The 57,671-nt window shown below is 49.6% G+C and carries 49 protein-coding genes and 4 pseudogenes (2 of these 53 running past the window's edge); 19 read left to right on the plus strand and 34 right to left on the minus strand.

Going from position 1 to position 57,671, the window contains the following annotated elements; translation table 11 throughout:
- Window positions 1–95 carry the start of a TIGR02281 family clan AA aspartic protease gene (locus tag ON05_RS20420; protein ID WP_029315197.1) on the minus strand. Its footprint begins 562 nt before the window's first position, so the window shows 95 of its 657 coding nt (coding positions 1–95); it begins with the start codon at window positions 93–95; its stop codon lies off the left edge, out of view.
- A 36-nt stretch (window positions 96–131) separates the two neighbouring features.
- On the opposite strand from ON05_RS20420, the pseudogene ON05_RS20425 reads away from it, so the two are divergent.
- Together ON05_RS20425 and ON05_RS20430 are read left to right on the plus strand one after the other, a co-directional pair.
- Window positions 132–476: pseudogene (locus ON05_RS20425) on the plus strand (aldo/keto reductase); the annotation flags it as partial.
- A 249-nt stretch (window positions 477–725) separates the two neighbouring features.
- Window positions 726–4,349: an NB-ARC domain-containing protein gene (locus ON05_RS20430; protein ID WP_010473451.1), complete on the plus strand. Its 3,624-nt coding sequence runs from the start codon at window positions 726–728 to the stop codon at window positions 4,347–4,349.
- Window positions 4,350–4,374: 25 nt separating this feature from the next.
- Here the strand turns inward: ON05_RS20430 and ON05_RS20435 are convergent, their stop codons facing one another.
- The 3 genes and pseudogenes from ON05_RS20435 to ON05_RS20445 form a co-directional block, all read right to left on the minus strand.
- Window positions 4,375–4,821, minus strand: coding sequence for a DUF4347 domain-containing protein (locus ON05_RS20435; RefSeq protein WP_010473450.1), 447 nt, complete (start codon window positions 4,819–4,821; stop codon window positions 4,375–4,377).
- Between the two features lie 84 nt (window positions 4,822–4,905).
- Window positions 4,906–6,002 (minus strand): annotated as a pseudogene (locus tag ON05_RS20440) (IS630 family transposase).
- 139 nt (window positions 6,003–6,141) lie between these two features.
- Window positions 6,142–7,056 (minus strand): pyridoxamine 5'-phosphate oxidase family protein, encoded by a 915-nt coding sequence (locus tag ON05_RS20445; protein ID WP_010474149.1) that lies wholly within the window; start codon window positions 7,054–7,056, stop codon window positions 6,142–6,144.
- Between the two features lie 547 nt (window positions 7,057–7,603).
- Here ON05_RS20445 and cpdA point away from each other — a divergent pair.
- Window positions 7,604–8,401: a 3',5'-cyclic-AMP phosphodiesterase gene (gene cpdA, locus ON05_RS20450; RefSeq protein WP_010474147.1), complete on the plus strand. Its 798-nt coding sequence runs from the start codon at window positions 7,604–7,606 to the stop codon at window positions 8,399–8,401.
- A gap of 91 nt (window positions 8,402–8,492) precedes the next feature.
- On the plus strand, window positions 8,493–8,846 hold the full coding sequence (locus tag ON05_RS20455; protein ID WP_236618974.1) for a hypothetical protein: 354 nt from the start codon (window positions 8,493–8,495) through the stop codon (window positions 8,844–8,846).
- Here ON05_RS20455 and ON05_RS20460 read toward each other — a convergent pair.
- The 4 genes from ON05_RS20460 to prfB all read right to left on the minus strand — a co-directional run bounded on the left by ON05_RS20460 (window position 8,843) and on the right by prfB (window position 13,503).
- Window positions 8,843–11,167: a tetratricopeptide repeat protein gene (locus ON05_RS20460; protein WP_010474143.1), complete on the minus strand. Its 2,325-nt coding sequence runs from the start codon at window positions 11,165–11,167 to the stop codon at window positions 8,843–8,845. The genes ON05_RS20455 and ON05_RS20460 overlap by 4 nt on opposite strands.
- Window positions 11,168–11,437: 270 nt before the next feature.
- Window positions 11,438–11,605: a hypothetical protein gene (locus ON05_RS20465; protein ID WP_262562080.1), complete on the minus strand. Its 168-nt coding sequence runs from the start codon at window positions 11,603–11,605 to the stop codon at window positions 11,438–11,440.
- Window positions 11,606–11,736: 131 nt separating this feature from the next.
- Window positions 11,737–12,396 (minus strand): Fe2+-dependent dioxygenase, encoded by a 660-nt coding sequence (locus tag ON05_RS20470; RefSeq protein ID WP_010474141.1) that lies wholly within the window; start codon window positions 12,394–12,396, stop codon window positions 11,737–11,739.
- Window positions 12,393–13,503, minus strand: a protein-coding gene (gene prfB / locus ON05_RS20475; RefSeq protein WP_139025801.1) for a peptide chain release factor 2 whose coding sequence is annotated in 2 segments (ribosomal slippage) — window positions 12,393–13,430 and window positions 13,432–13,503 — 1,110 coding nt in all. Because the reading frame shifts where the segments join, the coding sequence is not laid out codon by codon here. The genes ON05_RS20470 and prfB overlap by 4 nt, the downstream gene beginning before the upstream one ends.
- A 250-nt stretch (window positions 13,504–13,753) precedes the next feature.
- Between prfB and ON05_RS20480 the strand changes: the two genes are divergently transcribed.
- Window positions 13,754–14,548, plus strand: a complete 795-nt coding sequence (locus ON05_RS20480) for an E3 ubiquitin ligase family protein (protein ID WP_029315231.1) — start codon at window positions 13,754–13,756, stop codon at window positions 14,546–14,548.
- A 41-nt stretch (window positions 14,549–14,589) separates the two neighbouring features.
- Here the strand turns inward: ON05_RS20480 and ON05_RS20485 are convergent, their stop codons facing one another.
- The 4 genes from ON05_RS20485 to ON05_RS20500 all read right to left on the minus strand — a co-directional run bounded on the left by ON05_RS20485 (window position 14,590) and on the right by ON05_RS20500 (window position 20,254).
- Window positions 14,590–14,985 carry a VOC family protein gene (locus ON05_RS20485; protein WP_010474135.1) on the minus strand — a complete coding sequence of 132 codons (396 nt, stop codon included), beginning with the start codon at window positions 14,983–14,985 and terminating at the stop codon, window positions 14,590–14,592.
- 188 nt (window positions 14,986–15,173) lie between these two features.
- Window positions 15,174–16,367 (minus strand): ISAzo13 family transposase, encoded by a 1,194-nt coding sequence (locus ON05_RS20490; RefSeq protein ID WP_262562083.1) that lies wholly within the window; start codon window positions 16,365–16,367, stop codon window positions 15,174–15,176.
- Between the two features lie 322 nt (window positions 16,368–16,689).
- A complete protein-coding gene (locus ON05_RS20495; protein ID WP_085945132.1) occupies window positions 16,690–19,269 on the minus strand; it encodes an S-layer family protein in 2,580 nt (859 codons plus the stop codon).
- Between the two features lie 313 nt (window positions 19,270–19,582).
- Window positions 19,583–20,254, minus strand: coding sequence for a diguanylate cyclase domain-containing protein (locus tag ON05_RS20500; protein ID WP_010468609.1), 672 nt, complete (start codon window positions 20,252–20,254; stop codon window positions 19,583–19,585).
- Between the two features lie 766 nt (window positions 20,255–21,020).
- Here ON05_RS20500 and ON05_RS20505 point away from each other — a divergent pair.
- Window positions 21,021–21,461: an NADAR family protein gene (locus ON05_RS20505; RefSeq protein ID WP_010468611.1), complete on the plus strand. Its 441-nt coding sequence runs from the start codon at window positions 21,021–21,023 to the stop codon at window positions 21,459–21,461.
- Window positions 21,462–21,481: 20 nt separating this feature from the next.
- On the plus strand, window positions 21,482–22,318 hold the full coding sequence (locus ON05_RS20510) for a GNAT family N-acetyltransferase (protein ID WP_010468613.1): 837 nt from the start codon (window positions 21,482–21,484) through the stop codon (window positions 22,316–22,318).
- A 74-nt stretch (window positions 22,319–22,392) separates the two neighbouring features.
- Here ON05_RS20510 and ON05_RS20515 read toward each other — a convergent pair whose 3' ends face one another.
- The gene (locus ON05_RS20515; RefSeq protein WP_010468615.1) at window positions 22,393–22,818 is read right to left on the minus strand and encodes a Fur family transcriptional regulator; all 426 of its coding nucleotides are present in this window, start codon (window positions 22,816–22,818) and stop codon (window positions 22,393–22,395) included.
- A 395-nt stretch (window positions 22,819–23,213) separates the two neighbouring features.
- Here ON05_RS20515 and katG point away from each other — a divergent pair, with 395 nt between their 5' ends.
- On the plus strand, window positions 23,214–25,412 hold the full coding sequence (gene katG / locus ON05_RS20520; RefSeq protein ID WP_010468617.1) for a catalase/peroxidase HPI: 2,199 nt from the start codon (window positions 23,214–23,216) through the stop codon (window positions 25,410–25,412).
- 125 nt (window positions 25,413–25,537) lie between these two features.
- Here katG and ON05_RS20525 read toward each other — a convergent pair whose 3' ends face one another.
- Window positions 25,538–26,401, minus strand: a complete 864-nt coding sequence (locus ON05_RS20525) for a universal stress protein (RefSeq protein ID WP_010468619.1) — start codon at window positions 26,399–26,401, stop codon at window positions 25,538–25,540.
- A 39-nt stretch (window positions 26,402–26,440) separates the two neighbouring features.
- Window positions 26,441–27,859 (minus strand): SulP family inorganic anion transporter, encoded by a 1,419-nt coding sequence (locus ON05_RS20530; protein WP_039778686.1) that lies wholly within the window; start codon window positions 27,857–27,859, stop codon window positions 26,441–26,443.
- A 527-nt stretch (window positions 27,860–28,386) separates the two neighbouring features.
- Between ON05_RS20530 and ON05_RS20535 the strand changes: the two genes are divergently transcribed.
- The 3 genes from ON05_RS20535 to ON05_RS20545 are packed head-to-tail and all read left to right on the plus strand — an operon-like array spanning window position 28,387 to window position 30,640.
- Window positions 28,387–29,280, plus strand: coding sequence for a putative selenate ABC transporter substrate-binding protein (locus tag ON05_RS20535; protein ID WP_010468623.1), 894 nt, complete (start codon window positions 28,387–28,389; stop codon window positions 29,278–29,280).
- Window positions 29,234–30,022, plus strand: coding sequence for a phosphonate ABC transporter ATP-binding protein (locus ON05_RS20540; RefSeq protein WP_010468625.1), 789 nt, complete (start codon window positions 29,234–29,236; stop codon window positions 30,020–30,022). The genes ON05_RS20535 and ON05_RS20540 overlap by 47 nt, the downstream gene beginning before the upstream one ends.
- Before the next feature lie 39 nt (window positions 30,023–30,061).
- Window positions 30,062–30,640, plus strand: a complete 579-nt coding sequence (locus ON05_RS20545; RefSeq protein WP_010468627.1) for a hypothetical protein — start codon at window positions 30,062–30,064, stop codon at window positions 30,638–30,640.
- A gap of 2 nt (window positions 30,641–30,642) precedes the next feature.
- On the opposite strand, the gene ON05_RS20550 is transcribed toward ON05_RS20545, so the two are convergent.
- Entirely contained in the window at window positions 30,643–31,617 is a 975-nt protein-coding gene (locus ON05_RS20550) for a metallophosphoesterase (protein ID WP_010468629.1), read from the minus strand.
- Window positions 31,618–31,801: 184 nt separating this feature from the next.
- On the opposite strand from ON05_RS20550, the gene ON05_RS20555 reads away from it, so the two are divergent.
- Window positions 31,802–32,563, plus strand: coding sequence for an ATP-binding cassette domain-containing protein (locus ON05_RS20555; RefSeq protein ID WP_010468631.1), 762 nt, complete (start codon window positions 31,802–31,804; stop codon window positions 32,561–32,563).
- A gap of 13 nt (window positions 32,564–32,576) precedes the next feature.
- On the opposite strand, the gene ON05_RS20560 is transcribed toward ON05_RS20555, so the two are convergent.
- The 3 genes from ON05_RS20560 to psaM all read right to left on the minus strand — a co-directional run bounded on the left by ON05_RS20560 (window position 32,577) and on the right by psaM (window position 34,566).
- Window positions 32,577–33,377, minus strand: coding sequence for a response regulator transcription factor (locus tag ON05_RS20560; RefSeq protein WP_010468632.1), 801 nt, complete (start codon window positions 33,375–33,377; stop codon window positions 32,577–32,579).
- A 171-nt stretch (window positions 33,378–33,548) separates the two neighbouring features.
- A complete protein-coding gene (locus ON05_RS20565; protein ID WP_262562092.1) occupies window positions 33,549–33,935 on the minus strand; it encodes a hypothetical protein in 387 nt (128 codons plus the stop codon).
- 535 nt (window positions 33,936–34,470) lie between these two features.
- Complete coding sequence (gene psaM, locus ON05_RS20570; protein ID WP_010468637.1) at window positions 34,471–34,566, minus strand: photosystem I reaction center subunit XII; 96 nt, start codon at window positions 34,564–34,566, stop codon at window positions 34,471–34,473.
- A 311-nt stretch (window positions 34,567–34,877) separates the two neighbouring features.
- Between psaM and ON05_RS20575 the strand changes: the two genes are divergently transcribed.
- Window positions 34,878–35,690: a TerC family protein gene (locus tag ON05_RS20575; RefSeq protein WP_262562099.1), complete on the plus strand. Its 813-nt coding sequence runs from the start codon at window positions 34,878–34,880 to the stop codon at window positions 35,688–35,690.
- Between the two features lie 59 nt (window positions 35,691–35,749).
- Here the strand turns inward: ON05_RS20575 and ON05_RS20580 are convergent, their stop codons facing one another.
- From ON05_RS20580 to ON05_RS20600, 5 genes are all read right to left on the minus strand, one after another.
- Window positions 35,750–36,322 (minus strand): hypothetical protein, encoded by a 573-nt coding sequence (locus tag ON05_RS20580; protein ID WP_262562101.1) that lies wholly within the window; start codon window positions 36,320–36,322, stop codon window positions 35,750–35,752.
- A gap of 74 nt (window positions 36,323–36,396) precedes the next feature.
- Window positions 36,397–37,119 carry a Sir2 family NAD-dependent protein deacetylase gene (locus tag ON05_RS20585; RefSeq protein ID WP_010468642.1) on the minus strand — a complete coding sequence of 241 codons (723 nt, stop codon included), beginning with the start codon at window positions 37,117–37,119 and terminating at the stop codon, window positions 36,397–36,399.
- Between the two features lie 68 nt (window positions 37,120–37,187).
- Window positions 37,188–37,562 (minus strand): VOC family protein, encoded by a 375-nt coding sequence (locus tag ON05_RS20590; RefSeq protein WP_010468645.1) that lies wholly within the window; start codon window positions 37,560–37,562, stop codon window positions 37,188–37,190.
- Between the two features lie 161 nt (window positions 37,563–37,723).
- Window positions 37,724–37,924 (minus strand): type II toxin-antitoxin system HicA family toxin, encoded by a 201-nt coding sequence (locus ON05_RS20595; RefSeq protein WP_010468647.1) that lies wholly within the window; start codon window positions 37,922–37,924, stop codon window positions 37,724–37,726.
- Complete coding sequence (locus ON05_RS20600; protein WP_010468649.1) at window positions 37,921–38,124, minus strand: type II toxin-antitoxin system HicB family antitoxin; 204 nt, start codon at window positions 38,122–38,124, stop codon at window positions 37,921–37,923. Before ON05_RS20600 ends, ON05_RS20595 begins: the two co-directional genes overlap by 4 nt.
- Before the next feature lie 233 nt (window positions 38,125–38,357).
- Between ON05_RS20600 and ON05_RS38645 the strand changes: the two are divergent.
- Window positions 38,358–39,745, plus strand: a pseudogene (locus ON05_RS38645) (ISKra4 family transposase).
- A 181-nt stretch (window positions 39,746–39,926) separates the two neighbouring features.
- Here ON05_RS38645 and ON05_RS20620 read toward each other — a convergent pair.
- The gene (locus tag ON05_RS20620; RefSeq protein WP_010467691.1) at window positions 39,927–40,589 is read right to left on the minus strand and encodes a tetratricopeptide repeat protein; all 663 of its coding nucleotides are present in this window, start codon (window positions 40,587–40,589) and stop codon (window positions 39,927–39,929) included.
- Between the two features lie 383 nt (window positions 40,590–40,972).
- Here ON05_RS20620 and ON05_RS38650 point away from each other — a divergent pair, with 383 nt between their 5' ends.
- Window positions 40,973–41,089, plus strand: coding sequence for a hypothetical protein (locus ON05_RS38650; RefSeq protein ID WP_396149787.1), 117 nt, complete (start codon window positions 40,973–40,975; stop codon window positions 41,087–41,089).
- 148 nt (window positions 41,090–41,237) lie between these two features.
- On the opposite strand, the gene ON05_RS20625 is transcribed toward ON05_RS38650, so the two are convergent.
- The 4 genes from ON05_RS20625 to ON05_RS20640 form a co-directional block, all read right to left on the minus strand.
- Window positions 41,238–41,891, minus strand: coding sequence for a DUF6348 family protein (locus ON05_RS20625; RefSeq protein ID WP_010467690.1), 654 nt, complete (start codon window positions 41,889–41,891; stop codon window positions 41,238–41,240).
- A gap of 69 nt (window positions 41,892–41,960) precedes the next feature.
- Entirely contained in the window at window positions 41,961–42,410 is a 450-nt protein-coding gene (ndk, locus tag ON05_RS20630) for a nucleoside-diphosphate kinase (protein ID WP_010467689.1), read from the minus strand.
- A 115-nt stretch (window positions 42,411–42,525) separates the two neighbouring features.
- Entirely contained in the window at window positions 42,526–43,197 is a 672-nt protein-coding gene (locus tag ON05_RS20635) for a phosphatase PAP2 family protein (protein WP_010467688.1), read from the minus strand.
- Window positions 43,198–43,302: 105 nt separating this feature from the next.
- Window positions 43,303–43,695, minus strand: a complete 393-nt coding sequence (locus tag ON05_RS20640; protein WP_010467687.1) for a DUF2237 family protein — start codon at window positions 43,693–43,695, stop codon at window positions 43,303–43,305.
- 552 nt (window positions 43,696–44,247) lie between these two features.
- On the opposite strand from ON05_RS20640, the gene ON05_RS20645 reads away from it, so the two are divergent.
- Window positions 44,248–45,855: an SUMF1/EgtB/PvdO family nonheme iron enzyme gene (locus ON05_RS20645; RefSeq protein ID WP_010467686.1), complete on the plus strand. Its 1,608-nt coding sequence runs from the start codon at window positions 44,248–44,250 to the stop codon at window positions 45,853–45,855.
- A 119-nt stretch (window positions 45,856–45,974) separates the two neighbouring features.
- Entirely contained in the window at window positions 45,975–47,594 is a 1,620-nt protein-coding gene (locus ON05_RS20650; protein ID WP_010467685.1) for an SUMF1/EgtB/PvdO family nonheme iron enzyme, read from the plus strand.
- Between the two features lie 22 nt (window positions 47,595–47,616).
- On the opposite strand, the gene ON05_RS20655 is transcribed toward ON05_RS20650, so the two are convergent.
- From ON05_RS20655 to ON05_RS20675, 5 genes are all read right to left on the minus strand, one after another.
- A complete protein-coding gene (locus ON05_RS20655) occupies window positions 47,617–51,030 on the minus strand; it encodes a hybrid sensor histidine kinase/response regulator (protein WP_010467684.1) in 3,414 nt (1,137 codons plus the stop codon).
- A 46-nt stretch (window positions 51,031–51,076) separates the two neighbouring features.
- Window positions 51,077–53,485, minus strand: a complete 2,409-nt coding sequence (locus tag ON05_RS20660) for a methyl-accepting chemotaxis protein (RefSeq protein WP_010467683.1) — start codon at window positions 53,483–53,485, stop codon at window positions 51,077–51,079.
- A 72-nt stretch (window positions 53,486–53,557) separates the two neighbouring features.
- Complete coding sequence (locus ON05_RS20665) at window positions 53,558–54,121, minus strand: chemotaxis protein CheW (RefSeq protein WP_010467682.1); 564 nt, start codon at window positions 54,119–54,121, stop codon at window positions 53,558–53,560.
- The gene (locus ON05_RS20670; protein WP_010467681.1) at window positions 54,122–54,487 is read right to left on the minus strand and encodes a response regulator transcription factor; all 366 of its coding nucleotides are present in this window, start codon (window positions 54,485–54,487) and stop codon (window positions 54,122–54,124) included.
- 116 nt (window positions 54,488–54,603) lie between these two features.
- The gene (locus tag ON05_RS20675) at window positions 54,604–55,830 is read right to left on the minus strand and encodes a response regulator (protein ID WP_010467680.1); all 1,227 of its coding nucleotides are present in this window, start codon (window positions 55,828–55,830) and stop codon (window positions 54,604–54,606) included.
- A 335-nt stretch (window positions 55,831–56,165) separates the two neighbouring features.
- Between ON05_RS20675 and ON05_RS20680 the strand changes: the two genes are divergently transcribed.
- Window positions 56,166–57,236, plus strand: coding sequence for a DUF2817 domain-containing protein (locus ON05_RS20680; protein ID WP_010467679.1), 1,071 nt, complete (start codon window positions 56,166–56,168; stop codon window positions 57,234–57,236).
- A 279-nt stretch (window positions 57,237–57,515) separates the two neighbouring features.
- Window positions 57,516–57,671 (plus strand): annotated as a pseudogene (locus ON05_RS20685) (IS5 family transposase); it runs 1,373 nt beyond the window's last position.

Here is a 57,671-nt window from a genome sequence, read left to right on the forward strand (position 1 = left end):
TGATTTAGACCCGCCACGCTAGATTGAGCTTTGGCGGAAAATGGCGTTAGGGTCAGAAGCAGGCTGAAACAAAAAACGGGGATAGAAACCTTCATAGATGGGGAGAGGCAGCGAGAAGTGAGAGGGCAGCAATGGAGACTCGATGCTTGGGAAGCACTACTATTCAGGTTACCCCAATCATTATGGGGACCTGGCAAGCTGGCAAACGAGGGTGGGTAGACATTGACGATGCTGAAACTATTCCCACGATTCAAGCTGTGGTGGAGGCTGGTATGACCACCATCGATACGGCAGAAGTTTACGGGGATGGGCATTCGGAGCAAATGATTGCCAAGGCGGTCTCGGATCAGCGATCGCAACGGGTCTACGCGTCTAAAGCCTTTGCTAATCACCTCAAGTATGAGCAAGTGATCGAGGCGTGCGATCGCAGTCTGCACAACCTGCAAACGGACTACATGGACCTCTATCAAATTCACTGACCGGTGATCAGACGTTATCTGCCGCAGATTTGGCAGCCATCGATCAGATGGGCCGGATCGTGACGGACATTGGGATCCTGACCCAATGATGTGGATGGGGTAGCCCTGACATCTAAAGACTTATGAGGAAGAGGAGCAAAGACTTCCAGCTTTCGGTTTAGCATATCCATGTTGCAGGTGAGATGAGGGTCGTTTCATGGGACTTCAAGGTAATGGTAGGCAAGGGTCTAACCTGGGAGGCTAAGGATGGCCGATTCCCTGAAAGCCTCTGATTGGGGACTAACGCTCATTGATCGGGCCCGACGGATTAAACGATGGAATAAAACCTCATCGGCCTGGTGCCGTGCTTCCTATACGTCCCGATCCACCCTCAATCGTTTTTGGTCTGGGGCTGCGATCCGCAGCGAAGCTTTTGTTGCCATTTGCGAAGCGGTTGGAGTCCCTTGGCAAGATGTGGTTGAGCTGGACCCTAACCTCGCTGATGAAGAGGTATCCGTTGCCACCTTGACCTCGACCAAATCCAATTTGCCCAGCCTGACCCGGCAAGATTGGGGAGATGCACCCGCCATCAACGACTTTTATGGTCGTTTGCCTGAGCTGGAATTGATGAGTGACTGGATGCTTCAGGCTCACTGTCGCTTGATTATGGTGCTAGGCATGGGGGGCATGGGTAAAACGGCTCTCGCTGCCAACCTGGCCTATAGCTTGACCCAAGAGTTTGAATGGGTGATCTGGCGTAGTCTTCGGAATGCCCCACCCTTGGACCAGCTCCTGACTGAACTGATTCAGTTTTTGAGTTGTCAGCAAGAAACGGTTCAATTTCCAGACAATGAGCAGCGTTTGCGGCACTTGATGACCTATATGCGCAATGCCCGCTGCTTGATTGTTCTCGATAATGCTGAATCTATTTTGCAGGAGGAGGATTACCAGGGCCGATATTTGGCAGGGTATGAAGGCTATGGAGAATTCTTCCGGTGGATGAGCGAAACAGCCCATCAAAGCTGCTTGTTGTTAACTTCCCGAGAGCAACCTCAGGGACTGATTGCCCAGGAAGGTGTCAATCTTCCGGTTAAGTGTCTGCGATTAGAGGGATTACCCCTAGGGGAAGGCCGAGAGCTGTTTCAGACCAAAGGCCAATATGTGGCCCAGGAACAGGAGTGGCAGGCTGTGATTCAGCGCTATGCGGGGAACCCCTTGGCCATTAAAATCGTTGCTTCAGCCATCCGCGACTATTTTGACAGCGATATTGGCCAATTTTTAGCCTTTGTCCAGCAAGGTCCATTTATCTTTGACGATATCCGCGATTTACTGGCCCGCCAGTTTCAACGTTTGACTGCCTGTGAGCAAGAGGTGATGTATTGGCTTGCCATTAATCGCGAACCCCTCTCCTTTACCGATCTCAAAGCAGATTTGGTCAAGAATGTTGCCTTTAATGATTTGATGCCGGTCTTGGTTTCCTTGCAACGCCGCTCCCTGATCGAAAAAATCAGAACTGGATTTACCCAACAGCCAGTTGTGATGGAATTTGTGACCCGAGAGCTGATTGAAGCCGCCACCCAAGAGATTGTCGATGGGACCCCTCATTTACTCAGGACCCATGCCTGGGTCAAAGCCCAAGCTCAAGACTATATTCGCAAAACCCAGGAGTCCCTGATTCTGAAGCCCATTACCGATAAACTGCTAGATTTACTGGGCACAAAAACCACCATTGAAGCCCGCTGTCAGCAAATTTTAGCTCCCTTACATGGACAACCCTACCAAGACACGGCCTATATTGCTGGCAACGTCTTGCACTTGCTTCAGCGCCTAGAGATGGATTTAAGTGGCTATGATTTGTCAGCTCTAACGGTGTGGCAAGCCAATTTGCAAGGGGAAAACTTAGCCCAGGTCAATTTTGCCAACACAGATTTGAGCCGAACGGTTTTTACGGAAATTCTCGGCAATATCCTGGCGGCGACCTTTAGCCCTGATGGTGAGCTGTTAGCCACCTGCGACAATCATTACAATATTCGGCTATGGCAGATTAAAACGGGCCAACAAGTCACCCTTTGCCAAGGCCATCAAAACTGGATTCGAGCTATTTCCTTTTCACCCCAACCCTCAGAGATTCAGGGAGAAGGATATTTATTAGCCAGTGCTTGCGCCGATCACACCGTCAAGCTGTGGCAAGTATCCACGGGCAGATGCTTACGGACGTTGATAGGCCATACCCATGAGGTCTTCTCTGTAGCCTTTAATCATGATGGCACTCTGCTTGCGAGTGGGAGTGGGGATGGCACTGCCAAACTTTGGCAAACCCACTCCGGTCAATGTCTCCAGACCTGTGAAGGCCATCAAGGCTGGATTCGATCGGTGGCCATGCCGCCCCAGTCTGCATCGGCACACCCCCCGCCTGTGGTAATGGTGACGGGCAGCGAAGATCAGACGCTTAAGATTTGGGATCTGACGACTGGGGAATGCTTACAAACCGGGAAAGGCCATCATGGACGGGTTCGTTCGGTTGCCTTTAGCCATGACGGGGACTATCTGGCCAGTGGCAGTGATGATGGCACGGTGAAACTGTGGGACTTCCAAACAGCCCTCTGCTTGCAAACCTATGAAGGACATCGGAGTGGGGTCTATTCCGTGGCGTTCAGTCCGACGGCTCCTATTCTGGCCAGTGGCAGTGCCGATCAAACTGTGAAGCTATGGGATTGCCAAGCGGATCAGTGTCTGCGCACCTTGCAGGGCCATACCAACCAGATTTTTTCCTTGGCCTTCCATCCCGATGGACAAACCTTAGCCTGTGTCACCCTCGACCAAACCGTACGGCTGTGGAACTGGCAAACGACCCAGTGCCTCAGAACTTGGCAAGGCCATACCGATTGGGCCTTACCCGTTGTCTTTCACCCCCAGGGACAGCTGATTGCCAGTGGTAGCGGTGATTCGGTGATTAATCTTTGGGACTGGCAACAGCAAACCGCAATATTAAAGCTGCGTGATCATCGATCAGTGGTCCGGTCCCTGGCCTTTAGTGATGATGGTCGTTACCTGATTAGTGGCGGCACGGATCAGACGGTGCGCATCTGGAACTGCCAAACGGGACGATGTGAAAAAACCTTTTATGATCATCCCGATTGGGTATTTGCCGTGGCGTTGGCTTCTGTATCGGGTCAGGAGGGGTGGTTTGCTAGTGGTGGGGGTGACCCAGATGTGCGGCTTTGGTCTGTGGAAACGGGTCAATGTCAGCATGTGCTAAAAGGACATAGCGATCAGGTTTGGTCGGTGGCTTTTAGCCCGGATCGTCAATCCTTAGCCAGCGGCAGTACGGATCAAACGGTGCGGCTGTGGGATGTGCAAACGGGAGAGTGTCTCCAGGTATTGCGGGGGCATTGCGATCGCATCTACTCCATCGCCTATCATCCTGACGGTCAAATCCTAGCTAGTGGCTCCCAGGACCATACGGTCAAATTGTGGCACGTCGATACGGGTGAATGCCTACAGACCTTGACAGACCATCAGAGTTGGATTTTTGCGGTGGCCTTTAGTCCGAGCAACGCTAGTCAACCCTCTATTTTGGCCTCTGGCTCCCATGATCACACCATTAAGCTTTGGGATGTACAAACGGGGAAATGCCTAAAAACCTTATGTGGACATACTCAGTTGGTCTGCTCAGTAGCCTTTAGCCCTGATCGTCAATATCTTGTCAGCGGTTCGCAGGATCAGTCCGTGCGAGTATGGGATCTCCAGACGGGAGATTGTTTGACGGTGTTGACGGCTCGGCTCTATGAAGGAATGGATATTACCGGTGCCAAAGGGTTAACCACTGCCCAGCGGATTACGTTGCAAACCTTGGGCGCGATTGATCGTCAGCTCCTATCATCTGGGTGATCGCGAGGACGGGTGCCCTTTGCTGTTAAGACAGGGCTGTGACCTTGGCCCCGGTTAGTAAACCCAGCCATGAAACTAAGGCTAACCCTGCCCGGCTGGTAGTTAATTCGCTACTGTAAATGATCATTTCGGTTGTCTGGGTTAAATAGGAGCGCCATTGCCGAAATTGATCGGCATAGGCCCAAAGGTTATCCTCACTCAAGCAGGTGCTGCCCACCTTTAATCGTCCTGGAGCGCTATGGCAGATCAAATGTAGGTTCGTCCAACCTTGAGATTGGCTGAGCAGGGATTTCATTTGAGCAATGCCATCGGTTTGAGCATTCAACACGCAAACTTCCATTCCGAGCAGTGGACTGGCGAGTAAATATGGATAGTTCTGAACTGCCGCATCAACCATCACTAGGGTTGAGGTGGTCAAGGGACGATCGCCTGTGGGAGGAAAATTCTGGGGCAGGGATTGAGCGCTAAGCATAATGGAGTCTCGATTAATGAAGAAAATGCTAGTGCTGAGAGAGAGCAGAATCAAAAGTAGATATCACACTTTTTAGGATATACTCTAGACGGCTAAGATATTAACTTTCTTAAAGGACTGAAACTTGAGTGATAGCAGGCTTGTGAGTTTCGCCTTATGCTCACCATTGCACTGGTCGAGGCACTGTTGAATGGCTCCCTTAAAGGCGGGGAAATCAGCATAATACTTTGAGTAGAGACATTCTTTGCGCACAAAGCGCCAGAGCCGCTCAATTAAATTCAAATGGGGTGAATAGGAGGGCAAATAGACTAACTCAATATCGACGATCTCAGCAAAGTCAGTCACCAGCTGGCATTTTTGATATCGGGCATTGTCTAAAATGACGCTGATGGGTATGACTGGGTCGAGTAGTGCGAGCTTGGCTAGCAACAGACACATGCTATGAGAGTTGATGTAGGTGTGGTTGGTGATACTGATGACGTCTTTGGTGACAGCGTTGAGTGCACCGAGAACATTGAATCGTTGACGGCCAGAAGGAGAAGGGATGAAGATCCGACGAAGGCACCAGAGAAACCCCAGATAAGCCCGGTGAACAAAATGAGCAGCATCCACAAAAAGACAAGACGCTCTTGGCGTTGAGCTTCCTCTAATAAGGGTTCAAGGCGAGTTTGTCGAAACTGCTCTTGTTCCTCAATTTTCTCGGGCAGACTCGACTTTCCCGGCACATACCCCACTTTTCGATAGCGACAACCGATGCGCTTGAGGAAGGCTTTGATCTGGGTTGGAGAACGCTTAATACCTGTCAATTGTTCAATGACTGCTTGGGCTTCTGCACTGGTGCGGGGCGGGTGTTGCTCAAAATAGGCTCTCACACTATCGCTATGAGCGTTGAGTGAACTGGGTTGACCTTTATATTCCAGGGTCTTCAGTCCTTCAATTCCTCCTTGTTGATACAAACGAAGGGTTTTGGCTAAGGTCGGACGGCTAATCTGACAAAGCTGGCAGATCTGGGCATGGGCAAGACCTTGACTCTTTAAGTAGAGGACTTCCATCCGTCGCTGTACCCGTGGGTGAGGGTGATGATAGCGTTCGTAATTGAGGTGTTGGATTTCCTCTGCGGTGAAATCAATTTTAATCATGCAAATAGGGGAGTCGGTTGAGGGATACTCCCAGTCTGCCAAATCTCTCCACTACAATGTTAAGCCGCAAGTCGTCCGCAGTATACCGATGTTGATCAGGAAATTTGCCTCACTTTTATCTCAGTTTTTCCCAGTTTTGCCTAATACCTCAAAATGTTTATGAGACCGTGCTTTCAGGGATTTAAGGGGTAGAAAGTTGCGGAGGTATAACGGGGGAAAATTCTCCAAACTGCCATCGCAGTGGACAAGCATGACGAATCTCCCTCACCTGTTCAATCGTTACCCTTACAAGGCGCTGGGCCCCATTGAACTGTTGCTGGCGAGGGTCATCCCACAATAGCTCTGCCTTGCCAGTCAATTGCAGCGTATGACCGTGGTCAAAATCTATGATGAGTAGTCCCACCTGAGGGTTGACAGCAATATTTCCAAAAGACTGGAACATATTATTGCCTTTGTAATCCGGGAACAGGAGTTGATGCGGATTCACCACCTGTAACACCCCTGGAAAGCCTCCTCGGTGGGAAATATCCGCTCCCTTCTTTGGATGGGCCGTAGCGATAAAAAACGTATCTGCATGGGCAATCCAATCTTGCTGGGCGGACGATAGGTGTGATGCTGATTCTGCAGGGGTAGGGGTGGTCCTGGCATGGTCGCTAGATATCAAATAGCGGGTTTGAAGGTATTTCGGACAGTTGAAAAAGACCTGCTGGACCTGAAGTTGCATGCCTTGTTCGGTCACGTTTTCAGCATAGCCATTAACCCGTAAGCGACGGCGAGCTGATAAATCTAGGGTGAGAAGTCCTATGGCGGAGTTGGTATGAAGATTCTGGAGTAGTTGTGAGTCGATGGTGGAGATGGGATTCACGTTTAGCGTTTGGGGGCCGGTCACGGTTAGGAAGCCGGGTGGACCGGTGATCAGAGAGGCCCATAGGCGACCGCTGGGGGCGATGGAACTTGCGATCGCAAAAGGTCTGGACCGTAAAAATTCAGTCGCTGCTGGCTCAAACCCGTGCTTAAGGGCACCGGATACTCGTTGGGCCGCAGCTTCCACCCCTGCTTGCTGTTGAACGGCCAGTTCTCCCTCATGAAAAGGCATGATTAGCTCCTAAATGAGATATATGAATAGACCCTGGTATTCTCACCTATAGAGATAAAATAGCTGATTTAATCCCTATAGTTAGATAAAATCATCAACAGGGCCTATCAGCTCTTTTTATGCAGAAATATCACGAAATATTGGCTATTCTAATGCTAGTCCAGACGGTTCTCTTGAATAACCGAAATTAGAGCAGTGCCCTTGTTCATATCATTTTGAAACAGCATCAAAATGAGACGTAAATAAACTCTAGTGGAAGTAAAGGAAAGATGAGGATACAAGCTTGTGCTGGCCCGCTTTAGAGAGCTGTGATTTATATCACGCCAATCACTGGCTGAGAACATTACGATCAGGCTTGTGCCTAGATAGGCTAGAGAACATAACCTGAGAGATATCCTATCAAGATTGGGCATGCTCATGAGTAAGAGAAAGCAAAAATCATGAGGACAGGATTTTTTCCGTCTAGCTGATTTGTCACTATCCAATCAGGTATCCTTTAGGTATAGCTATCAAGGATATTTTTTGGCTTCTAACTACTAGTAACGGGATGAAAAAAAGCTCACCTCTATTGATTGCTCAATTGTCGGACTTGCATTTATTTGCAAACCCTGACCGTGATCTCTTAGGGCTGAATACTTTTTCTTCTCTAGAAGCAGTCGTACAGAAATTAAAACAGCTTCCTGTCCTTCCTGATCAGCTATTACTGACGGGAGATTTAGCACAGGATGAAACTCCTCTTGCTTACCAACTGATCCAATCCTTAATTGCCCCCCTGCAAATCCCCACCTACTGGCTACCAGGGAATCACGACCATCTACCCACCATGCAGGCCACCTTTACAGCGCCTAGCTTTCAGGCTCAAAAGTCTTATCAGATGGGAGATTGGCACTTTTTACTTTTAGACTCTAGCGTGACTGGGAAAGTCTATGGCGGCTTGTCACCGGAGAGTTTAGATTGGCTCAATCAAGAACTAGAGCAGTGCGATCCCCAGCCCACACTGATTGCGCTTCACCATCCTCCGTTTGCGATTAAATCGGATTGGCTGGATCAAATTGGCCTCCAAAACTCGGACGATTTATTTGCCATTCTCGATAGACATCCCCACGTTAAACTGGTGGTCTTTGGTCATATCCATCAGCAGTTTGAACATCAGCGTCGGAGTATCCATTATCTCAGTACGCCATCGACCTGCATTCAGTTTGCTCCTCACAGTAAAACCTTTGCCCTAGATCATGCACAGCCAGGATTTAGGCTCTTTCAGCTCTATGATGATGGCTCTTTTGAGACTGACATTCATCGCGTCATGTTTGAGAAAACCTTAGATTTTTCTGCCAAGGGATATTAAGGTTTTGTTGTTAATTTCATTTCGACGCTCGTCCTTCAGTATGCTGCTTATTAGAAGGATACTGAGTCTATAACCGCTCAAATAAATTTATATGCTAGCGCTATACATGCTTGGAGCGGGTCTGATTTTATCTGGCTTGTTTATGGGGTTGACATGGTTCGGTGGGCGGGTGGTTCGCCAACAAGGACCTAGGTTGGGATTTGTGGGGGCTGCCTTGATGATGGTGCTAGCCCTGCTGCCCTTTGGCTATCTGACGACTTATGTTTGGCGAGCATTTCAAGCCAATGGATGGGCAGAACGGGCCTATCAACTCTGTTTTACCGCTGCAGTGGCCGTGCCGATGTTTACGGGCGTATGCTGTGCGCTCTTGTTACTGTGGGCCTCCTTAGTTGCCCAGCGGCGTCAACGTCGGCGGCGCCAGCGGCGGGTGCGTCCGCGGAGTTAAGGGGTAGTGGTACAGGCCAACACCCGCTGAACCTGACAGGGCGCATCCATGGCTGTGAAGAGTTGGGTCGCTTGGTGGAAGGCTTGGTTGCGATCACAGATCTGATGCATGGCCTGATAGGTCAGCCCCCACTGAAAATACGCTTCTGCCAAGTCACAGGTAGCATTGAGGGGTTTGAGCAGGGCAATTGCCTGATCATGATCGACCACTGCGAGGTTAAATTTGCCTTGCAGTCGGTGAATGACGGCACGTCCCGTTAGGGTTCGGGCCTGGATATGGGGATAGTGGCTGGCTTCTGCCACGGTTAGGGCCTGTTCAAATAGAGCATGGGCTGAGAACAGGTCTCCAAGAGCGGTGTAGGTTTGGCCCAGGAGCTGCATAAAGAAAGCCAGGCGGGCGGCTTGTTCCGTCTTGGGCAGGCGCTCTCCCCAGGCTTGGGTGGCGAGCTGTTGTGCCTGCTCAGTCTTGCCGAGGTGAGTCAACACCAGGGCTAAGCAAATGGAAGCTTTTGGCACCCAACGGTCCTGGTCGGTTTGAGTGGCAATTTTGATTACCTGCTGGAAGCAATGGGCAGAATGTTCTAATTCCCATAAATCTATGTAGTACAACCCTAAACTGAGGTGGGAATCGAGGACTTGAATTTGAAAATGCCGGTGGTGGCGAGGGTCTAAGTTGGGTGATGCTAGGGCTTGAGTGGATAGGCTGAGGGAGTCTTTTTGTAGCGCAATCCCTTGGCGAATCTGCCCCGTGCTCCAGTAGTAGTCCGCCAGAATATTTTGGAGTTCGCAATAGCTGCGATCGCAGGGCAGATGCGTCATCAATGACGGTAACTCCCCCACTAGGGACTGGTGCAACCCCATCCGATAAAGGCTGCTGCCCAAGGATAAGTATTGCTGCCACTGGTTTTGGCGCACCTGGAGCAGTACGGCTGCCGCATGAGGATAGTCTTGAATGGCCTTGTAGTGATAAAAGGCTTCTAGGGCCTGCAAGGCATCTTCAGTGGTCGTCAGAGTCTGGACGCTATCGGACCAATATTGGGCGGCATAGCGGTGGGCCTGTTGCCAGTCAGGACTGGGCTGCAGACGGGTAATAGCGGCAGCACGGGTGACGGGATGTAGCCAATATCGACCTTGGCGGCACTCCACCAAAGATCGGTTTTGCAGAGACATCAGACTGGCCCGTTGTTTCGCTTCTGGTACTTCCCAGAGCAAGGCTAAAACGCCTGCTTTTGAGAGGGTGGCTAGGGTCTGATACCGATAACACCCCAACCGACAAAATAGCTGATAGGCTTGGGGGTCCAGGTTTTGGAGACGGTCAATTTGATTATTAATCAGATGGGCGAGATCCGCCGCAACCAGTAAGTCCTGCTGTTGATCTTGCCAAAAAGCGGCTGCATCGCCACCAAAGTCGGACCGGATCGACCCGCAGAGCAGGGTCATAGCCTTGGCATTGCCCCCATAGGCTCGATGTATTTGCGCTAGTAGCGTTGGGTCAATGGTCAGCTCCTGCAACTGAAAGTACTGCTGCCAAGCCTCTACATCTAAACCTGAAAGCCGGTAATGGTGTAGGTTGAGGCTGGCTTCACAAATGCGATCGCGACTCGTCACCAGGGTTAATCCCAAATTGCGAGGATCTGTCAGGACTCGAAATAGCTCCACATACTGGCGATGCTCTCCAATCAAGAGCCCTTGCTGATCTAGTGCAGGTTCCAGATTATCCACTAGGACTCCAATGGGGCGTTGGTGGAGATGGCGTTTTAAGCGATCTAGACTAATGCCAAATTCTAGTCCTGGCTCTTCATGTAAATCCCGTGTTAACCATTCCTCCACCACCCGCTGGACCGAGGTGATATTGTCGGGCTCTTTGGCCATCAGTAGTTCTAAGACGATTGCAAAGTTTTGGCTCTGCAAATATTGCTGGGCCAATGTCGTTTTACCCAGCCCCCCTTCTCCTTGGATGGCAATGGCCGTTGCCCCTTGCTGGTTGAGGTGGTTGAGGTGGTGGATGGCTTGATGTCGCCCAACGAAGTCGAGCCGATAGGCCTGTTTAGATGGGACTGATCCATGCCTATGGACTGTCAGAACCTGGCGGAGGTTCTTTTTGGTGATTTTCTCGCCCAATATCTGGGATAAGAGCTTCCATAAATCTGACCCTACATCTTTGGCATGGCCTTCAGTACAGCCATAGGCATCGGCAATGTCAAAGTATTTGTATCCCAGCCAAACCTGCCTCAGAATCGTTTGCTGTAATTCGCTGAGACGCTCACCCGTTTGAGCAATCACAAGCTGTTCCACTTGTCTCAGGGCCTGATCTGCATCCATGGTTGAGGGAACGATCTTTCCGTAATCTCCAGTCTAGCCCAGCCCTAACCAGGGATAGATAGGAAAAACCCCACCGGTACTATGGCTAAAAACCGGTGGGGAAATGAGATCTGCTGTGAAAAATTGGTTAGAGGCTCTAAAACCTGTTAGGTATGGACATCTTGACTCAACACCCACGGTCCCACTTGCGGGAAACATGTCAGTAGACTGGTTTTGTCTGTCATTTGTTTCACAAGTCGGTTCTGAATAGAACCCCGACCTATGAGACCGTTACCAGTACTGCTCAAGGATCCAGCTTGGGGCAGATAATTGGTCAAGTCCTCCGTATAGGCGGTTGGCACAGACGGAGGTGAGGACGACAAACTCACATGGGAGTGACAGGAATGGCAGCTCGCTCAAGCTCGCGGGGTAAACCGGAAGAGTTGTGGCGGCTGACATCGCCTTACTTATTAGTATTCCAGCCTCAGGTCTGAGAACGTGATGGCGCTCATGTGTACCTTGTATAAGCTGGGGTATAAGTTTTCTGGTGTGTGCAAAAAAAGACAGATTACCGCCAAACCCTGTGCATTTTACTCTGCCCACTGACGCAACAGATTGGCATGGCTTTTAGAAATGAGGTCAAATTCTGGGGTTTTTCCGTGGGTGGCAAACAGAGATCGCCGAGCTGTATCCAAATCAAATAACAGCTCGCGTTGTTGGACATCCCGCACGAGACTCTGCACCCAGCCCACGGCCACCAAGCGGGTCCCTGAGGTGACCGTCTCGACCCGGTGAATGGTGGACGACGGATATGCGATCGCAGATCCTGCTGCCAATTTATAGGTGTGAACCCCATCGGCTAGCTCCACACAGAGTTCTCCCCCTGTATAGTCCTCGGGCGCATTGAGAAATAGGGTAAAGGACACATCCGAGCGCGCTCCCCCCATAAAGGCGTTATCCACATGGTCTCCATAGGACATACCTTCCTGATAGCGACTAAATAGCAGTGTATGAATGGAACGGGGTTGAATCGCGACCTTAAACAAAGGATGACGCAGGAGAGCGGCCTTGACCCGCTCTTTCAGATCTATACTACAAGTCGCTTGGCCCGCAAGTTGGGTATTGTTTTTGACCAATTTGGCGTGCCAACCTGCCGTGGTTTTGCCATCGACAAAGTCTGCTGTTGCCAGCAAATCCTTTATCTCGGCGAGTTCTTCGGCGGTCAGCACTTCGTCAATCGTTAAGATCATGAAGCGATTTGATTCTCCTGACGCAAGTACGCCTCAATAAAGTTATCTAGGGCGCCATCCATCACACTCTCAATCGCGGTGGTTTCTTGGTTGGTCCTTAAGTCCTTCACCATTTGGTAGGGATGAAACACATAGTTGCGAATTTGGTTGCCCCAGGCTGCTTCCACGGCATCACCGCGAATATCAGCAATCTCTTTGGCCTTCTGTTCTTGAGCAATTACTAACAGTTTGGCTTTTAGCAATGCCATGGCTTTTTCTTTGTTTTGCAGTTGCGATCGCTCCTGGGTACAGCGCACTGCTAATCCCGTCGGCACATGGACAATACGCACCGCCGTTTCCACTTTATTAACGTTCTGGCCTCCCTTACCTCCGGATCGAGAGGTGGTAATTTCCAAATCCGTATCGGGAATATCAAGCTCCACCTCGTGATCGAGTTGGGGCATGACTTCTATCCCAGCAAAACTGGTTTGCCGTTTGCCATTGGCGTTAAACGGGGAAATACGCACCAAACGATGCGTCCCCTTTTCCGCTTTCAGATAGCCATAGGCATAGCGTCCTTCCACTTCCAAGGTTGCTGATTTAATACCAGCCTCGTCCCCTTCCGAGAGTTCTGCCAGATGCACCTTATACCCCTGGCGTTCTGACCAGCGAGTATACATGCGCAGCAGCATTTCCGCCCAATCTTGGGCATCCGTCCCACCGGCTCCCGTATTGATGGTCAGTACAGCTCCCACCTTGTCATAGGGGCCTGACAAGAGCTGCTGTAATTCCCATTGATCGAGCTGCTGATTGAGCTGTTCTAGGTTCCCTGCCGCTTCTTGTAAGAGGCCTGCATCTTCTTCGAGCTGCAGCAATTCGACTAAGGCTTCGGCATCGTCTAGGGTGCCTTGCCAGTCCTGCAGTTGGGTCAAATGGGCTTTAAGGTCGTTGAGATCTTGTAAAACCTTTTGAGCTTTTTCCTGCTCATCCCAGAACTCTGGCTGGGCTGCGAGTTGTTCCAGATCGTTGATTTGAGCGTTGAGGGCAGGCAGGTCAAAGATACTCCTGAGTTTTACCCAGGCGCTCAGATAACTGTTCGACTTCTCGCTTTAGCTCTAACACTTCCATAGCCAAGTTGTACTCAAAACACATTCCTGATTGTAGTGGATTCATCCCGAAGTTAACCGAACCCTCGACATTGCTTGGACCCCGCTTCTCTAGGATGAGTGATGTACCCCTCGGCACCTTGGCAGCAACCCATGTTTAAGACATGATGAGGATTAAAGCTTCGGTAACTTTGCAGGAGCCCCAGTCCTCTATCTCAAGCGATGTTGGTCAGAACCAAAGCATTCTCGGGCCAACAGGAGTGCAAGCTTCCATGAAAATCATTGGCATCATTCTGATTGTTATCGGTATTATTCTGTTTTTTGTTTACTCCAATCTCAAACGGAAACTGGCGAGTTTGCGCCAGGCCCGGCCTGCTAGCATTGCGGAGCTAAACCATCTGGCCAGTGAGATTGCTCTAGAGATGGGCTCGGGGAGCTGGCGCGATTACGTCAAACTGAGGGGCACGATCCAATGTGATCAACCCTTAATATCCGAACTCAAGCAAATGCCTTGTGTGCATTACAACATGACGGTTGTTCGGGAGTATGAAGAACAGGTAACGGAACGAGACAGTGATGACAAGGTGGTCACCAAGACCCAACGTGGCTCGGAAACCCTCTCGCAAAATCGTGAGTCTGTGCCTTTCTTTTTGCAAGATGATACGGGTGAAATTTGGGTAGAGCCTGAGGGGGCTCAAATTGAAACGGTGCGGGTGTTGGATGAATTTAGTCCAGAACAGCCTTCGGGAGGACAACTCTCTTTTGGTGGTTTTTCCTTATCCCTCAGCAGTGCCGAAACGGGGCGGCAGACGATTGGCTACCGCTATCAGGAGTCCGTATTACCGGTTCAGCGGCAAGTCTTTGTGGTGGCTCAGGTCAGCGATTTCAACCAAAGCCTCATTCTGGAAAATCCAACGACGAAAGGCCAGCGATTTGTGATTTCCCTGAAGTCAGAGGAAGCCTTAGCCCAAACCACACAAACATCAGTTACTTATGCTTTCTATGGCATGATTTCGACCTTAGTGGTTGGAGGACTGCTCGTGATCTTTGGGTTGCTCTCTGCTTAGAAAGGTATATGGTTTGGCTAGCAATCCCTCCAGTACTGGAGTTAAGAGGGTTTAGGGAAATAGCTAATAATCGATAACATCGCGCCTTGTGGATCTTGAATAATGGCAAAGCGGCCCACATTGGGAATGTCAGTTGGAAGTCTCATCACTGTTCCCCCAAGTTCTGTTGTGGTCTTGGCCGTTGCATCTACATCATCGACGGTGACATAAATGCCCCAGGTGGGTGGACAGCCGGCCGCCTCGTCCGGTATGGGCATCAATCCTCCCCCCACTTCTTTCCCGTTAGACTGCAGTACCGTATACATCATGCCGGGCATGGGTTGATCCTGCATTTCCCAACCAAAGAGCTGAGCATAAAAGGTCTGAGCTGCATCTGTATCTGTTGTCATCAGTTCGCACCAACTAAAAGTACCATGCTGTTCCCAAGGGTTAGCCATTATGTAATGCTCCTACAGACGTTGAAATACACTTTAGTAGTTTATATGTACTATTGTTGAAAACAAGTTAAGTTTTATCTAGCGTTCGAGAAGTGTGGATAAGCTTGAATTTTCTTATATGTTGTCGCGAGATGTAACCCACTCAACTTCAAGGGTGGTAAGGGATCTACAAATAAATAAGGTACCCATCAATTGGGCACAATCTTGATATCCCATTTGGGTAACGCTTCAGAACATAGCCATTGTTGTTTGTAGGCTTCTAGCTCATCTGAGGGCACAGTAATGTTCTTTTCATAGGTGCCCTCAATCAAATGAACCAAAGGCTTCAATCCATTCCAGGTCATATTCGATGCCCACTGGACAGCCGTATCAATGGAGTTGAGGATAGTGCCATTCCAATATTGTTCCAAGGCTGCCCAACATCGCTCAATCGGATTGTATTTGCTGTGATAGGGCGGATAGTAAATCAGATGAACCGATAATCGTGTCATTTGGACAAACTCAACCATACGCTTGATAAATTGTGTGCGGTTACTGCGCACTGCAGAGCCGCCATCAAGGTTAATTTCTAATCCCTCTATCTGAGGATAGTTATCGTGATGTTCGCGCCACCAAGCCTCTAAACAATCAACAATAAAATCAGTAGTTTCAGCAGACTGACCAAAGTAAATTGACAGTTGCCCTGCGAGCACATCGAGAATCCCGAAGGGTACCAAAATAGCGTCCCAATGGTCATCATGGTCATTGGCTTTTGTCGCGTCTAGGGTACGAGCTTTGCCGCCACGAGAGAGGTTGCCAATTTTAACTTTGGCTTTGCTATCAATCGAGATGCGCAATAGGTTGGGGGCCGCATCGGCAGCATAATTGGCTTGAGCGACATTTGCGAAAATCGCATCGGTTTGCGGCAGTTTTTTCAGGGGTTTAACTTTTTGGGTTTTTAAGCGATAACCCATTCGATTCAATAGATTGCCGATGGTTTGACGGGTTGGTAATGCCTCATCGCTGTAGCCTTTCTCCTCAATCAATGCCTCACGCACGGCCCTGGCACTGATACGGGTGTAGTACAACGTTGATTTGAACTTCGGATCAGCTTGGGCTTCACCATCAACTAAATCCCGAATGTCAGTTGCTAAATGGGGTAGTTTCGTTTCGCTAAGCTGACGACCTCGGGCTTGATAGTTGTCAACGCATCTAATGCCAGTCCGTCGTTCATCAAGGCCCAGTTGAACACTGGTACGTCTCCAACCTAAATGACGCTCAGCTTTGCGGGCAGAGCCGTCCAGGTAGTCTTCAGCCACTTTTGCCATGAATGCTCGCTTGTGTGGGCCTGTCAGTTTCTTGGCGGCATCTCGAAACGTCTCTTTTATAGGGGCATCTAGCATCAGATATCCTCAAAACAATCGGTCAATCATGTATTGACTTGTTTCTTAGATTCGCAGGTACTTTATTTCTTGGCAAGTCCCTAAATGGTCTAAGACTTCACTCTTTGCGAGGTAAGGCAACTGATAACGCATAAGATAAACGTCTGGCGGTTGTGTTTCATCCATATGTTCTAATCAGTCAAATGGCTTATGCGACGTGACCTCTTTGGTACTAGCTATCTAGTTACGCGGTCCTGCAACTTCGGTTGAATGTAGTAATATCATGTTCAACGAGATTAGAAGCCATCAATCGCTCTGTTTTTTGTCGCCAGACCAGTTGTCGTTAGCAGTGAGAAATAGGGTGACTGGAATGCAGTGGTATCAGTTGCGTCGTTCCAGCCGTTAATACAATACGTCCTTGTTCATCACGAGCCCAGCTTTGGGCCTCAACTATGTTGGCTTGAGTCTTTGTAGCAGGTGGCTGTCTGGAGGGTTGTATCGGAGTGAGCTTAAATTTGCTCACATTTTTAGACGTAAAAGATTTGGAGTTTAATGATGGAGAGTTGCGCAAGTCGTGCCATATAGCAGGTGCTGTTTGCAGTTGACTGGGACTTAATGGGACTCCTCCATGCCCAACGTCCACGAACGTGCTATTCCCTAATGCCTGACCAGGACGGCATCCCCGTTCGATGGTTTGAGAAGCTTCGACTGTCTCGGGCAGATCCGTCAAACTGTCACTAGGATCAATTTCAGGATTGTTCACTTCAACGATGCCGTTGAGAGTTGGGTCATTTTGGGAAATGGCAGTGATGTCGCTGAATACAGTTGGCTGATTGTTAACCTCTAATCCAAACAAGCCTTGAGTGGTAATTGAGATTTTGCCACCTCGCCCAGACGTTGCATTTGCCAAAATATCGCTATTTTCAGTCGGTAAAGCCACAATCAAAGCAGCATCAATATTAATATTGCCGCCATCACCAGGGCCATTGGCTGTGGCAGAAATCAAGCTATTATTCCGCATCACCAAAGCATTACTGATATGTAAATCGATATCACCACCATTCCCAGAGATTGTGGATGCCGTGATGCCTCCTTGGTTGGCTAGGAAGATGCGATCAGCAACTATTTGCAAAGTTCCAGCATTCCCTGGTCCATCATTTCTGACACTGACAGAAGCGCCATTCGTAATCCGTAGATCTGGGGTATTAATCTTGAGGTTCCCAGATCTTCCTGTTGGAATAGGGGGTAGTCCAAAAGCAGCGCGTAACTCAGGACTAACAAGACTCCCAGAAGCAACAATTAGGCTACCTCCACGACCTGATGGCGCTCGGCCATTAACCTCAATAGATTCTGTGGCATTGATCGTTACGCTTCCTGCCGTACCATTTGCAAACGTTGAAGAATCTACTCTGGCACCATCTTTGATGACCAACCGTTTTGTATGAATGGTTAAGTCACCTGCAGTACCACTTGCCAGACTAGGAGCTGTTACAGCACTGACTGAAAACAATTTAGGATCTATGCCAACAATCTCAATTAGTTCCGAGACAGACAGCGTTAGATTTCCTCCGTTGCCACTACTTAAGGTTGCGGATGTTACTAAGCCACCTGCACTTACCCTAAGGTTTGGAGTCGAAATAAATGCATTTCCAGCGTTCCCCGATCCAGAAGTGTTGGTACTTAGCAGGCTAATCAAACTTGGATTTAAGGGTGAAGAGCCAAGGACGGCTATGGAATCAGTGGCATTAATGTTTAAAGTCCCCCCTGTGCCAGAGCCAATAGTACTGACAGAAATGAGTCCCCCTTCTTTAAGAACCAGTTTGGGAGTGGATAATGCAATGTCGCTACCACGACCAGTCGTCAAAGTGGTGGCCGTAAGGCCGCTGCGGATATTAGTTTTGGGATTAGCACCAGTCAGATCAATCGCATCAGAGGCGTTAATAACCAAACTCCGTCCAGCCTGATTCCCCCGATTTTGAATCCGAAGAAGTGAACCATCCGTTAAAGACACACGATTGCCTTGTACATGAATGGAGCCTGTAGGACTACCGTTGAAACCGCTACCATCGACTAAGGTTTGTTGAGAAAGTTGGATATCACCAAATCTTTGAACATTTTGGTAACTAAAACTCCACCCGAACGAAGAAAGTTGTATAGGGACAAAACCGGTCTGTACCCCTCCAAGGTGAATACTTCCCCCTGGTGCCGTGAGTACTTTACCGTTCAGATGCAGAGTATTACCAAGAAGTGCCAAAGTTTTGGTTGGTTTGACGGTTAAATCAAATTGACGACTTCCAGTCCGTTGCGAGAGAGGAAACAGTGGGTTTGTTGATATCAGCTGATGTCCTGAACCTTGAGCAATGATTTTTGCAGATTGATCATTGAACTGTAAGCCTAACGGCACCCTAATCGATAGTGGGGGAGGAGCTTTAGGATTGGCTGCACTATACTCAGCGTTGTGCTCAAAAATGAGGTTAGTTGCAGTGGTGGCAATAAAAGAGCCATTGAGATCCAAGGAGGCATGTGGTCCAAAATAGATACCTGATGGATTCATCAAGAAGAGGTCTGCATTACCTACAACGCCTAAGGTGCCATTGATTGTTGTGAACCTTCCACCAGTGATACGGGTTAGAATCATGTCAATTGCTGTTGGGGGGGTGAAGTAGGCTGATTGCCCTGGTGAAATATTTAAGTTCTGAAGACTATGGAATAAGAGTTTCCCTCTAGAAGCGCCACCTTTAATGATGAAACGATTATTCTGTGGTTCAACGATAGAGTGTTCGTTAACTAAAGATTGGTCTGGCGTTATTTGAGCATTACTAGGTAAAAGAAATAGGCTCCAAATTGCTACAGCCTTGATCCATGGAACTAACGTCTTTATCCTTACCCACTTTAATGCGGGTAGATATCTAAGCTGCAGCATCTATGCGTTTCGGAGAAACTACCTACAGGAGATATCGGTTAATGCTGAGGCACTTACTTAGTGATTAACGAAAATTTATGATGGAAAAGCTGAGTCTTCAGATTCGTGAACTTTAACCTTTAGTCACATTGCACAATTAACCCGTGATTCTCTTTGCTTAGCATCATGTATATAGATGCAACAAACCGACTCCCGCTTGCCGAAATGGTGCTTGTCCCGGCATCCTGCCGTCAGTCCTCACATGGATCAGATCGGTTGATTATTTAGTGGTGGGAGTTGCTTTGAGATAGCAGTACAGAAATAGAAGCTAGACTTATCGGCCCCCTTCTTGAAGAATGACGCGGTTGCCGCCAGCTCTTTGGGCTTGGCGGAGAGATTGTTCGGCGGCAGCGATGAAATTAACTGGAGATAACTTTGGGGTTGGCACAATCGTCGCAATCCCCAAACTTAAGGTAATGGCTTGGTCTGGTAAAGGAGAAGTCGGACTGTCCTTTAGCGCTTTGACCCGGAGCCGAATTTTCTTGGCGATACAGGCTGCTTCATCAATGGAGGTTTGAGGGAGCAGGACCGCGAAGGTATCGCCATGATAGCGGGCCAGCATATCTGTAGAGCGCTCAATATTGGCTTGAATGACTTTAATCACTTGTCCAATATAGGTGTTGCAGGCTGAGTCACCATATTGTCGGCGCAAGCGGTCAAAGTCATCTACTTCACATAGAAATAGAGATAAAGGCTGTCGGTCTTGCTCCAAACGTTGCCAGATACTATCTAATCGGGTATCAAAATGAGAACGAAGTGAGACTTGCACCACACTTTTGCGAGTCCATCGCTGCTTCACTTGCCGATAGAGACGTTTGGGCTGAAGGGTTTGCCATAATTTCAGGGGCAATGATTTCAGCGCAAAAGCCTTGGGTTGCTGCAACGGTTCAAATGAATCTGTTGGTTCTGACAAATCATTTGAATAAAAAGGAGGTTGAAAAGACACTCTGGTACTCCATAGAGCTGAATCGAAGCTGAATCGCCAACTTCCTCATCATTTGGATAAAGTTAACCAGGTATCTTGCTTCAAAGAGAACCTAGTATCTATGGCCTTTCTCCCCTAAGGTCATAGAAACCGTTGACTCGCAGTTAGCAATATCAACGTGCATATCGAGGAAGAACCGATTCTAAACGGTCTGAAAGCTATAAGGAATGGCTGTTTAACAGCCAAAGACGTAGTATTACGACTGAAAATGCAAATCTATCTTAGCGCAACAACGGCTGAAGTTTGATAATTCCTGTGACAAAAGTTTTGGATGGCCAATTTTATTCATTTTGGTGAAAAATGCCTCGTCCTAAGAAGGATTAATGCTTGACGATTGGCTTTTGTAGTATTTTGTAGTACAATTAATTATGATTGTCTTAAGCTTTGCAAAATCAACATGGTTAAGTGTATTTACGCCTGCATAATTCCCAAAAATGAGCGAGATAGTAACAATATGCAGAAAAATCTTGATAATCAAGGTTAACGGTTATTTAAGGCCTTCTAGCGTTACTAGTTAAAGATAGCTATACACTCTAAACTTGATCACCGATACGAAGATTAGATTAGTATGCATTTCCTGCATGGATATTTGTGGCTCTTCTGACCCTATAAAGCTAATAGAATGCCTTGAATGTAGAAAAATCTCAATATTTTCGGTTCTATACTTATTTATTTCAACCATCAGCCTGAGTCTCAAAGAAATAGATCAATTAGTTAGTAGAAAAAGATGGCAATTTACTTCTATTCAAGTAGAGAGAAGCCCTATGGTTGTTTTTCTAATTTTTCAGCCCATGGGTTGACCCTAGATGGCGTTTGGTGGCCAACGAGTGAACATTATTTCCAAGCTCAAAAATTTGTAGGCACTCCCCATGCGGACCAAATCCGTCAGGTGAAATTGCCTAAGGATGCGGCTCGTCTAGGAAGACAGCGGACTCGACCCCTACGGCCTGACTGGGAAGCCGTAAAAGATGATGTCATGCGTCAAGCGGTGCTGTGTAAATTTGAGACCCATGCAGATATCCGAGACATTTTATTGTCAACGGGTCATCAAGACTTGGTTGAGAATGCGCCTGGAGATTATTACTGGGGCTGTGGCCAGAATGGCACAGGTAAAAATATGCTGGGGAAAATTTTGATGGAAGTGCGAGAGAGATTGCGGGCGGGTTAGCGCGATGGCGGCTTGAGGTGATGAAATTAATCCTGTTTGAAGATGCTGTAGCGTTTTGCGATCGCACCCAACCTTACTTACTGCGCTATCCCGCTGAACATAATCTGCTGCTGGGGATTCAAAGTGCTCTGGTGCGGGTGCCAGAAGCGTTTACCACGTCCCCCGATCTATTTTTGGTGGAATCGGCAGGAGAGATTCAGGCCGTGGGGATGCGAACTCCTCCTTACAATTTGGTGCTGTCCAAGGTCCAGAATTTAAGCGCCGTAGAAATCATTGTGGACTATTTTCAGCAGGCTGAGACCGCTCTAGCTGGTATCAATAGTTTTATTCGTGAAGCCCAAGCTTTTTCTCAGGCTTGGCAGTCCCACACGGGACAATCCAGCACCTTAAAGATGCACTTGCGGATTCACCAATTGACCCAAGTCCATCGACCAATGTCGGTTCAAGGCTATTTACGGAAGGCAACGAGACGCGATCGCAAACAGCTGTTGGAATGGTCAGAGGCGTTTTCTTTGGAAACCTTTGGTGCCCTGGAAACGGATATTGAACGCATTCTGGATTTGCAGATCAAACGGCAAGACCTGTATGTGTGGTGCGATCGCAAACAGGTTTCGATGGTGGTAGGACGGGTGTCTCAACCAGGAGGGGGCCGCATTGGCCCGGTCTATACGCCTCCAGACTGTCGGCGACGGGGATATGCGACAGCCTGTGTTGCGGCCGTGAGCCAAATGCTGCTTGATCGCGGTGCCCAGCGTTGCTGTCTGTTTACCGATATTACGAATCCGACGTCCAACCATATCTATCAAACCATTGGGTATGAAGCCGTTTGTGACTGGTATGACTATCGTTTTGCCTAACGAGCTGTTTGAGGGCCTTTAATAGGTTTTTCAATAGGTTAGGTTCTGAATGGCAGTCTGAATGGGTAGGTAACCTATTCATCGGTGTGACAGCATTCGCAATAGCCATGCACGGTGATCTCATAGCTCTTCACCTGTAGCCCTGAACGCAATCCCTGAAAATTGGGTGTCTGGAATTGTTCCCAGGGAATATCTTCCACTTCACCGCAAGACTGACATCGAAAATGGTGGTGGGGGTCAATATTGGCGTCATAACGACAAACGCCTTCTTCCAAGAGCACCTCACGCACCAGCCCCACATCTCTCAGGGCTTGGAGGGTTTTATAGATCGTGGCCTGAGAAGAGGTGGGCGCCTCTTGGTTTAAATCGCTCAAAAGTTGTTCTGCAGTGGGATGATCAGAACGGGCCAGTAAATCTGCATAGACGGCAAAGCGTTGAGGGGTGACTCTTACCCCTTTGGCCTTCAGGGTTTGGATAATACTATCCGCTTGTCGTTGCATGTATACCTCCTCCAATGTGCCAACCTCATACGGTTGGAGACATCTGGTTTTCAGCGACCTTAGTACCTAAACTAGCACTCTAAGATACGAGTCGTCCATTTTTAGAATTCACTCATATAACTAAGTAATTATCCTCATTGTTTTATTCTTAAAACAGAATTATTCTGAGATAAGTTCGGAGATTGTATCGTTACATCTGCAAGAATTTGCAAGCCAATAGAGAGGTCAGTATGGCTAGTATGAAACGCATGCTAATACGGCTTTCAAGCCTCAGAACGGTTTTGAGTCAGGCTTTTGGGGCTGGCAACACCCATCTCTCTGAGGGGGATGCTATTGATTTGCAAGATCTGAAATCCATTCCAACACACCCATCACAACTGACAGGAGAAGAGACTATGAGTAGTGCGTCCAAGTGCCCCTTTTCGGGCGGAGCCTTGAAGTTCACTGCCGGTAGTGGCACCGCCAATCGAGATTGGTGGCCGAATCAGTTAAACCTACAAATCCTCAGGCAGCATTCTCCCAAATCCAATCCAATGGACAAGGCGTTCAACTACGCCGAAGCCTTCAAAAGTCTTGACTTAGCTGCTGTCAAGCAAGATATTTTCGATTTGATGAGAAGCTCTCAGGACTGGTGGCCTGCTGACTATGGTCACTATGGTCCCCTCTTTATCCGCATGGCCTGGCACAGTGCGGGCACCTATCGGATTGGAGATGGTCGTGGAGGTGCAGGGACGGGCAACCAACGGTTTGCCCCGATCAATAGTTGGCCCGATAATGCCAACCTCGACAAAGCCCGCATGTTGCTATGGCCGATCAAGCAAAAATATGGCGCTAAAATCTCTTGGGCTGACCTGATGATCCTGGCGGGTAACTGTGCTTTGGAGTCCATGGGATTCAAGACCTTTGGTTTCGCCGGGGGCCGCGAAGATATTTGGGAACCGGAAGAAGACATCTACTGGGGTGCTGAAACAGAATGGCTGGGCGACCAGCGCTACACCGGAGACCGTGACCTAGAGGCTACCCTAGGCGCAGTTCAGATGGGACTGATCTATGTGAATCCAGAAGGCCCCAATGGTCATCCTGATCCGGTGGCTTCAGGTCGAGATATTCGCGAAACCTTCGGGCGCATGGCCATGAACGATGAGGAGACGGTGGCGTTAACAGCAGGTGGACACACTTTTGGTAAATGCCACGGCGCTGGGGATGATGCTCACGTTGGCCCGGAACCTGAAGGTGCCAGTATTGTAGATCAAGGTCTGGGCTGGAAGAGCAGTTTTGGCACAGGCAAGGGCGTTCATGCGATCACTAGCGGTATTGAAGGGGCCTGGACCACCAATCCCACTCAATGGGACAACAACTATTTTGAAAATTTATTTGGCTATGAGTGGGAGCTAACCAGAAGTCCTGCTGGGGCCAATCAGTGGGTGCCCCAAGGGGGCGCAGGGGCGAATACCGTGCCGGATGCCCACGATCCATCCCGACGCCATGCACCGATTATGACCACCGCCGATATGGCCATGCGGATGGACCCCATCTATAGTCCCATTTCCCGGCGATTCCTCGATAACCCGGACCAGTTTGCAGATGCCTTTGCGAGAGCGTGGTTTAAGTTGACCCACCGAGATATGGGGCCTCGCTCCCGCTATTTGGGGCCGGAGGTGCCGGAGGAAGAGCTGATTTGGCAAGATCCAGTGCCTGCGGTTGATCATGAGCTAATTAATGAGCAGGATATCGCCACCCTGAAGAGCCAAATTCTAGCAACGAATCTAACGGTGTCTCAACTGGTGTCCACTGCCTGGGCCTCGGCTGTAACTTACCGGGACTCGGATAAGCGGGGGGGAGCAAACGGAGCCCGGATTCGTCTAGCCCCCCAGAGAGATTGGGAAGTCAACCAGCCCGCTCAATTGGCCACAGTGCTCCAGACGTTGGAGGCGATTCAAACCACCTTCAACCATTCTCAGATCGGTGGCAAGCGAGTGTCCCTGGCAGATTTGATTGTTCTCGGGGGCTGTGCAGGAGTAGAGCAAGCGGCGAAAAATGCCGGTTGGTATGACATCAAAGTTCCTTTTAAGCCTGGACGCACGGATGCAACACAGGCCCAAACCGATGTGACCTCCTTTGCCGTGCTGGAACCCAGAGCAGATGGGTTCCGCAATTACCTCAAAGGCCTCTATCCTGTTTCTGCAGAAGAACTGTTGGTGGATAAGGCCCAGCTATTGACGCTGACGGCGCCTGAAATGACAGTGCTAGTCGGTGGTCTGCGGGTGTTGAATGCCAATGTGGGACAGGCCCAGCATGGTGTGTTTACTCACCGGCCTGAGAGTCTCACTAATGACTTCTTCTTGAATCTGTTGGATATGAGCGTGACTTGGGCGGCGACGTCGGAGGCTGAAGAGGTGTTTGAAGGACGCGATCGCAAAACCGGTGCCCTCAAGTGGACTGGAACCCGGGTGGATTTGATCTTCGGTTCCAACTCTCAACTGCGAGCCTTAGCAGAAGTCTATGGATGCGAAGACTCTCAACAGCGCTTTGTTCAGGACTTTGTGGCAGCCTGGGATAAAGTAATGAACCTTGATCGCTTTGATCTGGCTTAATCTTGATCGAGCTTTCGTCTTAGGTGAAAGACCCTGATTTTACGGTCCTGTAGGAGAGATTCTTGCAGGACTGTAAAACAACGGGTTGACTAAAACTTTTACAGAGATTGGGGAAGACCTGCACCCTACCGGAACAGAAGCACAGGCACTTGCACACTTCTCAATAGCTGAACTGTGGTACTACCGATCACAAGGTGGCGAATGCGGCGATGACCGTAGGCCCCCATCAGCAACAGACTGATTTGGTGTTGTTCGATATAGTCAGCAATCACCTTTTCAGGGGCTCCTGCAGAGAGGGTGGTCGATACCGTCAGTCCAGCCTGTTGCAGAGTCTCTTCGGCATCGGCTAACTCTTGCGATCGCACTGCATCGGACTCTTTCTTGGCCACCGTCAGCAGATGAACCTCTAGATTCTTAAACCCTGGGGCACTGTCCACTAAGAAATTCAAGACCCGCTTCCCCGTGGGGCTGCCGTCATACGCCACCAGCAGCTTTTCAATCGGCGCAAAAGTTTGTGGGGTCACCAGGCAAGGCTTCGCACTACTACGCACAATCCGATCGACATTAGCTCCTAGGTGACCAGAAGCAAACTCCGCCGCCTCTCCCCGCTTACCCAAGACAATCAGATCAGATTCGGCCTCAAAGTCATGAAAGCAGTCCACGAGGAAACCTGTGGGATTGAGCAGTTCGACATTACTGAGTCCTTCTGCTTTAAGAACTTGCTCTGCATTTTGCAGAATCAACTTTGCCCGTTGTTTGTTGAGTTTGGCTTTTTCATGCTCTAGGGTCACCAACTCGTTTAACAGCTGCTCGGATGCGCCCAGGCCAATACTGCCGCTTAGATTGCCGGTAGAAACGACCTTTTGGCGAATATCGCTGACAAACAGAACCTTCATCTGAGCTTGGAATTGGTGGGCCAACCAGGCCCCATATTTATAAATACTGTCTGCAAAGGCAGATCCATCGGAGCAGAGAAGAATGGTTTTCATACAGGTGATTTCCCTAAAGGATGGCGGGCAGGTGTAGCACTAAGACGGTTCGTTGGAGATCAGTTCCTCATCTGTAGCCAAGCGATTGAGAAGTGTGGAGCTGGCTTCATTCAGACCCACCACATTGACTTCGACCCCTTGACGGCGAAACTTCTGAACAGCCTTATCGAGCATTTCTACTGCCCCTTGGTCCCAGAGGTGAGCATGGGTAAGGTCAATGGTGACCTGCTCGACCAGCTCAGCAAAGTTAAAGGAGGCCATGAATTCATCCCGAGACAGAAAGAAAATCTGCCCAGACACTTTATAGACTCGGTGAGCCCCCTCGTCTAGCATCACCTGATCCACCAATACTAACTGGGCAATCTTGCGGGAGAAAAATACCGTACTCATAACAATGCCTGTGGCTACCCCAAGGGCAAAGTTGCGGGTGAAGATAATCACAAACATTGTCGTCAGCATGACCACGACTTCACTGCGGGGCACCCGAGGAATATTGGTGAAGGAGGACCAGCGGAAGGTACCAATGGATACCATAATCATCACCGCGACCAGGGCAGCCATGGGCATCTGTCTCACCCAGTCCTGCAAGAACAGAATCGCCATCAGTAAAAAGATGCCCGCCGCCAGACTAGACAGCCGACCTCGGCCCCCAGATTGGACGTTAATCACCGACTGACCAATCATGCCGCACCCCGCCATGCCACCAAAGAATGCCGTCACCATATTGGCGATGCCTTGGCCTTTGGCCTCTTGGTTCTTGTCGCTAGGAGTGTCGGTCAAATCGTCCACTAAAGAGGCTGTGAGGAAAGACGCTAACAGCCCGACAATGGCGAGGGTTAGAGAATAGGGCAGGATGATATTGAAAGTCTCAAGATTGAAAGGGACTTGAGGTAAGGCAAAGAGGGGCGGTGTCGTGGGTAGCTCGCCCATATCGCCGACGGTGGGCACGTCTAAACGTAGGGCAATGGCCGCAATGGTCATCACTGCTAAGGCGACCAGGGGCGATGGTACCGCTTTGGTAAAGCGCGGCAGGATATAGATAATCCCCAGAGACAGCACGGTAAGGACATAAACCGTAGGAGGCACGTTGGTGAGCTGGGGCAGCTGTGCCATAAAGATCAAGACAGCGAGGGCATTGATATAGCCGATCATGACCGCTCGGGGCACAAATTTCATTTGGCGACCCAGTTGGAGTATGCCAAAGATGACCTGGAAAATGCCGGTCAAAAAGGTGGCGGCCAGCAGATATTGCAGGCCATGCTCTTTGACTAAATCCACCATTAATAGGGCCATGGCGCCAGTGGCTGCCGAGATTGAGCCGGGTCGTCCGCCCAGAAACGAGGTAATCACGGCAATAATAAAGGAGGCATAGAGCCCGACTTTAGGATCTACCCCAGCAATGATCGAAAAGGCGATCGCTTCCGGTATCAGCGCAAGGCCGACCACGGCCCCGGACAGCAAGTCGGCCTTGGGATTAACCAACCACTCCCGTTTAAGAGCACGCCAGTTGAGATTGAGAGGGGGAATGTTCAAGGGGTCTCCTTAAGCCTGAAAATGTGGATCTGGATGAATGGAAAATAATGTCGGTCAGCCTTGGGGGCAAATGGGTCTCTAGGCTAAATTTTTAAGTGGATCGATGGAAGTGCTGTAGCGGGATGTACCTCAGCCAAGGGATGCTAGTCCTCGCCGATTCCAGTGAGTGGGATTGCAGATGCCTTTGCCGTTATAAACCCGACGAGTGGTTTGCCCATGTTTTGGAGGGTGTTTGCAGGAGAACACCATCACATGTGAGCAAATTTACTTAAGATTTTTTTAATATATGCCTATCTAAAGGCATATTGGTGGCAGTGTCTAGGGGCAATAAGAGACGATGCCACGATTCATCTTGAGACTGTTGGCTAGGTAATTGCAAAGAACCGTATGGCGATTGCCTTCCTGCTGTACCCTTAACAAGTGTTGGTTATTTGCTCTTGGACTTCAGCGATATGAAACGATTTTTACTCCCCAGCTTGTTGGGATTGTTGCTTGTCGCTTGTTCAGCACCAGAAAGTACCCCACCCAAACAACAGCCTTTTGTGGCTGGCGCAATCCCTGACCAAGATCCTGAAAAGCTTCAGCGTCTTTACAGTAAGTTAGCCACTTATTTAGAAGCCGAACTAGAGATTCCGGTGACCTATAAACCCGTCAATAACTATGCGGCTGCGGTCACCGCTTTTCGCGTGGGGGATTTAGATATGGTGTGGTTTGGGGGCCTGACTGGAGTTCAGGCGCGCTTACAGGTTCCCAAGGCCCAGGCCATTGCCCAGCGGGAAATTGACGCCAAGTTTACCAGTGTCTTTATCGCCAATAAAGCGAGTGGGATTGAACCTTTTGAAGCCGTTGAAGGATTAAAAGCACTGAAAGGTCGGACTCTCACCTTTGGTAGTGAATCCTCCACCTCGGGACGGCTGATGCCCCAATACTTTATGCAGGAGGCCGACCTTACCCTTAAAGATCTAAAGGGCAATGTGGGGTTCTCGGGGTCTCACGATACGACGATTAAAGTGGTCGAAGCTGGCACCTATGAAGTAGGAGCCTTAAATTCCCAAGTCTGGAAGGATCGAGTAGCGGAAGGCAAGGTGGATTTAGACAAAGTCCAGGTGATTTGGGAAACGCCGTCTTATTTTGACTATCATTGGGTGATCAATCCCCAGGTAAGCGAACGCTACGGCCCTGAGTTTATTCCTAAAGTTCAGGAGGCCCTACTCAAGCTCGACCCCGCTGTCCAGGAGCAGGCGGAAATTTTAGATCTCTTTGGGGGGAGTTCGTTTATCAAGACCGATAATAGTAACTATGCTCAAATTGAAGCGATTGGCCGCCAAATCGGCAAGATCAAATAGCATTCTGGCTCTCCGTCAGGTCAGTCATCAGTTTGGAACCGTGATGGCCCTGGCGGATGTCAGTTTTGCCATCTATCCTGGCCAAATCGTTGCTTTAATTGGCTCTAGCGGTGCGGGTAAAAGCACCCTTTTACAATTACTCAATGGCACTCTTCAGCCCACAGCAGGTGAAGTATGGGCCATGGGACAGCTTTGGCAGGCCCGATCTGCCCGGCGGATTCAACGCCAAATTGGCACCATTTATCAGCAGCTTCATTTGGTTCCGTCTTTGCGAGTGATCCATAACGTCAATGCGGGACACTTGGGGCGCTGGCCGTTTTGGAAAGCGGCGGCTTCCTTGGTGTGGCCCTTGGAGGTGGAGACGGCCCAAACCGCTCTAGCCCAAGTGGGTATCCCTGATAAGCTCTATGCCCGTACCGATCGTCTCTCTGGCGGCCAGCAGCAGCGAGTGGCCATTGCCAGAGTTTTGGTGCAAGATCCAGCGATTATGCTGGCCGACGAACCGATTGCTAGCCTTGATCCAGAACGCAGCCATGACATTATGCGACTGCTGAGTCGTCTCGTGCGGGAACGGGGCAAGACGTTGGTAGTGAGTTTGCATGGGGTGGAGTATGCGCAGCGGTATTGCGATCGCATCATCGGTCTCAAGCAAGGCCAAGTCCAGTTTGATCTGCCCGCCCAGGACGTTACCCCGGAACAGCTCCATCATCTGTATCAGCTCGACAACCCACCCTCTAGCTAGGTCAGTACAATCAAGATCAGCCCCTCAGTTCTGGTCGTCATGTCATCTCTTTCCTCTCCCGCTGCTCCATCTGTGACAGAATCCGTTTACCGGATTTCGCCGCTGATTCGCTATAGTCTTTGGCTGTTCTACTTTGCCCTCGTTATTCCTTTGCCGATTTTGGCAAACGTAAATCATGTGGGGGTTGTGACTCAAGGTAGCCTCTATATGGGTTTAGGCCTGGGGGTGGTGGCCCTAGCTGCAGCGTTAAGTGAGCAAGTCCATCTTTCAGCCGCAGGTATGGAGATTCGCTATCCCCAATGGGTGCCTGCCTGGTTTCGGCAAGGCTGGGAGTTGGCCTGGACCGAGATCACGGCGATTAAGCCTCGACGAACGGGCCAAGGTGGTCTGGTCTATTACTTGGTGTCTGCCGATGGTTCGGCTCAGCTTCTGCCGATGCGGGTGGCTGGCTTTGGCCAAATGACCCGCACCATTGAAGACCAAACCGGCTTAAAGATGGCAACCGTCAAGCCCCTGGCTCAAGTCTGGATGTACGGTATTTTGCTGGGCTTTAGTGCTTTATTGGCCCTGACCGATGCCTGGATCTTGTGGAATGGCATCAGCCATTTAGGGGGATAGGCTCATACCCCACTTTTTGACGATGAAGGCTTGGCAATAAAGGTCGGCGTAATCACACCCCGGTCAAAAGGCTGACCGTTGACCCCAATTCCATTAATCACAAGCTGATGCTCATAGACCGCAATCGCTGCAAAACCGAGCTGTGAACTGGCAAACGCAGTCCAATCTGACGAGCCTGTGGGTCGTAGTCGGGCTCCTACCCCGCAGGTCAGATAGGTGGTGCCGGCAATGGGCTGGGTGCGCTCATAATGGTGCTCATGGCCATTGATATAGAGCTGAACCTGGTATTTCGCAAACAGGGGCGTTAACTGCTCTCCTAGGCCGGGATATAGTTTGGGGGTCCCCAGTAATGGTCCTAGGCGTGAGGCTAGCTCCCATTTAATACTGTGTAAGCCCGACGCATAAATCGGATGATGCCCCAGAACAATCTTCCAGTTAGCCTCAGATCGGGCCAGCTCAGCTTCCAGCCATCGCAATTGAGCGGGCCAGTGGGGACCTGGATTCGTATCTAGGGCAAAAAACTGAACCGAGTCTCGGGTAAAGGTATAGTAGCGACCCGCCATATGAAAACCGGGGTAGCGAATCTGCCCCTCGCCTCGTTGAGACATGACATCGTGATTGCCCAACACGGCATGAAACGTAATGCCGTGTTGCAGCAAAGGCCCATAGGGTTGCTCGAAAACCTCGCTAATACGCTCCATTTCTCCCCCGTCGTAAACGTTGTCTCCAGCTAGGAGCGCTAACGAGCACGGGTTTTGCTGATGGAATTGGGCCATCGCCTGGGCGACATCATACTGAGCTTGGTCCCCGGTCCCGACATCCCCCACGGCGATAAATTGCCACTGAGGCGTTGGGGTGAGTGAAGCAATGGGGGGCTGAGCCTGTAAAGATTGGGCCAGAATTCGACGGTGGTTTAAGCCCACAGCGACCGTAGACAAACTGGCTAATGTGAGGAATTTTCGACGGTTTAAGGGCATTTTGGCTGGCGATGGAAATGCGTTAATTCGTATAGAGGTGTAACAACCACCATTAAGAATAGTAACTAAACCTGGGGCATTATCAATGTGGTTCAAGATACTGAGCCTGGATTAAAATACGTGGGCGTCATGTCTTGGGGAGCATTGCCCGTCAAAATGGAGAGACTAGATTTGCGAGACAGGCATGCTTGAGTCGGCGGGTGAAGTCCCATCTAAACCTGGACGGTCTCAACTCCAGCTGCAGCAAGTGGATGTTGTGACGGAGTTAGGTAATCAATACCTACTCCAAAATGTTTCAGTGGACATTTTTACTGGTGAACGCATTGGCATCATTGGCGCATCTGGCTCAGGTAAAACGACCCTGTTGCGGCTGCTGAATCGCTTGAGCAGCCCAACGTCCGGGGAGATCCGATTTGAACAACAGTTGTTACCCGATTGGCCGGTCTTGTCTTTGCGGCAGCAACTGATGCTGGTTCCTCAAGAGCCTAAGCTGCTGGGCATGACGGTCCAAGATGCCCTCACCTATCCCTTGCGATTGCAAAACCTGCCAGAACAGGACATTGCAAGTCGCGTGCAAACTTGGCGACAGCGCTTTGGCATTCCCGATGATTGGCTCAACTCTACAGAACTACAGCTCTCGGTGGGACAGCGACAGCTGGTGAGTTTAGCGCGTGCCTGTGGCACAGAACCCAAACTTTGTCTGTTGGATGAACCCACATCGGCGCTGGATCCAGGCACCATCGATCGCGTCATTAAAGCTTTAAAGGCTAGTGGGATGACCTTAGTGATTGCCAGTCATCAATTTGAGTTTTTAAATCAGATGTGCGATCGCATCCTCTGGCTGAACCAAGGCAAACTGATCCTCGATGCTCCTATCCGTGAGATTAACTGGGCAGAGATCAAAGCAGAATTGACTGCTCAAGCGGAGCAGGATGATTGGTACTAAGAGGCGATCTCAATTATCCCGATTGGGCTCTGGACATGGGCATTTGGCTGGTAGTCTTCCCATCTGCCAAAAAACGATTGGAGGGAGGTGAGGTCTGAGATGAATCAGACCTGTAGGATGGATTTGCATCCATCAAATATCCAAGATTGAGTCGATAGCCAACATTCCGGACCGTTTGAATCAGTTGAGGCTGTTGGGGATCTTGTTCGATCTTTTTGCGGAGGGACAAGATATGAGTATCCACCGTGCGAGGATTATCAATACTTTCGGGCCAGGCTCGTTGCAAGAGTTCAACCCGGCTGAGGGCCAGGCCTTCTGCTTGGACTAAGACATACAGCAGGCTAAATTCCTGGGGAGTGAGATCGACTAGCTCGTTATGGTAGTGAACGCGCCGCTGGATCAAATCAATTCGCAAGGCACCAAAGGAAACCTGCGTCGGCAGGCTGAGGCGGCTGCGTCGGCTCAAGGCTGCAATCCGAGCCAAAAACTCTTGCATCCCAAAAGGCTTACCCACATAATCATCTGCACCGGCTTTGAGGCCAGACACGACATCTGCTTCAGTTGTTTGGGCCGACAACATTAAAATCAGGGGATGCTTTTGGCGCTGTAACCATCGACAAAGCTCCTGACCCAGGCCATCGGGTAATTCAGAATCAACGATAACTAGATCCGGCTGATGTTGTTGATAGGCAGCCTGAGCTTGCTTGATACTAGCGCTGAGATGAATGAAATAGCCTACTTGCTGTAGATGCCAACCCAGAAGAGATCGCAAGTGAGGATTAGCCTCAACGATTAGGATGTGGAGTGAGTCCACGGAATTTAGGGTCCTGCATTCTGCTAACCCAACGTTAGCAGATAAATTTTCAGGTTTTGGTAACTGTGGTTACGAATAGGCCCAGTAACGAAATTTTGAACTATAAAAAAGCAGGCCCACTATAGGTTTGACCTGCTTGAATGCTTGAATCGATGAAAGGTAAAAGAGGGGCTAGGGCTGGTCCTTGGTGGGTTTAATCCACACTAGGTTGCGCTTGTTCTTACGAATAAGATGGCCCTGTTCTTCTGACATACGCCGGGAGACTTCTGGCACCATGCTCTGTTCGTGGGAGTGCTTGAGGGCTTCAATATGGGCGGAGGTCCGACTCACTTCCCCTTTGATTTCCTGTAATTTCGCCTCTTGGGTGAGCTGATGAGGCAGCATGTTTCCTAAGGTATAGAGACAGCTTCCAATCAAGAGAACGTTGATCCCCAAGACGGTCGCAGTTTCAGTGGTCCGAGCCACAAACTTAGGACGTCTCCGAGGATGGCGTTTTCTCGCAGACCTCTGCTTCATTTTGCGGGTGGGGCTAGATTTTGGCTGGGATAAAGCACTCATATTTTGTTGGCCTTTATAGGCAGCATGATGAATCGGTCTACACCAATGCCAATCAATTAGCGGTGTTTTTAAAACAGCAAAGACAGAGAACATAACCTAGAACGGTCGTTGGGTTAACGTCTGTCTTCTAAAACAGGGAACACCAAAATCAGAAACCATCTGTTCCCTGGGTAGGGACACATTGGTTTTGCCAGCTCCAAAAATAACGTGATGCACGCAAAATTGGCTCAGTGTGTGGCTAGTGTAGCGAATAAAACGAAAAAATGTAAATCAATTTGATAGAAATCTTTAGTATTTGTGGATTTTTGTGGCCGCAGAATATTTTCCCTTCTGGCAAATTATTGAAATCGATGGCTAGAGAGACTAGAACTCTCTAGTAGGATGCCATTCTCGTCTTTAAAGCTGCAGCCAAAAAAATAGTGCTTTACCTTAGGTAAAGCACTTGAATTCGTATGTTGATTTTGATGACACTGGATCCTTATGGAGCAGCGGCTAAGGCCACCTGCTAAGGATGCCAGAAATGTGGTTCTAATGCTTACTTGGAGAGGGCACTACCAAGATTAAGTGCCAGCAGTGCAGGTAGCAATGCCACAACAAGGGCGATCACAATTTGTAGATCTGATAGTTCCATGAATATCAAACTCCATTATTCCCATTCTTATTAGTTTACAATGTCGGCTACTTCGGGCATCAGGAAAATAGATTGTTACATCACTCAACATTGATCATGGGTTTCCATGGTGAAGGAAGACTCATCTACCGAGGTTTGAACCCCCATAAAGGTCGAATTCAATATAGGCGAAAAACGGGCTTAGGTCTGGATCGCAATGCTTAATATAGTGTGCAGAAAGGTACACTTTAGCGTTACGTTGAATACCATGGAGACTGTGTGATCTGCTACTGAATTCCACACTCCAAACCCAATCCCTCATTGATTGCCAGATGCTAGACCCGTTGTTTGAACTCTCTCCCCAGGTCGGTCTCGACACCGCACTCATTATTTTTAATTTGATTGCTTTAGAGGCTGTACTGTCTGCTGATAATGCGATCGCATTAGCGGCATTGGTCAAAGGACTGGAGGATGAAGAGCTTCAGAGCCGTGCTTTAAATATTGGCTTGTTGGCCGCTTTCGCTATGCGGATGCTGCTAATTTTTACCGCAACCTGGGTGATTCGATTCTGGCAGTTTGAGCTGTTAGGGGCTTGCTACTTACTATGGCTCGCCTTTCAGTATTTCTTCAAAGAAGATGATGAACATCACCATCACGGCCCTAAGTTTGCCTCTCTCTGGCAGGCCATTCCGGTAATTGCTGTTACTGACTTGGCGTTTTCCCTCGATAGCGTGACTACTGCGATTGCCCTATCAGATGAGCGTTGGTTAGTGCTGACAGGCGGTATTTTCGGTATCATCACGCTTCGATTTATGGCCGGGCTATTTATCAAATGGCTAGAAGAGTATATCCATCTCCAGGATGCTGGGTATTTGACGGTGGTATTGGTGGGATTCCGACTCCTGCTGAAGGTTATCAATGATGATTTTGTGCCGCCTCAATGGTCAATGATTTTGGCGATTGCCCTGATCTTTGCCTGGGGATTTTCCAAAAAACGCAATCCCGACGATCCGGAACCTCAAAACCTTGTAGAGCATGATTCTGAGCGAACTGAATTAGCCAACGAAGTGAGTGACTTTATTCAGGAAGTTCGAGATCTATCCCAACCTGATCCGAAGCCTCAAGCTGCGAATGAGCAGATTTAGCTCGATGGCCTGTTGAATTCAACCGATTACAGTTATTGGGCTTTGATGGTCAATCAGCGCTACCCTTGCTGGTGGCGATAATTGACGAGCAGATATCCCAAAATTTGGAGGCCGCCTCCCACTAGACCAACTCCCAGAATAAGGGGCAATGAGCTGGAGAGGGTCAGCCACCAACCATCCGAAATTAAGATATCTTCGTGGCGTTGGCCACTGGGACGATAGGTGATGCGCTTCGGCCACTCCTTGAGCCTGTAGCGATATGGGCCGACAGCAGTCGTTTGCGGTCTAGAGGTCTGGCAAAAACCTGGGAGTGGTTGATCGTCAACCCAGACAAATTTCCCTTGCTGTAGTTTGTAGACCGGTTGTTTGGCATAGGGGGTGACTAAAAGTATTGGATGCTCTCCCCCACCACAAAGCGTCAGCTCTCCCTTAATTGAAGGAGTGACAATGCTGGTTTGAAAGGTGCCGTTGGTATCGAAGATTTGGATACGCCCTAATATCTGAGAGAACACATATAGGTGCTTTGGTGCGTCGGTATTGGGGAGTGCGATCGCAGATGCCCCTATCAACGGAGCAGGCTGAGTGAGCGGTGTTCGCTGAATCAAAATCCCTTGGACGATACAGAACGCCATCAGGCCGATCAACCCCCAGCTACACACCCACATCACCCTTAAAGGCCGGTTTTTCGGTATCCGCTTTGGAATTCTCATGTGAGTAGTGTGGGGAGGATCTCTTCTGCTGCCCCTACAATGACCTCGTGAAAATAAGGATTGTGCTCGGAGGGGGCTTCCAGATTAATCAGGATCGTGCGGGCTCCAACATAATCGGCTGAGCGCACAAAACTAGCGGCAGGCTGCACCGTGCCAGAGGTGCCAATCGCCAAAAATAAATCACAATCTCGGAGGGCCTTTTTGCTTTGCCAGGATGCATCCAGCGGAATGGGCTCCTCGAATAAGACAACATTGGGTAACTGATGAGCATGGCAGACAGGGCACTGAGGGATCTGATCGGCATGGGCGGATTGATCTGCAAAGACGGAGGCATCGCAGGCAAAATTTGAACAGCGGGTTTCTAGGAGCGATCCATGCAGTTCCACAACGTTTGTGCTGCCCGCCCGTTGGTGGAGTCCGTCAATATTTTGGGTGATTAAAGTGAGCTGCTGCGATGGCTTCAAATTTTGTTCGAGATCTGCCAGGGCTTGGTGAGCCGCATTGGGAATTGCCGACGCCACAACTTTACGCATAGCCCCTAGGGTTTGCCAAATAAAACCAGGGTTATTTTGCCCGGCATCGACATTGAGCTGATCAGCCGAAATTTCGTTCCAGATCCCGTTCGGTCCACGAAAAGGACGAATCCCTGAGGCAACAGAAATCCCGGCGCCCGTCAGAATAGCAATGCGTGAGTAGGCCGCTAAATTTAGATCAACCATGGGTTCCTAGATCTTTGGCAATATTCATTTCACTCAGACTGGGGTTCAGAGTCGTTTGCGACCAGATGTTAGGCCTCCGTCTCATGGCAGACCACCTCGATATTATGCCCGTCGGGGTCCAGAATGAATGCCGCATAGTACTGACCACTGTACTGAGGACGCAATCCTGGCGGTCCGTTGTCCTGCCCGCCTGCGCTCAAAGCGGCGTAATAGAACGCGTCGACTTGGTGCCGGTTTTCGGCGACAAATGCTATGTGTAGATGCGCGGGCTTTTCGTCTGTTTGGTACAGGCATAGTGAACTTTTGCCTGTCGGCTGACTCAATTCAGCACCGTTTGGAGGCCAATCGGTGACAACAGTCACTCCAATTGGTTCAAGCGCCTTCAAGTAGAAGGTTTTGCTCACCGCAAAGTCGCGAACGCCGAACTTGATATGGTCAAACACGAGCTACCTCTGTTCTTCTTTGCCTGGAGAGAGATCACATTCTGCCTGGCCTAACGGTTTGTCTCACTGGCGCGAGCAATAACCTAAAATACAAAGCAAATAAGTGAGTATCGAGCGTCCGTGTGCAGGCGTGGGTTAGATATTCTTATAACAGATTCAAGTTAGAGTAAATCCTCCTCAGAGAGTTGAGCGATTTTCATTAAAGCTTTCAAGGTTCCAATTTTTAAATCTCGATTCTTGTGAACTGGGATTGATAGAATTCCATCGATGTCAGCTTTTGCATAAATATAATGACTACCATTTAAAGTCCAGCCTTTTCGCTCCACAATTTTGCAAAATTGTTTACCTGAAACAGATCTCATACAGCAATTTCAACTACTTGATCAGATGATTGAGTCACCTGACGCTCATTAGCAACATCGAGCCAGCCTTCAATAGCATCCTTCAAGTTATTTATCACTTCGTCTTTTGTATCCCCTTCAGTAATACAACCAGGAAGTGCAGGAACTTCTGCCCAATAACCTCCTTCCTCTGCTGAATGGATAACTGCTTTAATTTTCATAAAATCACTGATTTAGCAACATTAACTTCAAATATAGTTAAGGCAATCGAATACACTAAATGTATCTGCATGGTAAAAGGTTTCAGATAAGTGTGATGGCTAACGGCCCCAAATTGAGCGGTGGCCTGAAAAATAAGCCACTTACCCGGGCGTAAGCACAGAATCGGGGATGTATGGCTCAAAGAAAAACGGGTCAAGGACAATAGATCCTGTACCCGAATCAAAAACTTGTCATGAGCCTAACATCGCAATTGCCAACCGTACTAGAGCATCACGAATTTCTAGAACAGGTCGAAGCACTCAAAGAAGCACCCAGCCTGAGTCAGATGGTTTATATCGTTCTGCAAATGGGTTTGTTTTTGGCTCGCTGGCTTCTGGAGGATGAACTCTCACGGCGAGCAAAACAGTATTGGAATGGCCGAGGTGTCCCACTTGCGGAACCCGCTTGCACTCGAAGGGATGGGAATCTCGTCAGATGCAGACACTGGTGGGAAATATTGCCTGAAAGCGACGGGTGGGTCGTTGTCCCCACAGGTGTCCAGGTAGTCTATCCGCTCCTTTGGATCAATCCATTGGGATTACCTCCTATCAGCACAGCAGTGAAGAATTGGTTCGTCTAGGCTGCTTGTTAAGTCTATTTATGCCCTATGAACTGGCCAGTTGGATGCTGAGTCAGTGGAGTGGTTTATCCGTCAGCTCATCAAGCTTGTGGAGTTGGGTGCAAGTCATGGGCAACAAAGCTTATCAGGAGCTAGAGACTCAACTCAAAGCTCAAGCCTCAGGTGACCAGACTCCTTGTGAAGCGATTTCAGAGGTGTTGTCTGCTCTACCTTTGGCCATTGCTGCTGACGGTGTGATGGTGCCCTTTCGCCCCACCCGAAAACCCCCAAGGGAAAAATCCAGTGGCGAGAAGTCAAAGTTGCTATCTTAGCCCGCCTAGGAACACGGGGCACCCGAGCACAAAAGCGTGTCCCCCAACTACTACGTCGAAGACTGGTGGCAGTATTGGGCGATATCGACCAGTTCATCCCCTTACTGCACCTCGAAGCCCGCAAACAAGACTTTGAATCGGCCCCAAGCGTCATCTGGTTGAGTGATGGGGGCGAGGCTTCTGGCGAGTCTACCGCACCTTGTTCTCTCACTGTGCTGTGGCAGTTCTCGATTTTTTCATGCAGCAGGCCATCTTGCACGAGCAACAAAAGCGATGTTTGGGGATGCTCGCTCTGCTCAAGCCCAAGCCTGGTTTCGGCGCTGGCGACACCAATTGCGACATGGGCAACACCTATTAGTATTGCGGTCCTTGACGATGTTGATTCACTCACAATTGTTTACGGGCAAATCTTTTACGACGTTGCTCCAGGTACAGGCTTATTTCCAGCGCTATCTGCGACACATCCAATATCGCCACTTTGAACAACTACAGATACCGCTGGGGTCAGGAATGGTCGAAAGTGCTTGTAAGTGGCTGATTCAACAGCGCTTTAAGGGGGTTGGTATGCGCTGGAGTGAGGATGGTTTCAATCATCTACTCATGCTGCGGCTTGCCTGGGTCAATCAACGGTTTGACTCCCTATTCCCAGGGGTAACCATTCCGAAGTCTAAGGCATCCCCGATCCATTAGCTACGCCCACTTACCCGCGTGTTTCATCCATCCGCTCGAATGCGTAGTTAGACACAGGAAGTGAAGCAACTTGAACTGAAAATATCGTACCGCCTGCGCCAAGATTTTTGGCTACCTTTTGTTGCGATCAAATTTCTAACTGATTGCTGCATCAGAGGCTGATATTCAAAACTCTAGAATCTTAATTGGCATTTTCCTTTCGGTCTATCTGTTCAGCAGTTCGTAAGTCTTGATTAGCTTTCTGGATATTTCCAAGTTTACGATATGCTAATCCCCTTCTAGTATAGTTATCACTAAATCCGGGTTCTAGCGTAATTGCTTTTGTAAAGTCTGAGATCGCTGCTTGCATCTTGTTAGTGCCATATAAAGCCATTGCTCGGCCTCTATAAGCAAATGATTCTTTTGGGTCGAGATCGATAGATCGACTAAAATCTGCAATCGCTTTAGGGTAGTTTTTTATATCAAGATAGATGTATCCTCGATTGCTATAAGCTAGAGCAGAGCTTGGATTAAGGGAAATTAATTTTGTGTAGTCTGCGAGAGCTTTCGGTTGGTCTTTTAAGATAGTGTAAGCATATCCTCGATAGCTATAGGCTATTTCTAAGTTCGGGTCGAGAGATAGTACTTTTGTATAGATTTTGACTACACTCTTATAATCTTTCTCTTTAAAGGCGATATCTGCCTGTCTCATAAGGTCATTTATCGTATCACTCTGAGCAGACAGAATAGTATCTGTATAAGCTAGTTTATCGATAGCAAATCCTGGCTGAATTTGTATCGTAGTAGTAGAAATAAATCCAATCAGACAACATGGAAAAGCGTAGATAAGAAGATGTATTTTCATTATTAAAAGAAATATTGAGGAAACTAGAACTGCTGGTGGGATCTAACTATATTTAGGAGGCAAATTGCCGCCTAACACGAAATAAATTGAAAAATAGTTAATGTCTTAAAGCCAAGCTGTCTATACATTAGCATCTCTAGTTAAAGACCAAACCCTTACGGAAATTTACCGATATGCAAACTTGAATCTGAATGTCTACATATAAGACAGAAAAAACATTTTCAGCAGATCTATCATGCAGTAACGAGGAACGTTAGCAAAATAACCGTATAAGTTTCACTATCGGTTATTAACAGGCACTCTATGCTACCCCGTAAACTCCTTGATGTAATGCGAACCAAGCATTACGCGTACAGCACCGAAAAAAGTGGATCCGACGCTTTATTCTCTTCCACAACAAACGTCATCCTAAAGAAATGACTGAACTCGGAGTTGAAGCCTTTCTGGCTATAAGCGAACAGTTTATGTCTCAACCCAAAATCGAGCCTTCTGTGCCCTGATATTTTTGTACCGATACATTCTCAAACAGCCTCTGGCTGAAACGATGGATGCAGCTTGTGCCAAACGATCACAACATCAGACTTCTTGTAGGATAGACCTCTTACTTGATCTCCAGGATGCTCAGCGGTACAAAACCCAGTTGTCGCATTAGCCTACGGTATGGGGAACCTCTTTTTGCAGGATCAGAAAATTTCTCACACTATAATAGCCGTCGCATTTTTCCCAGGGGATGTCCTTTAGAGCCGCTTCACCCTGGGGCCAGGGCTGGTTATCCATTAAGGCCTCGAAGACTTGCTGGGCGCTGATATGACAATAAAAAGTCCGAAACCAATGCACGTCTGCAGACAGAGGAGACTGCTCAATGGCAGATTCGATGGCGGTAAACGCTGACTTGGGGACGGGCATATCAATGCCTTGGGAAGCCCGTCGCGAAAAGTTACCGATATAAACGGTCCAGGTGCTGCCCGCTAGGGACCAGCGCTTCGTCGTGACTTGCTCTGGATCGTTTTTGCCATAAAAACTCGCTAACAACACGGGAAACGAACCCAGCAAAAAATTTTGTACCCCATCCATAATGGCGTTGTTGCCTTCCCCCAGGCCAGCACAGCGATCAATCAGTAAGCGGCCATCGGGTAGTAAGACCTCGATATCTAGGCATCCTGCTCCTCCTTTCTTTGGGGGATGCCAAATTCCGCGAATGCCTGGGGCTTGACCATAGGGCAACACCCAACCCTCGACCACAGCACAGGGAATATTTTGGGCTTTAAATAAGCGAATTAGAACATCGGCAAGGGTTGCCATGCAAATACCACAATTTTTGAGCTAGACCGAACACTCACCTCTAGAGTCAGAGATGAGTGCCAGGCAGAGTTATTCGTAAATCCAGGAGGTGAGTGTGGGAGACCAATCGACTAATTCTTCCGCCTTAAACCACAGGCTAATTTCTCGCTGGGCCGTTTCGACGGCGTCCGATCCATGAATGATATTGCGGCCAATATCGATACCAAAATCGCCGCGAATGGTTCCTGGCTCAGAGCTGAGAGGATTGGTGGCACCAATAATCTTACGGGCAGCAGCTACAACGCCTTTGCCTTCCCACACCATGGCTACCACAGGGCCAGAGGTAATAAAATCTACCAGGCCACCAAAGAAGGGCTTTTCTTTATGCTCGCCGTAATGTTGTTCCGCTAACTCGCGGCTGACCACCATTAGCTTCAGACCCACCAGCGTAAACCCTTTGGCTTCGTAACGGCTGATAATTTCCCCCACCAGACCTCGCTGGACGCCGTCTGGTTTTACGGCCAAAAATGTTCGTTCCACAGAATTAAGACTCCCTTCAGGGTTTACATCCTTATCTATGCTCAGAAAAGATGCGGCATTTGTAAAGGTAGGGAAACCCTCATTGGGGGATATCGCCTAGAGCATGGAAGAGGGGTTAATCGGATGCAGTCTCCGTTGACCGAGCTAACAGGAGGGACTGGGAGATCAGGCAGACGGCTAACCAAACCAAGCCTGCAGCATAGCCAGCCACCACGTCGGTGGGCCAATGAACGCCAATATAGAGTCGACTAAATCCAATGGTGGCAATCAGACTCGTGCCCATAGTCACCATCAGCAACCGGAAGGAGCGAAACTGGCGAATTAAACCGTAGACCACCACGGCATAGAAAACTAGAGAGACCATAGCATGGCCGCTGGGAAAGCTATAGAAGGGCACCTGCAAAATTTGGTCCCAGAGGGCGGGGCGATGACGGGCGAATAGCTCTTTGAGCCAGATATTGAGTCCCAAGGAACCCCCAATCGCGATCACAAAGCCTAGAGCTTCTTGGCGTCGTTTTTGCCACAACAAGATCCCTCCCATAGCCAAGGTGAAGGGGAACAGAATCAGGGGTTCACCGAGATAGGTCACTAACACCATCAACCGATCTAAGGTTGGGGTGTGGAGATGGTGAATGGCCAGCAAAATCTGGGTGTCTAAGGTTTCAATTTGGGGAAGCAGGGTTGCGATCGCAACAAACAGACCGAAAGCTAATCCCGTTACCACCATTCCCCAGCGCTGCCAGGGCGAACGAACCGATTGGCTTTGCTGAATCAGCCATTTCAACATAGAGAGATTAAAGCAACGTCAAAGTAGCAGGCAGATGACCTACAAACTTAACTGTACGTTATATACCTTAACGTCGGTTTAATGGCTGCTTATGAACGGGTTGTCTTAGTCACCTTTAGCATCGACCGCATATTGTTTGAGATCCTCAAGGGAGACATGCTCTAGGGCCATGGCATGGGTGGCGGCTAGATTCACGGGGGGCGCGACTCCTGCGTCTAAAGCTTGCTGCCAGCGAGAAGCACATAAGCACCAGCAGTCACCGGGTTTCAGACCTGGGAACCCATAAATGGGGGCGGGGCTACTTAAATCATTGCCTTGAGCTTGGGTATAGGCCAAAAACTCAGCGGTGACTTGGGCGCAGACAATATGAGCCCCCATATCTCCAGCGCCAGTATTACACTTGCCATCCCGATAAAATCCTGTCATGGGCGACGTGCAGCAGATCTGTAAGGGACCTCCCAGTACATTGGTGGCTTCTGTCTTCATGGCTTTTGTCATTCCCGTTGCTCCAACAGCCTGGCCTAGACAAACCTTAGCAGGTCCTCTCTTCTCAGGTAAAAAGTTCAGGGCCAAGACCTCAAGAAAGAGTGGGGAAATCTTGAATGCATAAAAATCGTAAAATTAGCAGATAAGTCAATAACGATTTTAGGAAAAAATGAGTTATATGCTCTTTTCGGTCTTGTGATTTTATGGGGGGTTTGATTAATAAATAAAGATCGCTACTATTGAATCTTGATAGTGCTCCTAGCTGTTTGTCTTGAAATCATGATTTTAGTAAAAAAGTTGCAATGAGCGAGTAGAGGGAGACTAGATTATTCTCTTTAGAAAAGATTTATAATTCAGGATTTTTTTGTGCAAGAAATTGATTTCTCTTGACTAGAGAAAGAATAACTCAGACTTTATGGTGGCCGTTAAATATCTGCAGAATGAGTTAAGAAAGGCAGGGGTGGCTTCAAGGGCTGGCCTTTGTGAATAGATCAAACAAACCGTTGAGGGTGCTTGCCCTTAGAGACGTGATTGAGAAACAGGCATCTGGCAATCGGTATGGGAATGCAGCGCAGACAGTTTTTACGCTTTGGGGGCACCGCCTTGCTGACCCTTGTGGCTTCTCCCCGGTCCTTCGCGAAATCCGTTGATGACATTCGCAAAATCGCCCGACAGATTACCGTCAAGATCCTGACTCAAGGGCCGTCTGGGTCGGGGATTCTGATTCAAAAAAAGGGGCCGATCTATACGGTGCTGACGGCTGCCCATGTGATTAAAAACTCAAATCGTGGGGAAGAAGCCTATGCCATGACGAGTGATGGTGAGAATCACTTGCTCGATACCCAAGCCATGAAGACTGGCTCTAACTTGGATCTTGCGATCGCAACCTTCTACAGCAATAAAACCTATGGTGTGACGGATATCGGTCAATTTAAAACCCTCGATATTTTGGATGAAATCTATGTGGGAGGGTATCCCTTTGCGGATCAGGGCCTATCCGTCTCGACCATTACGCTAACCCGGGGAGAGGTTGCTTCGATTGGCCCCTTTGAGGATGGCTATGGGTTTTCCTATACTGCCGTGACCAAAGCGGGGATGAGTGGTGGTCCCATCCTTAATCAGGCAGGTCAACTCATAGGCGTTCATGGTCGAGCAGCAGGACAGCGATTAAAACAGTTTCGGCTCAAGGATGGCCTGAATTTGGGGATTCCCATCGATACCGCCATCGAGGTATTTGGTTTGAAGACCCTGGCTCCAACGGCGGCGCAACCTGACGAACCGGAGCCTCAAGCTGCTGAGACTGATCCGCCAGAGGAAGAGCCCTCTAGCCCGTCACCAGAGTCCCCTTTGGTACGTTTCACCTTTGAAGTGCTGGGGGTCAATGACAAAGGCCAGGTGCGTCAACGGACGCAACAGTCGGCCCAATCTTATCGCCAACCCTTGGTGGAGGGCGTGGCCTTGGAGATGGTCTCTATTCCCGAGGGACAGTTCACGATGGGCTCGCCGGTCACCGAAACCCATCGTCAGAAAAACGAAGATCCGAAGCATGTTGTGAATGTCCCGGCGTTTTTGATGGGGAAATATCCCATTACCCAAGCCCAATGGCAGGCCATTATGGGAGACAATCCCTCTAAGTTTCAGGGGGCTAATCATCCCGTCGATCAAGTTAGCTGGTTTTTAGCGGAAGAGTTTTGTCAAAAACTGTCTTTGGCGACGGGGCAAGACTACCGGCTGCCCAGTGAAGCCGAATGGGAATATGCCGCCCGAGCGGGTACCGATACCCCGTTTCACTTTGGTCAGACCATCACCACCGATCTGGCCAATTATGATGGCAATTACGCCTATGACAAAGGCCCCAAGGGCACTTTCAGAAAGAAAACGGTGCCGGTGGACCAATTGGCCGGGAATGCCTTTGGATTGTTCAATATGCATGGCCAGGTTTGGGAATGGTGTCTAGACCATTGGCATGATACTTACAAGGGCGCGCCTACGGATGGTACGGCCTGGGTTGAGCAGGGTGATCCGAAAATGCGCCGAGTGCGACGAGGGGGATCTTGGTATGACAGTCCCCATGCCTGCCGATCGGCGTTCCGCTATCGCTCCTATCCCTATGCCTATAAGGGGTCTTTTGGTTTACGCGTGGTTTTGCCTGCCCTGAAGTCATCGGTGTAGAGGACTGGCTTTGGGGAGAGAATGCGCTCATACCCGAATCACCTTCTAATCCGAGACATTCCTAAATAGAGCGGATACAGTAGGAATAAGGGTTTTGCAGTGCATTGATATAGATTGGAATGGGCATAAAGCGGCGTCAGTTTTTGTGGTTTGGGGGGGCTGCTGTGATCAGCTTGGCCTCTTCCCAATGGTCTTTAGCCAAATCAGTTCGGGATATTCGCCAAATTGCCCGTCGCATTACTGTTCGCATAATGACCCAAGGCCCCTCTGGCTCCGGGGTGTTAATCAAGCGAAACGACAATATTTATACCGTGCTGACGGCGGCCCATGTGATCAAAAATTCTAACCGGGGTGAGGAAGCCTATGTGGAAACCTATGACGGTGAAACTCATTTGCTCAACACCCAAATGATGCAGGTGGATGCCAAAGCGGATATTGCGATCGCAACCTTCACGTCCAACAACAACTATCGCACCACCAACATCGGCAAGTTTAAAGACCTGGGCATTTTGGATGATATTTACGTCGGTGGTTATCCCCTCGCGGATCAGGCCATTTCCGTCTCTACCATGACCCTAACTCGGGGCGAAGTCGCCTCCATCGGGGAATTTGAGGATGGCTATGGGTTCTCCTATACCGCCGTTACCAAGGCAGGCATGAGCGGTGGCCCAGTGTTAGATCGCGAAGGTCGTCTGATTGGGATTCATGGCCGGGCGGCGGGACAGCGCTTACAGGACGTGCGCATCAAAGATGGTTTGAATTTAGGGATTCCGATCTCAACTGCGATCGCAACCTTTGGTCTCAACAATAAATACCAACCCTTGACCGCTGAGCAACCGGATACCGCTGAACCCCAGACCTCTGAACCTGCTGAACCGGAGTCTACCCCAGAACCACCGGAGGAAACTCTGCCCGGCCTATCGCGGTTTGCCTTTGAAGTGGTAGGGGTGAATGCAACAGGCCAAATCCAAACCCGCAGCCGCCAGTCCGCCCAATATTATCGCCAGCAGCTAAAAGACGGGCAGACCCTGGATATGGTCTATATTCCAGGGGGAAAATTTAGTATGGGCTCTCCAGCAATGGAAGCCAATCGCCAGGGCAGTGAAGGTCCCCAACACCCGGTCACCGTGCCCACCTTTTTTATCGGTAAATATCCGATTACCCAAGCTCAATGGCAGGCCGTGATGGGGGAGAATCCGGCCAAGTTTCAGGGGGCAGATCGTCCCGTCGAGCAAGTGAGCTGGCAGACCGCGACGGAGTTTTGCCAAAAACTATCGGAACTCACGGGGCAGGACTATCGCTTACCCAGTGAAGCGGAATGGGAATATGCCGCCCGCGCTGGGACTAGCGCCCCTTTCTGTGTAGGGGCTACTCTAACCACGGACTTAGCCAACTACGACGGCAACTATACCTATGGTCGCGGCCCTCGCGGCACCTTTAGAAAAGCCACAACCCCGGTGGGGCAATTTGCACCGAACCCCTTTGGCCTCTATGACATGCATGGTCAAGTCTGGGAATGGTGCCAGGATCATTGGCATGACACCTACAAAGGGGCACCTGCGGATGGATCTGCCTGGGTAAAGGATGCGGATGTGCGATCGCACCGAGTCAGACGAGGGGGATCTTGGTACGACGGTCCTCATGCTTGCCGGTCTGCTTTTCGCTATCGGTCATTACCAAGCAACTATCAGAACTCCTATGGCCTAAGAGTGGTCTGTCAAGGGTTTAAGGATATTTAGCGCCCCAGCAGGATCAAAAGAACTAACCCACTAACTCCGGGGTCTTCTGGGCAATCAACTTCGCTAGAGTATCGAGTAACTCCTGCTCGTTAAAGGGCTTGGAGAAATAGGCCGACGCACCCAAATTCATGGCAACCTTGCGGTGTTTTTCGTGACTGCGGGAGGTCAGCATCACAATCGGTAACTCTTCAAACTGAAGTTGGCCTTTGACTTCTTCCAGGACGCCATAGCCATCCAATCGAGGCATTTCAATATCACAAACCACTGCCTGTACAGCTAAGCCGCTTTCCAGTTTGTCCACGGCTTCTTGACCGTCCTTGGCCTGTTCAACCTGATAGCCCGCCTTTTCTAAAGTCAGGGCTAAGAAGCGACGGACATTAACAGAGTCATCCACCACCAGGATGGTATTGTCCGAGCTGACAGAAGGCAGGGATTCGACGGGAGGAGTAATGTCGGTTTGTTGTCGTTCCAGGGACCATTTGAGAATGGACAATGGGTCGAGGATGGGGACCACACGACCGTCCCCTAAGACCGTAGAACTCACAAATCCGGGGGGCATGGGTAAGGGGCTGGCGATGTCGCGAATGGTCACTTCCTGTTCACCCCAGAACCGTTCGATTTCTAGGCCACCGATCTGGTCATCCTCCCCAACCACGAGAATAGTGGGTTTGTTAATAACCGGAGTCCCGGACATTTCGGAGAATCGGCGGGTTTGATTAAAGGCCCAATGCTGAGCCAAGTTGATGATGGGAATGGTTCGATCTTGCCAGGTCAATGTGTGAGACGCTTCAATCCTTTGAATTTGGTCTGATTGCAGTTGCAAAAGTTCGCAAATGCTTTCACTCGGCACCGCAAAGATGAATCCTGAATGATCGAGCAGCATGACTCGCAAAATCGAGAGGGTATAGGGAACTGAAAGGGTGAAGGTGGTGCCTACACTCTGTTCAGTATGGACCTGAATTTCACCTCGGATGTCGCGCAGGTTGTTGCGCACAACATCCATGCCGACGCCTCGTCCAGAGATTTCAGTCACTTGGTCGGCTGTACTAAAGCCCGGTTCAAAAATACAGTCTAGTAAATCGGCTTCAGAGAGTTGAGAGACTTCCCATTCCGGAATGCCCATGGCCTGCAAACGATCACGGACCTTATCAAGGCGAATCCCTGCACCATCATCGCTCAGGGTAATGACTGTTTGTGCCCCCCGATTACGGGCTTGAATCGTAATCGTGCCTGTTGGAGTTTTGCCAATGGAAATCCGGCGCTCCTGGCTACCAATTCCATGATCAAAGGCATTACGAAGCAGATGATTCAGGGCATCTCCTAGGGGGTCCAGTACCGCGCGGTCAATCAGGGTGGCATCCCCTTCTATCGCCAGGTTAACTGGCTTGTTAAACTGAACGCTCAAATCTCGAATCATCCGGGGAAACCGTTTGACGATTTCTCGGAAAGGCACCATCTGGGTGCGGGTGACATTCGTCTGCAACGAGCGGGTGGTTTGGTTAATGTCGCGGACTGCCTGACCCATATCCTGTAGGGTCAGTTCAATATCGGAGCCCACCTCTTGTAACTGAACAATCGTTTCAATTTGGTCTTGGGCAATCAGGTGCAAGTCCGTATACTGGTCCATTTCTAGGGCATCAAATTGCCCGGATCTGGGTTCAGCCAGTTGTTCCGGTTGCGCGGGAGCGGCTTCTTCGGCAGGGACGATGCCCTCCATAGAGGCGCGGTCGTACCATTGCTGAAGCTGTGTATTGGAGGCTTCTAATTGACGAATCCGCTGTCGAATCAGTTGGGTGTAGGCTTGCAACTGCTCAAAACGCAGATTGACCGTATTCCGATCTAGAATCAACTTCCCGAACAGGGTATTAAATTGCTCTAGTTGTTCCACGGGAACCCGCACCGTTTTACCGCTGAGGGGCTTCACAGGGGCAGCAGCAGGCTGGGCTGCCGTGGTTTGTTCCAAAATTTGAGCCGCACTCTCCAGGGTTAAGGGGAGATCAGCAACTTCCTCTTGGATCGTTGAGTCTACGGCAGACTCAACCAGATCGGAGGTCACTTCAAAGGCTTGCTGTAGATCTGCTAGCTCCATCGAATCCTGCAGATTGGCGAGGGCATCTGCGTTTAATAAGTCCTCTGGAGCAAAGTCGTCAGCAGCGATCTCGGCAGGAAATTCCAGCGCTGACTCGGGCAACTCGACTGATAAGGCATCGGCTAAGTTAGCGATGGCCGGATCATCTAGAGCAATGTGCTCTAAATTGACCGCTTCTGGTGCTTCAGGGCTAGGCAGATCCGTGGCTAAAGCATCCGCTAGATCAGCGACAGCCGGATCATCAAGGGTAATCTCTTCTAGCGTTTCGGAGTTAGGCAGATCGGTGGCGAGGGTGTCTGCTAAGTGGGCAACAGCCGGATCATTAAAAGCAAGATCTTCTATAGGGTCCGTTTCTATCAACTCAGGGTTAGGCAGATCCGTTCCTAAAGCACCTGCGAGGTCGTCAACAGCAGCATCTTCTAGGTTAATCTCCCCTGGCAATTCAATAGCGCCAAAGTCAGCTTGTAGAGCCGATAGGTCGACGGAGTCTAGGGCAGTTTCAAAGTCGGTTTCAGGGCTGGAGGCCATCGTTGGCGTAAAGTCCAGAAGCTCATGGGGGAGCTTCTCAAAACTTCGACGCAGGACCAACGCATGGGACCGTCGCCAGGTTTTGAGGGCGGCCGTCGAGAGTTCAGGAATCTGCTCCGGTACAACCTGGGTCGCCAGTTCCTGGATTGATTGGCAGAGCTGAATAAAGGAGTCTAAATTGGCCATATGGCCGAAGGCCACCAATTCTTCGGCGGTCATCGCGAGTTCAGCCGCTAGTTGAGGGGCTGGCAAGGTGCCAAAATAGCCTTCAATGCGATCGAGAACAGCTTCCACCCCATCCTCAAACATGAGTAACGCCGGATCGACTTCTTCGTCGTCACCACTGAGCAGCGCATTTTCGTCTTCGTCCGTTACCTCTCCCAAATGGGTCTGCAGTTGGTCAAAGACGGGGGTGATATGGGCAGCCATCCAGTCAGCATCAATGTCAGCCCCTTGCTGATAGCGATCGCCCACTTGTCGCAAGCAATCTAAGCCTTGCAACAGGAGGGTTTCTACCTCTGTTTCGATGGTTTTGGAGGCATGGTGAACCCGCAGGATCTTGAAAAAATCTTCCAGACGGTGGGCCACTTTACTCAGATCCATCAGCCCCATCATCGCCGCCCCCCCTTTGACAGAGTGGGAGGCCCTGAGCGCTTCATCGAGTTGTTCGGGGTCTGCTGCGTTGGTGGCGAGACCCAGCAAAACGCGTTCAATCTTTTCGTAGCAGTCTTCCGCTTCTTCGAGAAATTTGAACTGGACTTGTTGTTCTTTATCCATAGTGCTGAGGCGATGATAGGTCGCTAATGTCGATGGGGGCATCCTGTGTCTCAATCCAGGGCGCTCGAAAGGCAAGCGCTCGAAGGTTTTAGCTTGCTTCTTCGACCTTAAACTGGGCCACGGCTGCTTCCATCTGCTCGGCCACGGCTGCTGTTTCCTGCATGGATTCGGCCACCTGGGTGGAGGATTCCGCTCGTTGTTCAGATTGGGCTGCCATTTGTTGCATGAGGGTCGTCACCACTTTGGAGGTTTCGGTTTGGGATACGGTGGCGTCTGAAATCGAGCGCATCAGGTCGTTAATTTCTTGCGAACGGTTGAGAACAACCGCCAGCTTGTCTTTAGTCGTTTCCACTAGGCGGGTACTATCGACCACCTGGTTGGTGCCGATTTCCATGGCTTCGGTTACTTCTTTGGTCTCGGCTTGAATACCAGCCACAATTTGGGCAATTTCCTTGGTCGCAGCAGCGGACTGTTCCGCCAGAGCACCCACCTGTTCCGCAACCACGGTGAAACCTTGCCCCTGCTCACCAGCGCGGCTGGCTTCTACACTGGCGTTGATGGCGAGAAGGTTTGTTTTCAGTGCAATTTCTTCAATCAAAGACACCACCTGGGAAATCTTTTGAGAGGATTCGCCCAAACGCTTAATTTTCTTAGCCGTTTCACCCACCGTATTTCGGAGGCTGAGAATACTATCCACCGTTTGATCCATGGCATCACTGCCCTCTTGGACGGTGGTGTAGGCTTGGTCAGAAATCAGCGCGGCTTTACCGGCGTTGCTGGCCACATCCTCAATGGAGGTGGACATTTGCTCAATGGAGTTCAGCGTGGAACGGGTTCGTTCGGTTTCTTGAATCGCTTGTTCGGCGAGGGTCTGCATTTCCCCTTTACTCGCGTTCAGAGACGAACTCACCTTGACCGAGGAGTCTTTTACTTGGCCCGCAATCTCATTGAGGTTATCGATAATGGCGTTGAACAAGTCCGCAACGGTACTCATTTCCATGGAGTTTAAGCTGGCGCGGACGGTTAAGTCTCCATCCACCGCTTCTCCCACTTCATCGAGGAGCTGGTAAATTTCCATTTCCAGCTTGTCGCGGGATTCTTTTTGCTCTTCGGCGGCTTGTTCCGTTTTTTCCAGGAGCGTTTTCACCTCAGACACCATGGTGTTAAAGGTTCGGGCTAGGGTGCGAGTTTCTTGGGTGCCTTCTTCTGCCGCTTCCACATCCAAGTTGCCACTAGCGGCTTCGCCTGCGGTATCCGTCAATTTAGCTAAGGGATTCGACACCGAGTTAGACAACCAGTAAATCAGGGCAGTAATAATCCCAGCCAGCAATAGACCCATACCCGCGAATAGGAGCAACTGTTGTTGCGCCAAGGCGGCTTCTTCTGCCGTTTCCACGGAGGCAATCGCTACCAGTTTTGTCCCTGGAATAATGGATACGTTAAAGAATCGATCCTTGTAGGTAAAAGCGGCGATGACTAACTTGAAATCCCCCGCTGCCTGTTCCTTGATCTTCAGGTCGGTAATGCCAGGAATATTTCGAATCTGGGCCTTTGTGTCATTTAAATCGCCCGCTTCTGCTTCTAGATAATCTTCGATGAGTTTGGCAGCGGCTAACACATCTGCCCCACCTGTCACCTCTTGATTTTGGAGATCACTTCCTTCAGCCGTAATGGTATCTACTACTGCGTTGGTCTCCAGTTTGGGGTTCACAATTTGGACAATTTCTGACTCGGTTAGGTTGGGGGACACCAGGGTACTGATGGCTTCGTCCAACGCTTTGGTGGGTATTCCAACTTTCGTCACCCCAATGAAATTCCCCGCATCATCCTTAACTGTTTTGGAAATGGCAATGACGTTTTGATTGGATGATTCATCGAATTCAGGTTCTTCGATAAATTGTCCTTTCTCTTTAGCCATCTGCCACCAGCGCTCATCGTTTTGAACAAAGTCGGAGGTGGGATTGCTATAGCCCACGTTAAATCCATTCTTGTCCGTGACGAACACTTCAGCTAACTGACCATTCTTGACAACGCGTTGTAGGTACTCATTTAATTTAGCGTTGGGTTTGAGCAGTTTGGTACTCGCAAACTGCTGTTCCACTGCTTCAATAGGCTTCTGGGGCAAGCCTTGGGCCTCAGCTTGTTGGGCGCCAGCTTTTACCGCTTCTAGTAATAATGGGTCACTATCAATAATGTCTGGAAATTTTAGGGCGTCTTTTAAGAAAATGGCGCTGGCTTCACTAGACAGTAAGCTCACCTCTTCTAACTGCAATAGAGCTTTTGCCTTAAGCTGGGTTTCCGTTTGCACGTAACCGATCACACTTGCAATCGCCACTGGGGCCAAAGCCACGGGCAAAACGGTGGTTAATAGTTTTTGGCGCAGGGTGGCAGCCGGTTTGGTGTAGGGGGTGGCTGGGTCAACGTTGAGATCTTGGGCCGCCATGTTGCCGTTGCTGGCTGTGGCGTCTGCTAGGGTGATGTCCTGTTGGGTCGTCATGGTCTTGTGGTGAAAGTAGCTAAAGAATAAAGAAAGCTGCCAACTAAACGTTGACGGGGATGCTGTTGCAGGTTAGGTCGGATATAAAGCCGGTGCTTTGGCCAGGAATGGCGGATAGAAAAGATACAGGGTTTGCTCGTCCTGTTGGCAAGTACCGGTAACGTAGGGACTTAGGTTTGCCGGACAGGCAGCAATTTCGGTTTGCAGTTGCTCTTCTTGCAATCGGGTGACCCCTTGAATTTGGGGGACGGCCAGCCCCAAAAGCGCCTCTCCAGTGCCCGAGCGTTGATAGTCAGAAGGAGGTACCCGTGCAACAATCACGCGGTATCGGCGCTGGCTACCGGTGATATCAGGGTATCCCAACAACTGGGGCAGATTGACCACACAGAAGACCTGATCTCGGGAATTCATTAACCCCAGCACCGATCGGGCCATATTAGGGATGAGGGTAATCTGCTCAGCCTCTACAATTAAGGACTCCTGGACATGCTCCATTGAGAGCAAAGCGCCGATACCCTCTGCCACCATAAACCGCAGATAGGGTTGTCCGGTGAGCTGAGTGGACTGAAATAACTGGGGTAGCAGCTCTTGCAGTCGTGATAGTGAAGTTGTAGAGGCAGTCGGTTGTTGGGTCATTTATTTCATTGCCGCTCTCAGGGCACTCACGAGTTCTTGCTTGGTGCAGGGTTTGGTGACATAGGCTTCTACCCCTTGCTTGGCAGCCCACATGCGATCGACATCTCGATCCTTAGCGGTACAGGCTACTACGGGAATATCGGCGGTGTCGGGATTTTTGCGGAGCTTTCGGGCTAGGTCTAACCCGCCCATTCCTGGCATCATCCAATCGGTGACGATGGCATCAGGCTTGTTCTGATTGACTTTTTCTAGTGCCTCTGTGCCATTGGTAGCCGTGACGATGGTGTAGCCTTCTTCGGTCAGGTATTGACAGAGTAAGTCCAGTTCGGATTGGAGGTCATCGACGACTAAGATTTTGCTGCTCATGGTGTGTCCTTGGGTGGCTAAGTTATGGAACGTCAGTAGAGTTGAGGAATTGGAATGAGAGTGGTGTGGGGTAGACAGGCTAACCGATGTGAGTCCATTGGAACTCACCTATACTCCTAAGCTGGATTGAGTTGAGTCAGGTATTTCTCCACCACATCTGTGAGACCTTGTTGGGTAAAGGGTTTGGTGAAGTAATCGGTGGCACCGGCCAATTTGGCACGGGCTTTATCAATCAGCCCCGTATTTCCCGTCACCATGATGATCGGGGTTTCGTCAAAGACGGCACTACTTCTGAGCAGACTGCACAAACGGTAACCGTTTATTTTGGGCATTGTGATATCGAGCAAAATCAGATCGGGCTTGATCCGAAAGATGACTGAAGAGGCTTGAATCGGGTCATCGACCGTTGTGACCTCGTATCGAGTATTCCCTAAAAACCGCTCAATCTCACTCAAAATCGTTGGGCTATCGTCAATGCAGACAATCTTAAAGACGCGATTAGCGGCCTGGGCTGTCTGAGCAGCTTGGGTTACGGTCGGCGTTTTAGGAACACCCGGCACCCGAGGGAGTTGGTCAAAAGGCGGCTGGGGATTGCGTAAAAAAATGACCTGCTGTTCCACATAGGGACCAAAGAGCTGAGCAATATGCAGCTCGTCTTGTTTGAGCAAAACTGACAGCTGGCGAATACTAAATCCTCGACTCATTAACTGGGCGAGTTTCGTCAGCGCTTCCGGGGACAGTTTGCCCCCCTGAACGGGTTTGCTGATATGGCGAAAATCTAATAGGTAAGGACGCTGATAAGGTGACCAAATTTCTTTGCTACAACTTTGCCAACCCTTCATGCGTTGCTTGAGGAAGCGAACCGTATCGACTACGTCCACTAAAGGCGTTTGCCCCAACACCGTCGTCACCCATTCCGGCGAAGGCGTACCATTTTCCCAAACGGCTCTGGCTTGACGCAGCCATAAAAAGGTTTCTAATGCATCTTGAGTAATATCTTCAATCAGCTGTCTGGATTGGATCTCATCTAGCATATGGCGTTCCTGCAGCCAGAGCATTGATCGCTGAATGAGTCCTTGGGCCTTGGTGACGGTTGTGACCCCAGCCTCCGTTGCGGGTGGCATTTCTTTAAGGACGTTATATGCCTGGTCTAACCCTTGTCGGCATAGGAAATAGCTGAGTTGGGCCAGGGTTTGAATGGAGCAGTCTACATACTGTAGGTCCCCCTCATTTAAGTAAATGTGCCAAACGGCTTTACCATTACTCGCTTTGAGTACGCCCGTCGCACTAGAGCTTGATAACTCAGTTAACAGCTGATACGGATCAAACTTAGAGGGTTCCATAGGCGTTGGTACAATCGAAGAGAAGAAAGCTGTTATGGCGTTCAGTTGTGCAGAAAATATTGAAGGTATTTTAATTCAATATTCTACAGTGAATCTTTAGATTCTTGTTACAAAAAGAAATGCTTTTCAATAAAAAACAACTTATATCTAGTTTACCCGCCTACTTTTGCTACTCAGATCAGTAATTTCCCGGATGTTTCTGATTCTTAAAGCTCTAATTTTGTAGTTTTTTAAGATTTAGGACTATCTAAAGGTTGTGGGGGCAGGGAGTGTCGTGTTCCGTTAAACTCACACCATAAAGTTGTAATAGAGTGAGTACTCTGCCCTAACCCTTTGTGTTCCCTTCTGATTATTGGCAAGGACGCGATCGCTTCCGTCATGCGGCCCAATCCCTAAATTGTGTCCTCGAAACCTATCCCATCCAAGCCCTCGGTCCTCAAGACCGAGCCTTGAGTATTGATGTGGCCCGATATGGGTCTAAATCCCCCCACACCACTTTGCTCGTCTCCAGTGGCTTGCATGGGGTCGAAGGCTATTGCGGATCAGCCATCCAGTGGGCACTGTTGACCGATGTGCTGCCCCAGCTCACCTTGCCAAAAGGGGTGGCAGTACTGTTGATTCATGCTCTCAATCCCTATGGCTTTGCCTGGAATCGTCGCTGCAATGAAGACAATATCGATCTAAATCGTAATTTTCTATTGCCAGGACAATCGTTTACAGGCAGTCCAGAGGCGTATACTCAACTGGATTCTTTTCTGAATCCCCGTCAACCGCCGACCCCACGAGATCCTTATACCCTCAAGCTGTTGGGGTATGCCCTTCGATATGGCGTATCGTCCCTCAAGCAAGCGCTGCCCGTTGGCCAGTATGAGTTTCCCCAGGGCCTCTTTTTTGGGGGGCAAGCCCCTGCCCAGACCCAGCAGATTTTGGCGTCGCAACTTCCCATTTGGTTAGGGCAAACCCAGCTTATTGTTCATCTGGACTTACATACGGGGCTAGGACGATGGACCGCGCCTACGTTCTTAGTGAAGCCTCAAGCCCACCAGACCGATCTGCCCTGGTTTCAACAAACCTTTACGGCGGAAGGTCTGCAAATCCTGGGGCAACAAGGCGCAACCTATATTTGCCAGGGAGATATCGGTCCTTGGTGCCAAGCTTTGATGCAGGGGCGAGACTATCGATTTGCCACGGTGGAATTTGGCACTTATCCGCTATTGCCGGTGCTTAAAGCAATGCGGGCAGAGAATCAGGCCCATTGGTGGGATGAGCCAGGGGCATCTACCTATGCCTGGGCCAAATCGTTACTGCTGGAAGCTAATGCACCTACGAGTAATGAATGGCGTCAAGCCGTTGTTGCTAAAGGCGTGGCTTTGATTCATCAAGCGTTTGCCGGATTAGAAAGATAATATCCCACCTATTAATTCCAGATTTTTTAGGTGTGAAGTGTTGAAGCCAACACTATGTTAAGGATGCTGAGGCAGGGGTGGGGGCACATCTTTGCAAACTAGTGCTCAAGTCTTTTGTACAGGTCTGGTGAAAGCGTCATCCATGCCAGCCTTCAACTATTTAGGGCTTGCTTCGAAAGTCTAAGGTTGAATATTTGCAGTGTATCCAAGTGTTGAGCGCCCTTGAGAAGTGCAAGGAAAATCGTTCAAAATACTCAAAACCTTTGCACATGCACCCCAATGTATCGTCGCCCATCCCCCGGTCAACTGTCCTTTAAGAACTTCTACTTGCCCTTCGGAGGCAAACTATCAGAAGAGAATCGCTGGGTCAAACTCGCCGAGCTGATTCCCTGGGAAAGCTTTGAATCAGAATATGCAGACCAATTCAGTCAGACC

This window comes from Acaryochloris sp. CCMEE 5410 (assembly GCF_000238775.2).
Lineage (GTDB): Bacteria > Cyanobacteriota > Cyanobacteriia > Thermosynechococcales > Thermosynechococcaceae > Acaryochloris.

Coding starts and splice junctions, on each gene's coding strand:
- ON05_RS20510 (WP_010468613.1), top strand. CDS start 21,482: ATGAAATTAATCCTGTTTGAAGATGCTGTAGCGTTTTGCGATCGCACC.
- ON05_RS20585 (WP_010468642.1), bottom strand. CDS start 37,119: ATGGTTGATCTAAATTTAGCGGCCTACTCACGCATTGCTATTCTGACG.
- ON05_RS20650 (WP_010467685.1), top strand. CDS start 45,975: ATGGGCATAAAGCGGCGTCAGTTTTTGTGGTTTGGGGGGGCTGCTGTG.
- ON05_RS20480 (WP_029315231.1), top strand. CDS start 13,754: ATGAAAATCATTGGCATCATTCTGATTGTTATCGGTATTATTCTGTTT.
- ON05_RS20430 (WP_010473451.1), top strand. CDS start 726: ATGGCCGATTCCCTGAAAGCCTCTGATTGGGGACTAACGCTCATTGAT.
- ON05_RS20545 (WP_010468627.1), top strand. CDS start 30,062: ATGTCATCTCTTTCCTCTCCCGCTGCTCCATCTGTGACAGAATCCGTT.
- ON05_RS20675 (WP_010467680.1), bottom strand. CDS start 55,830: ATGGAACCCTCTAAGTTTGATCCGTATCAGCTGTTAACTGAGTTATCA.
- ON05_RS20635 (WP_010467688.1), bottom strand. CDS start 43,197: ATGTTGAAATGGCTGATTCAGCAAAGCCAATCGGTTCGTTCGCCCTGG.
- ON05_RS20465 (WP_262562080.1), bottom strand. CDS start 11,605: ATGTCAGCCGCCACAACTCTTCCGGTTTACCCCGCGAGCTTGAGCGAG.
- ON05_RS20640 (WP_010467687.1), bottom strand. CDS start 43,695: ATGACAAAAGCCATGAAGACAGAAGCCACCAATGTACTGGGAGGTCCC.
- ON05_RS20445 (WP_010474149.1), bottom strand. CDS start 7,056: ATGCCTTTTCATGAGGGAGAACTGGCCGTTCAACAGCAAGCAGGGGTG.
- ON05_RS20655 (WP_010467684.1), bottom strand. CDS start 51,030: ATGCCCCCATCGACATTAGCGACCTATCATCGCCTCAGCACTATGGAT.
- ON05_RS20535 (WP_010468623.1), top strand. CDS start 28,387: ATGAAACGATTTTTACTCCCCAGCTTGTTGGGATTGTTGCTTGTCGCT.
- ON05_RS20540 (WP_010468625.1), top strand. CDS start 29,234: ATGCTCAAATTGAAGCGATTGGCCGCCAAATCGGCAAGATCAAATAGC.
- ON05_RS20495 (WP_085945132.1), bottom strand. CDS start 19,269: ATGCTGCAGCTTAGATATCTACCCGCATTAAAGTGGGTAAGGATAAAG.
- ON05_RS20620 (WP_010467691.1), bottom strand. CDS start 40,589: ATGAAAATACATCTTCTTATCTACGCTTTTCCATGTTGTCTGATTGGA.
- ON05_RS20555 (WP_010468631.1), top strand. CDS start 31,802: ATGCTTGAGTCGGCGGGTGAAGTCCCATCTAAACCTGGACGGTCTCAA.
- ON05_RS20575 (WP_262562099.1), top strand. CDS start 34,878: ATGCTAGACCCGTTGTTTGAACTCTCTCCCCAGGTCGGTCTCGACACC.
- ON05_RS20670 (WP_010467681.1), bottom strand. CDS start 54,487: ATGAGCAGCAAAATCTTAGTCGTCGATGACCTCCAATCCGAACTGGAC.
- katG (WP_010468617.1), top strand. CDS start 23,214: ATGAGTAGTGCGTCCAAGTGCCCCTTTTCGGGCGGAGCCTTGAAGTTC.
- ON05_RS20645 (WP_010467686.1), top strand. CDS start 44,248: ATGCAGCGCAGACAGTTTTTACGCTTTGGGGGCACCGCCTTGCTGACC.
- ON05_RS20625 (WP_010467690.1), bottom strand. CDS start 41,891: ATGGCAACCCTTGCCGATGTTCTAATTCGCTTATTTAAAGCCCAAAAT.
- ON05_RS20515 (WP_010468615.1), bottom strand. CDS start 22,818: ATGCAACGACAAGCGGATAGTATTATCCAAACCCTGAAGGCCAAAGGG.
- ON05_RS20505 (WP_010468611.1), top strand. CDS start 21,021: ATGGCAATTTACTTCTATTCAAGTAGAGAGAAGCCCTATGGTTGTTTT.
- ON05_RS20490 (WP_262562083.1), bottom strand. CDS start 16,367: ATGCTAGATGCCCCTATAAAAGAGACGTTTCGAGATGCCGCCAAGAAA.
- ON05_RS20485 (WP_010474135.1), bottom strand. CDS start 14,985: ATGGCTAACCCTTGGGAACAGCATGGTACTTTTAGTTGGTGCGAACTG.
- psaM (WP_010468637.1), bottom strand. CDS start 34,566: ATGGAACTATCAGATCTACAAATTGTGATCGCCCTTGTTGTGGCATTG.
- ON05_RS20460 (WP_010474143.1), bottom strand. CDS start 11,167: ATGGATGCAGATCAGGCCCTGAGACAAGTGGAACAGCTTGTGATTGCT.
- ON05_RS20470 (WP_010474141.1), bottom strand. CDS start 12,396: ATGATCTTAACGATTGACGAAGTGCTGACCGCCGAAGAACTCGCCGAG.
- ON05_RS20550 (WP_010468629.1), bottom strand. CDS start 31,617: ATGCCCTTAAACCGTCGAAAATTCCTCACATTAGCCAGTTTGTCTACG.
- ON05_RS20600 (WP_010468649.1), bottom strand. CDS start 38,124: ATGAAAATTAAAGCAGTTATCCATTCAGCAGAGGAAGGAGGTTATTGG.
- ON05_RS20455 (WP_236618974.1), top strand. CDS start 8,493: ATGCTAGCGCTATACATGCTTGGAGCGGGTCTGATTTTATCTGGCTTG.
- cpdA (WP_010474147.1), top strand. CDS start 7,604: ATGAAAAAAAGCTCACCTCTATTGATTGCTCAATTGTCGGACTTGCAT.
- ON05_RS20595 (WP_010468647.1), bottom strand. CDS start 37,924: ATGAGATCTGTTTCAGGTAAACAATTTTGCAAAATTGTGGAGCGAAAA.
- ON05_RS20580 (WP_262562101.1), bottom strand. CDS start 36,322: ATGGCGTTCTGTATCGTCCAAGGGATTTTGATTCAGCGAACACCGCTC.
- ON05_RS20435 (WP_010473450.1), bottom strand. CDS start 4,821: ATGCTTAGCGCTCAATCCCTGCCCCAGAATTTTCCTCCCACAGGCGAT.
- ON05_RS20525 (WP_010468619.1), bottom strand. CDS start 26,401: ATGAAAACCATTCTTCTCTGCTCCGATGGATCTGCCTTTGCAGACAGT.
- ON05_RS20665 (WP_010467682.1), bottom strand. CDS start 54,121: ATGACCCAACAACCGACTGCCTCTACAACTTCACTATCACGACTGCAA.
- ON05_RS20660 (WP_010467683.1), bottom strand. CDS start 53,485: ATGACGACCCAACAGGACATCACCCTAGCAGACGCCACAGCCAGCAAC.
- ON05_RS20565 (WP_262562092.1), bottom strand. CDS start 33,935: ATGAGTGCTTTATCCCAGCCAAAATCTAGCCCCACCCGCAAAATGAAG.